At 67.2% G+C, this 57671-nt stretch carries 50 protein-coding genes, 1 pseudogene and 1 riboswitch (1 of these 52 running past the window's edge); of the genes and pseudogenes, 18 read left to right on the top strand and 33 right to left on the bottom strand.

The window, feature by feature from the left end:
* The 6 genes from NM2_RS31585 to NM2_RS31555 all read right to left on the bottom strand — a co-directional run.
* Positions 1 to 387 carry the start of a carbohydrate ABC transporter permease gene (locus tag NM2_RS31585; protein WP_067676594.1) on the bottom strand. Its footprint begins 480 nt before the window's first position, so the window shows 387 of its 867 coding nt (coding positions 1–387); its start codon is at positions 385 to 387; its stop codon lies beyond the left edge, outside the window.
* A 633-nt stretch (positions 388 to 1020) separates the two neighbouring features.
* Positions 1021 to 1773, bottom strand: a complete 753-nt coding sequence (locus NM2_RS31580) for an SDR family oxidoreductase (RefSeq protein WP_067676592.1) — start codon at positions 1771 to 1773, stop codon at positions 1021 to 1023.
* A gap of 72 nt (positions 1774 to 1845) precedes the next feature.
* The gene (locus NM2_RS31575) at positions 1846 to 2832 is read right to left on the bottom strand and encodes a hypothetical protein (RefSeq protein WP_067676589.1); all 987 of its coding nucleotides are present in this window, start codon (positions 2830 to 2832) and stop codon (positions 1846 to 1848) included.
* Between the two features lie 1138 nt (positions 2833 to 3970).
* Positions 3971 to 4294: a hypothetical protein gene (locus NM2_RS31565; protein ID WP_067676583.1), complete on the bottom strand. Its 324-nt coding sequence runs from the start codon at positions 4292 to 4294 to the stop codon at positions 3971 to 3973.
* The gene (locus NM2_RS31560) at positions 4291 to 4494 is read right to left on the bottom strand and encodes a hypothetical protein (protein ID WP_067676580.1); all 204 of its coding nucleotides are present in this window, start codon (positions 4492 to 4494) and stop codon (positions 4291 to 4293) included. Before NM2_RS31560 ends, NM2_RS31565 begins: the two co-directional genes overlap by 4 nt.
* Positions 4485 to 4799 (bottom strand): hypothetical protein, encoded by a 315-nt coding sequence (locus NM2_RS31555; protein ID WP_067676577.1) that lies wholly within the window; start codon positions 4797 to 4799, stop codon positions 4485 to 4487. Before NM2_RS31555 ends, NM2_RS31560 begins: the two co-directional genes overlap by 10 nt.
* Before the next feature lie 321 nt (positions 4800 to 5120).
* Here NM2_RS31555 and NM2_RS31550 point away from each other — a divergent pair, with 321 nt between their 5' ends.
* On the top strand, positions 5121 to 6026 hold the full coding sequence (locus tag NM2_RS31550) for a helix-turn-helix domain-containing protein (protein ID WP_245718306.1): 906 nt from the start codon (positions 5121 to 5123) through the stop codon (positions 6024 to 6026).
* Between the two features lie 56 nt (positions 6027 to 6082).
* Positions 6083 to 6289, top strand: coding sequence for a DUF397 domain-containing protein (locus NM2_RS31545; protein ID WP_067676574.1), 207 nt, complete (start codon positions 6083 to 6085; stop codon positions 6287 to 6289).
* Between the two features lie 461 nt (positions 6290 to 6750).
* On the opposite strand, the gene NM2_RS31535 is transcribed toward NM2_RS31545, so the two are convergent.
* From NM2_RS31535 to NM2_RS31510, 6 genes are all read right to left on the bottom strand, one after another.
* Entirely contained in the window at positions 6751 to 7497 is a 747-nt protein-coding gene (locus NM2_RS31535; RefSeq protein WP_067676568.1) for a succinate dehydrogenase/fumarate reductase iron-sulfur subunit, read from the bottom strand.
* Positions 7498 to 7499: 2 nt separating this feature from the next.
* The gene (locus NM2_RS31530; protein WP_084531750.1) at positions 7500 to 9518 is read right to left on the bottom strand and encodes a fumarate reductase/succinate dehydrogenase flavoprotein subunit; all 2019 of its coding nucleotides are present in this window, start codon (positions 9516 to 9518) and stop codon (positions 7500 to 7502) included.
* 39 nt (positions 9519 to 9557) lie between these two features.
* Positions 9558 to 10385, bottom strand: a complete 828-nt coding sequence (gene sdhC / locus NM2_RS31525) for a succinate dehydrogenase subunit SdhC (RefSeq protein WP_067676565.1) — start codon at positions 10383 to 10385, stop codon at positions 9558 to 9560.
* Between the two features lie 699 nt (positions 10386 to 11084).
* A complete protein-coding gene (locus tag NM2_RS31520; RefSeq protein ID WP_067676562.1) occupies positions 11085 to 11375 on the bottom strand; it encodes an Rv0250c family protein in 291 nt (96 codons plus the stop codon).
* Positions 11376 to 11549: 174 nt separating this feature from the next.
* Positions 11550 to 12512 carry an alpha/beta fold hydrolase gene (locus NM2_RS31515; protein ID WP_067676560.1) on the bottom strand — a complete coding sequence of 321 codons (963 nt, stop codon included), beginning with the start codon at positions 12510 to 12512 and terminating at the stop codon, positions 11550 to 11552.
* A 480-nt stretch (positions 12513 to 12992) separates the two neighbouring features.
* Positions 12993 to 14177 (bottom strand): ATP-binding protein, encoded by a 1185-nt coding sequence (locus NM2_RS31510; RefSeq protein ID WP_067676557.1) that lies wholly within the window; start codon positions 14175 to 14177, stop codon positions 12993 to 12995.
* 166 nt (positions 14178 to 14343) lie between these two features.
* Between NM2_RS31510 and NM2_RS31505 the strand changes: the two genes are divergently transcribed.
* The 3 genes from NM2_RS31505 (at position 14344) to NM2_RS31495 (ending at position 16224) form a co-directional block, all read left to right on the top strand.
* Positions 14344 to 14607, top strand: a complete 264-nt coding sequence (locus NM2_RS31505; protein ID WP_067676554.1) for a hypothetical protein — start codon at positions 14344 to 14346, stop codon at positions 14605 to 14607.
* Positions 14608 to 14922: 315 nt separating this feature from the next.
* A riboswitch (cyclic di-AMP (ydaO/yuaA leader) is annotated at positions 14923 to 15089 on the top strand.
* Between the two features lie 129 nt (positions 15090 to 15218).
* Positions 15219 to 15797, top strand: a complete 579-nt coding sequence (locus tag NM2_RS31500) for a C40 family peptidase (protein WP_245718305.1) — start codon at positions 15219 to 15221, stop codon at positions 15795 to 15797.
* 31 nt (positions 15798 to 15828) lie between these two features.
* The gene (locus NM2_RS31495; protein ID WP_067676619.1) at positions 15829 to 16224 is read left to right on the top strand and encodes an RNA-binding S4 domain-containing protein; all 396 of its coding nucleotides are present in this window, start codon (positions 15829 to 15831) and stop codon (positions 16222 to 16224) included.
* A 362-nt stretch (positions 16225 to 16586) separates the two neighbouring features.
* Here NM2_RS31495 and NM2_RS48010 read toward each other — a convergent pair.
* From NM2_RS48010 to NM2_RS31465, 5 genes and pseudogenes are all read right to left on the bottom strand, one after another.
* Positions 16587 to 17419 (bottom strand): annotated as a pseudogene (locus NM2_RS48010) (cation:proton antiporter); the annotation flags it as partial.
* Positions 17420 to 17423: 4 nt separating this feature from the next.
* Positions 17424 to 17852: a hypothetical protein gene (locus NM2_RS31480; RefSeq protein WP_067676545.1), complete on the bottom strand. Its 429-nt coding sequence runs from the start codon at positions 17850 to 17852 to the stop codon at positions 17424 to 17426.
* A gap of 41 nt (positions 17853 to 17893) precedes the next feature.
* Entirely contained in the window at positions 17894 to 19579 is a 1686-nt protein-coding gene (locus NM2_RS31475; protein WP_067676542.1) for a fatty acyl-AMP ligase, read from the bottom strand.
* On the bottom strand, positions 19576 to 26325 hold the full coding sequence (locus NM2_RS31470) for a type I polyketide synthase (protein WP_067676540.1): 6750 nt from the start codon (positions 26323 to 26325) through the stop codon (positions 19576 to 19578). The genes NM2_RS31475 and NM2_RS31470 overlap by 4 nt, the downstream gene beginning before the upstream one ends.
* The gene (locus NM2_RS31465; RefSeq protein WP_245718304.1) at positions 26322 to 26591 is read right to left on the bottom strand and encodes an acyl carrier protein; all 270 of its coding nucleotides are present in this window, start codon (positions 26589 to 26591) and stop codon (positions 26322 to 26324) included. Before NM2_RS31465 ends, NM2_RS31470 begins: the two co-directional genes overlap by 4 nt.
* A 122-nt stretch (positions 26592 to 26713) precedes the next feature.
* Between NM2_RS31465 and NM2_RS31460 the strand changes: the two genes are divergently transcribed.
* The gene (locus tag NM2_RS31460) at positions 26714 to 27727 is read left to right on the top strand and encodes an MBL fold metallo-hydrolase (RefSeq protein WP_245718303.1); all 1014 of its coding nucleotides are present in this window, start codon (positions 26714 to 26716) and stop codon (positions 27725 to 27727) included.
* Between the two features lie 78 nt (positions 27728 to 27805).
* On the opposite strand, the gene NM2_RS31455 is transcribed toward NM2_RS31460, so the two are convergent.
* Positions 27806 to 28777 carry an NAD(P)H-dependent flavin oxidoreductase gene (locus NM2_RS31455; RefSeq protein ID WP_067676535.1) on the bottom strand — a complete coding sequence of 324 codons (972 nt, stop codon included), beginning with the start codon at positions 28775 to 28777 and terminating at the stop codon, positions 27806 to 27808.
* A 403-nt stretch (positions 28778 to 29180) separates the two neighbouring features.
* On the opposite strand from NM2_RS31455, the gene fadD5 reads away from it, so the two are divergent.
* On the top strand, positions 29181 to 30752 hold the full coding sequence (gene fadD5, locus NM2_RS31450; protein ID WP_067676532.1) for a fatty-acid--CoA ligase FadD5: 1572 nt from the start codon (positions 29181 to 29183) through the stop codon (positions 30750 to 30752).
* 18 nt (positions 30753 to 30770) lie between these two features.
* Here fadD5 and NM2_RS31445 read toward each other — a convergent pair whose 3' ends face one another.
* The 3 genes from NM2_RS31445 to NM2_RS31435 all read right to left on the bottom strand — a co-directional run bounded on the left by NM2_RS31445 (position 30771) and on the right by NM2_RS31435 (position 34817).
* Entirely contained in the window at positions 30771 to 33143 is a 2373-nt protein-coding gene (locus NM2_RS31445) for a lysylphosphatidylglycerol synthase transmembrane domain-containing protein (protein ID WP_067676529.1), read from the bottom strand.
* A 119-nt stretch (positions 33144 to 33262) separates the two neighbouring features.
* Entirely contained in the window at positions 33263 to 34054 is a 792-nt protein-coding gene (locus tag NM2_RS31440; RefSeq protein WP_245718302.1) for an SDR family NAD(P)-dependent oxidoreductase, read from the bottom strand.
* Entirely contained in the window at positions 34041 to 34817 is a 777-nt protein-coding gene (locus tag NM2_RS31435; RefSeq protein ID WP_067676523.1) for a 2OG-Fe(II) oxygenase family protein, read from the bottom strand. The genes NM2_RS31440 and NM2_RS31435 overlap by 14 nt, the downstream gene beginning before the upstream one ends.
* A 124-nt stretch (positions 34818 to 34941) precedes the next feature.
* Between NM2_RS31435 and NM2_RS31430 the strand changes: the two genes are divergently transcribed.
* From NM2_RS31430 to NM2_RS31420, 3 genes are all read left to right on the top strand, one after another.
* Positions 34942 to 35568, top strand: coding sequence for a DUF459 domain-containing protein (locus NM2_RS31430; protein ID WP_067676612.1), 627 nt, complete (start codon positions 34942 to 34944; stop codon positions 35566 to 35568).
* 336 nt (positions 35569 to 35904) lie between these two features.
* Positions 35905 to 36429 (top strand): hypothetical protein, encoded by a 525-nt coding sequence (locus NM2_RS31425; RefSeq protein ID WP_067676520.1) that lies wholly within the window; start codon positions 35905 to 35907, stop codon positions 36427 to 36429.
* Positions 36430 to 36477: 48 nt separating this feature from the next.
* Positions 36478 to 37254: a class I SAM-dependent methyltransferase gene (locus NM2_RS31420; RefSeq protein ID WP_067676517.1), complete on the top strand. Its 777-nt coding sequence runs from the start codon at positions 36478 to 36480 to the stop codon at positions 37252 to 37254.
* A gap of 3 nt (positions 37255 to 37257) precedes the next feature.
* Here the strand turns inward: NM2_RS31420 and NM2_RS31415 are convergent, their stop codons facing one another.
* Entirely contained in the window at positions 37258 to 38793 is a 1536-nt protein-coding gene (locus NM2_RS31415; RefSeq protein WP_067676514.1) for a phytoene desaturase family protein, read from the bottom strand.
* 30 nt (positions 38794 to 38823) lie between these two features.
* A complete protein-coding gene (locus NM2_RS31410; RefSeq protein WP_067676609.1) occupies positions 38824 to 39507 on the bottom strand; it encodes a class I SAM-dependent methyltransferase in 684 nt (227 codons plus the stop codon).
* Positions 39508 to 40202: 695 nt separating this feature from the next.
* Here NM2_RS31410 and NM2_RS31405 point away from each other — a divergent pair.
* On the top strand, positions 40203 to 40490 hold the full coding sequence (locus NM2_RS31405; RefSeq protein ID WP_067676511.1) for an ANTAR domain-containing protein: 288 nt from the start codon (positions 40203 to 40205) through the stop codon (positions 40488 to 40490).
* A gap of 181 nt (positions 40491 to 40671) precedes the next feature.
* The gene (locus NM2_RS31400) at positions 40672 to 41217 is read left to right on the top strand and encodes an NUDIX domain-containing protein (protein ID WP_067676606.1); all 546 of its coding nucleotides are present in this window, start codon (positions 40672 to 40674) and stop codon (positions 41215 to 41217) included.
* Between the two features lie 384 nt (positions 41218 to 41601).
* Here NM2_RS31400 and NM2_RS31395 read toward each other — a convergent pair whose 3' ends face one another.
* On the bottom strand, positions 41602 to 42684 hold the full coding sequence (locus NM2_RS31395) for a DUF2332 domain-containing protein (RefSeq protein ID WP_067676508.1): 1083 nt from the start codon (positions 42682 to 42684) through the stop codon (positions 41602 to 41604).
* Between the two features lie 54 nt (positions 42685 to 42738).
* Between NM2_RS31395 and NM2_RS31390 the strand changes: the two genes are divergently transcribed.
* Positions 42739 to 43926 (top strand): citrate synthase, encoded by a 1188-nt coding sequence (locus NM2_RS31390; RefSeq protein WP_067676504.1) that lies wholly within the window; start codon positions 42739 to 42741, stop codon positions 43924 to 43926.
* A 374-nt stretch (positions 43927 to 44300) separates the two neighbouring features.
* On the opposite strand, the gene NM2_RS31385 is transcribed toward NM2_RS31390, so the two are convergent.
* Positions 44301 to 44522 carry a hypothetical protein gene (locus NM2_RS31385; protein WP_067676501.1) on the bottom strand — a complete coding sequence of 74 codons (222 nt, stop codon included), beginning with the start codon at positions 44520 to 44522 and terminating at the stop codon, positions 44301 to 44303.
* On the opposite strand from NM2_RS31385, the gene NM2_RS31380 reads away from it, so the two are divergent.
* Positions 44521 to 45105: a helix-turn-helix domain-containing protein gene (locus tag NM2_RS31380; protein WP_067676498.1), complete on the top strand. Its 585-nt coding sequence runs from the start codon at positions 44521 to 44523 to the stop codon at positions 45103 to 45105. The two genes, NM2_RS31385 and NM2_RS31380, sit on opposite strands and share 2 nt — an antisense overlap.
* Here NM2_RS31380 and NM2_RS31375 read toward each other — a convergent pair.
* A complete protein-coding gene (locus tag NM2_RS31375) occupies positions 45090 to 46004 on the bottom strand; it encodes an alpha/beta fold hydrolase (protein ID WP_067676495.1) in 915 nt (304 codons plus the stop codon). The genes NM2_RS31380 and NM2_RS31375 overlap by 16 nt on opposite strands.
* Positions 46005 to 46090: 86 nt before the next feature.
* Between NM2_RS31375 and NM2_RS31370 the strand changes: the two genes are divergently transcribed.
* From NM2_RS31370 to NM2_RS31360, 3 genes are all read left to right on the top strand, one after another.
* Positions 46091 to 46765: a winged helix-turn-helix transcriptional regulator gene (locus NM2_RS31370; protein ID WP_067676492.1), complete on the top strand. Its 675-nt coding sequence runs from the start codon at positions 46091 to 46093 to the stop codon at positions 46763 to 46765.
* Positions 46766 to 46814: 49 nt separating this feature from the next.
* Entirely contained in the window at positions 46815 to 47438 is a 624-nt protein-coding gene (locus NM2_RS31365; protein ID WP_067676489.1) for a chloramphenicol phosphotransferase CPT family protein, read from the top strand.
* Between the two features lie 84 nt (positions 47439 to 47522).
* Positions 47523 to 48095: a TetR/AcrR family transcriptional regulator gene (locus tag NM2_RS31360; RefSeq protein ID WP_067676485.1), complete on the top strand. Its 573-nt coding sequence runs from the start codon at positions 47523 to 47525 to the stop codon at positions 48093 to 48095.
* A 48-nt stretch (positions 48096 to 48143) separates the two neighbouring features.
* Here NM2_RS31360 and dnaB read toward each other — a convergent pair whose 3' ends face one another.
* From dnaB to rpsF, 5 genes are all read right to left on the bottom strand, one after another.
* Positions 48144 to 49523, bottom strand: a complete 1380-nt coding sequence (dnaB, locus tag NM2_RS31355; RefSeq protein ID WP_067676482.1) for a replicative DNA helicase — start codon at positions 49521 to 49523, stop codon at positions 48144 to 48146.
* Positions 49524 to 50274: 751 nt separating this feature from the next.
* The gene (gene rplI, locus NM2_RS31350; RefSeq protein WP_067676479.1) at positions 50275 to 50730 is read right to left on the bottom strand and encodes a 50S ribosomal protein L9; all 456 of its coding nucleotides are present in this window, start codon (positions 50728 to 50730) and stop codon (positions 50275 to 50277) included.
* A gap of 17 nt (positions 50731 to 50747) precedes the next feature.
* Positions 50748 to 51017: a 30S ribosomal protein S18 gene (gene rpsR, locus NM2_RS31345; protein ID WP_067676476.1), complete on the bottom strand. Its 270-nt coding sequence runs from the start codon at positions 51015 to 51017 to the stop codon at positions 50748 to 50750.
* Positions 51018 to 51074: 57 nt separating this feature from the next.
* Positions 51075 to 51626: a single-stranded DNA-binding protein gene (locus tag NM2_RS31340; RefSeq protein WP_067676472.1), complete on the bottom strand. Its 552-nt coding sequence runs from the start codon at positions 51624 to 51626 to the stop codon at positions 51075 to 51077.
* A gap of 101 nt (positions 51627 to 51727) precedes the next feature.
* On the bottom strand, positions 51728 to 52018 hold the full coding sequence (gene rpsF, locus NM2_RS31335) for a 30S ribosomal protein S6 (protein ID WP_040829173.1): 291 nt from the start codon (positions 52016 to 52018) through the stop codon (positions 51728 to 51730).
* Between the two features lie 172 nt (positions 52019 to 52190).
* On the opposite strand from rpsF, the gene NM2_RS31330 reads away from it, so the two are divergent.
* Positions 52191 to 53639, top strand: a complete 1449-nt coding sequence (locus NM2_RS31330) for a glycosyltransferase family protein (protein WP_067676469.1) — start codon at positions 52191 to 52193, stop codon at positions 53637 to 53639.
* A gap of 19 nt (positions 53640 to 53658) precedes the next feature.
* Here NM2_RS31330 and NM2_RS31325 read toward each other — a convergent pair whose 3' ends face one another.
* Positions 53659 to 55368, bottom strand: a complete 1710-nt coding sequence (locus NM2_RS31325; protein WP_084531749.1) for a glycosyltransferase family 87 protein — start codon at positions 55366 to 55368, stop codon at positions 53659 to 53661.
* A 35-nt stretch (positions 55369 to 55403) separates the two neighbouring features.
* The coding region (locus NM2_RS31320; RefSeq protein WP_067676465.1) for a transglycosylase domain-containing protein at positions 55404 to 57671 on the bottom strand (2268 nt) is incomplete at its 5' end.

Here is a 57671-nt window from a genome sequence, read left to right as displayed (position 1 = left end):
GGTCGGCGCGAACATCCACTGCCACACCACACCCACCGCGACCGGCGCGCACATCCACGGCAGCGCGTACACCACCCGCAACGCCGTCCCGCCGCGACGCCGGGCCAACGGCATCGCCACGACGAACCCCAGCACGGTCTGCACCGGCACCACGATCGCCGCGAGCCCCGACGTCACCAGGAGCGAATGCCCGAAAGCCGGATCCCCCAACACCGCCCGCCAGTTCCGCAACCCCACGAACCGCATGGGCCCCAACAGATTCCAACTGTGCAGACTCAGCCAACCCACCACCGCGATCGGCAAAACCAGAAAACACCCGACCCCCACCAGGCTGGGCAACAGCAGCCCATAACTGGTCAGCGTCCGCCGAACCGCCCGCCGCCTCATACCGCGAACCTACCCCGCCCGCCATCGCGGGCGAATCCGCCAACCGCGGGTTCCATCTGCACCGAGCCGCACACGACACTGCCCTCCGGTCCCTCGATCGCACTACGGACCCACCCGGGCCGTGCGCCCTGTCCGGTGCCGGTGCCCGGCCGTGTGGCACGTCGGCGTAACCACGTCGCACCTATGCCTCCTGCGCCCATGAGCGTGCCGACCTCGGCCGGATCATCGACAGCGTCGCACGTCCTACCGGCCCGGACCGTGATACCTGCTTCGTGTGCGGGTGAGGCTCGCGAGCGAAGCCACTCGCGCCTGACAGTCGCTGATAGGGCATCACGCTGCACCTGCCTCGAGGCCGAGACGACGTGCCGGCCCCGGCTGTATCACCTTGACGCTGTAGTCCTACCGGTCCGCGGTGTGCGTCCCCCACCGGCGCGGGATGTGCGCGTGCCCGCTCCCGGTGCGCCAGTGGACAGTTCGCTCGATGAACCGTCCGTCAGGTGTGCCCGCTGGACACCCGGTCGTAGTGCGGCATCGGGCATTGCGGGGTTGCGGGGCAGGTGTGCCGAACTGCCCCGCATGCTCACCGAATTATGTGAAATCTGTTCGGGTACAGGCTCTTTCGGTACCGGACCGTCAGTTGGTCGGGCCGCCCGCGACGTAGATGACCTGGCCCGAGACGAAGCCCGCGCCCTCGCTGACCAGGAATGAGGCGGTGTGCGCGATGTCCTCGGGGCGGCCGACGCGCTGGACGGGGATCTGGGCGGCGGCGGCCTTCTGGAAGTCCTCGAAGTCCACGCCGACGCGGGCCGCGGTGGCCGCGGTCATATCGGTGGCGATGAAGCCCGGTGCGATGGCGTTGGCGGTGACGCCGAATTTGCCCAGCTCGATGGCGATGGTTTTGGTGAAGCCCTGCATACCGGCCTTGGCCGCCGAGTAGTTGGCCTGGCCGCGGTTGCCCAGCGCCGAGGTGCTCGACAGGTTGACCACCCGGCCCCACTTGGCCTCGACCATGTACTTCTGCACCGCGCGGGTCATCAGGAACGCACCCCGCAGATGTACGCCCAGCACCGAGTCCCAGTCGTCCACGGACATCTTGAACAGCATGTTGTCCCGCAGGATGCCGGCGTTGTTCACCAGGACGGTCGGCGCGCCGAGCGATCCGGCCAGCTCCTCGACGGCCACGGCCACCGAATCCTCGTTCGACACGTCCGCACCCAATGCGACGGCCTTGCCACCGGCCTCGGTGATCGCCTGCACGGTGTCGGCGCAGTGCGCGGCATCCAGATCCAGCACGCCCACGGCCAGTCCGTCCGCGGCCAGCCGCTTGGCGACGGCCGCGCCGATCCCCCGGGCGGCTCCGGTAACTACGGCAACTCGTTCGGCCATGACTTATCCTCCGTCTGCATTGTCGGCGTCCAACACCATGCAGCATACGAACCGGCGAGTCCGCCGCCGGCGCTACTCCACCCAGAGCGTCCAGGCGGCGCTGCGGCCCTGTCCCTCGCAGACCAGGGCGCGGCCGTCGGCGGTCCGTGCGGACTTGTCGCTGGCCGCATTGCATTTCGAGCCGTTGTCGTAGACGGCGGTCGAGACGGTGTACGGCCCGGTCCAGCGGTATCCGCTGCTGCCCTTCAGGCACAGCAGGGTGTTGCCGTCCGATGTGGTGCCGATGAGCGCGGCCTGCGTCTCGGTGCACACCTCGCCCTGCGCGACCGCGGTCTGGGCGGCGGAGGTGGTCGGCGCGGCGGTGCTGACGGTGACCTGCACTGGCGGGACGTCGCTCGCGGTCGCCGGTGCGGTCTGGCTGACCGGCGTGGATCCGGCCTGCAGCCGGAACGGGTTGTGCGGCACCGAAACTCCGGACAGCGCGAGCAGCCCGACGAGCGCCGTCGCCTCCGCGGCCCCGATCAGCAGCGCGAACAGGGCCATCATCCGGCCGCGCGGATGGGTGAAGGAGATGAACCCGAACACGATCGCCACCGGGAACAGCGCCAGCAGCGCGCCCACGAGCGCCACGATCGAATACGGATTGACGATCGGCGCCACCTCGACCCGTAATCGTCCGGACCGCCGCCTGCTCGGCGCGGACTCGTAATAGTCCTCGTCGGCCTCGGCTACCGCGGCGCGCCGCCGAGTCCGATCGCTGTCGTAACCATTGTCCTCCGCGGCCGGGGCCTGCCGCCGGGTCTGCGCCGCCTCCCAGCGCTCACCCTCCGGCGACGGCGCCAGCCGCCGATTCTGCCCGGTGTCGGGGCGTCCGGCGGGCGCCTGTACCGGATGACGCCCGGTCGGTCCGTTGTCCCACCGCTGCCCGTCGGGTTCGGGCGGCAACCGCCGGTTCTGCGCCGTGCCCCACCGGTCCTCTTCCGGTTCGGCCACCGGCCAGGGCTCAGCGCCCTGCGCCGTGGATCCCTGCGCGTCGGCGGACTGCTTGCGTCGGGCCATACGGTTCCTCTCACACACGAGCAGGAACCTCGAACAACGGCCCCGCCCCGATAACGAAGAGGATAAGGGCCCTGGCCGCCCCCGCAACCCCGGTCAGTGATATCTGCCGGCGTTCCCGCTCGCGCACGCACCCGATCCGCCGGATGTCATCCCCGAGCACCCGGCGGATCGGTCCCGGCAATCTTTCCGCCGCCTACCCGCAGCAGGCCTCTGCGCAGGTGGCCGGCAACCCGGCCGCTCTCATCGAGCGAATCACCGGCCGCGCGACGAAATGTCCTGTGACGCAATGCGGCACAGTTACGCCACCACACCCGCCGGAAATCCGCGCTACCGAACGTCGCCCTGTCACCGCTGGCCGCCGCGACAGGCATCGCCACAGGTCAAGGCCGCCGATCCGGTCGTTTCGGCCGGACATCGATCGGCTGCGGCGATGCCGGGTCCGTCGATGCGACCCAGGTGTGCCAGAACCCGCATTCCAGGGATCTCCGTTCTATCGCCGGTGATCAGGCGCCGCCGACCACTGATGCTTGATATGACATCGAACACAGAGCGCCGAAACGCTCACGAGACCGGTCGGTGTGTGCCGGGTATGACCCCGGCCATAGACGTCCGAAGTGTTCACGGCGTTCGGCCGATGTGCCGAGTTCGCGCACCTCGATGCGGCGCAGTTGCGCCAGGATTGCCCGCTGATCGACCGGACTATCGGTCGGCCGCGGCGTTGCCGGCTGATCGGGCGTCGGAGACCTGCTGATCGTCGTACCTCCTTACGGTGATCCGAGCCCCGAGAACAGCCGGGTACCGCATGTGCATCGGAGGCGTGCTCACCGGTGTTGTCGAACCTCCTTCGGCGATCGAAAGCCCGGAGAGCAGCCGGGTACCGCATGTGCGGCTGCGCCAGACCTCCGACCATCGACTGTGCCCATCGCAGGAGATCCGAGGGGGCGGCGATGGACAACAGACACTCGGCGTCTGCTCATCGCCAGTTGCCGACCCGGCGATCCGAGTGAACAGTCTGCGTTCGGCATGTGCGGAGTCCGATGCGTGGCACTCGGCTGATCATCAGCAAACCGGATAGGCCGCACGATCGCCCACGGTGTCCGGCCCGGAATATCCTGTGCCGCAGTGCGGGACGGCGGGCTCAGTACTCGTCGACGGTGTTTTCGCCGACGAAGGCGATGCGCAGGCTCAGAAGTGCTCCGGCGAACCAGAACAGCATGCGGTCGTAGTTGTTCAGATCGGCGTGGGCCGGACCGGCGCCGGATGCCGTGCGTGGCAAGGGAGCACGGTGACGTCCCAGTTCGCGCGTGCGGTCCGGCTCGAGCGCCAGGTAGGCGGTGGCGGCGCGGCGGCCGGGCGCCAGGGCGTGGCGTGCGGAGGTCGCGGCGTGGCGGGGGGTGGTGCGGCTGGGAGGAGGGAGCAGCCGCACCACCTTTCGGCTGCCCGCCGGTTCCAGCGCGGTCACGGTAGCGCTCGCTGGTCCAGCACGCAGCGGCCCTCTTCGACCAGCACCGCGCGGGCGCGGCGACGCACCCGGCACAGGTCGACCGAGCATTCGAGGTGCAGTTGCATTGCGGCATGGGCTTGTTCGACGGTCATCACGCCGGGATCGTCGGCGCAACGTAGCAAACCGGCGACCGGCATGTTGAGGTTGGTCAGTTGCATGCCGCCACCTCCCCGTACCGGCGGACCGATCCTCGGGGTGCGGGCTGCTCGTCCCAGGGCTGCTGATTGATAGCCATGCCCAGTGCTTCCAACAGGGTGAGGCCCACCTTGGTCGCCAACCCCCCGACCGAATCCAGCAGTGGTGGTACCGCTTCGGCAACCTGCAGCGCGGCCACGGCCTGCGTGCAGGTCAGGGTGCGGCCGGGCAGATACGACACGACCCAGCCCTCCTGTCCCACACTGCGGGCCCGGTGGGGCGTGCAATCACTGGTCATCAACGACGACCCGATGACGTGTACGGCCATGACTCCTCGTTCCTGCGTGCGAATCCTGATGATGCCCGGAGGTTTCGAGACTTGTTCCGGACTACATGTTATCCCCGAGCACACTTCCAGCATCCTCCAACAGACGGCCCAACTGCCCCGGTTTGGATATCCAGAACGAATTCAGGCGAATGTCCAGCAGCGAATCCACTTGGGGGAGGAAGATTCTCCATAGTGGATGAGACCCCCTCGCCGATGTGACGTCCGGGTCGGGGTGGTGGTAGTTCGGCGGGGGCCCACGGTACTTCCGACCCGCACTCGATGCCGGCGGCATCCGATCAGAACGGAGTGTGTGCTGTGTCCGTGAGTTCCGATAACCAGAGTTCCGAAACCGCCTCCTCGTCGACCCTGCCCAGGCGTCAGCTCGGAAGGTACCTGCGCGACTGGCGAACTCAGGGCGGCCTCACCATCGCCGAGGCCGCGCGGCTGATGGAGTGGGGCGCCAGCACATTGCAGCGTCTGGAGAAGGGGCAGGCAGATCGCATACGCACCATAGACATTCAGGAACTTTGCCGGATCTACGGCATTCCGGACGAGATCGCCGACGGCCTCAAAGGTCTGGCCCAGCAGGCCGCGGTGAAGAGCTGGTGGCACGCCTACGGCGATCTGATTCCCGAAAACTTCGATGTCTACGTGGGTTTGGAGGCATCGGCGCTGCGACTGGTGTCCTATCAATCCGAGTTGGTGCCGGGTCTGTTGCAGACCGCCGACTATGCCCGCGCGCTGAACCGCCTCGGCTATCCCGAGGACACCGACGCCGAACTGGACCGCCGCGTTCAGCTGCGACTCCAGCGGCAGGCCTTGATAACTCGCAAAGCGCATCCCGCGACGGTGGATGTGGTGCTGGACGAGTCGGTCTTGCGCCGCGTCGTCGGAAGTGCAAGGGTGATGGCGGCGCAGCTGCGGCACTTGGCCGATCTCAGTACTCGGGACAATGTCACGCTGCGCATCCTGCCCTTCGCAGCCGGTGTCCCCCTGGGCCTTTCGACCGGCCCGTTCGTGATCCTCGAGTTCGGAACCGACAGCAAGGGGCAACCGGTCGAACCTCCCGTGGTCTATGTGGAGGGGTTCACCGGAGATCTGTATCTCGAGAGGAAAGCCGACGTGCGGCGCTATCGGCATGCCCACGAGGTTCTGTTGCGCTGCGCGTTGGATGTTCACACCAGTAGAAACCTGCTGCGGCAGGTCGCGAAGGAGTACGCGGTGTGAGCGACCCGCACTCCCGCGGGCTCGCTCGTGCCGGAAAGGACATTGAGGAGATGAGGATGAGCAGCGAGCTGTCGGGTGCGCGATGGTTCAAGAGCAGTCGCAGCGGTGCGGGCAAGGAGTGCGTGGAGGTGGCATTCCTGTTCAGCGGGAGGGTGGGCGTGCGCGACAGCAAGAACCCGGACGGCCCGGCACTGATCTTCGGCGCCACCGACTGGACCGCGTTCACCACGGCGGTTCAGTGCGGACGTTTCGACGATCGCTGATCCGAACGCACACCGGACGGGCCGAACGGCCCGTCCGTTCCGCGGCTGCCGGTTATTCGCTGCAGGTCATCGCGGGAAAGATCACGAATCGGCGGCCGTTGTACAACAAAAGTATGTTTGCTCATGCCGGTTATGGGTAACGCTAATATGTGGACCGAGGGCTGAAAAACACTCCCCGGTACCGCAGGCTGTTCCCCGGCGATTGGGTCGAGCGTCTGATCGTAGGAATACTGTTCGCGGTGTCGGTGGGAGGTGTGTACGCATTGACCGGAGCGGTGTTCTCCGCGCTGCTGTTCGGTCTGCTCGTCGCCCTCGTCGCCGTCGGCGTGGTGACTCAGCTGTAGCTGTCCGCGCCGTGCGAGGCAGACGATTCCCGTTGTCCCCTCGATGAATACATCCCCCGTGGCACTTCACGTACGCCCGGTCCCGGCGGTGGCCGGGACCGGGCGTACGGTGTCCGGCTACCGCCGGAAGAGCTTGTTCCCGAGCCAGACGATCGGATCGTATTTCCGGTCCGCGACCCGTTCCTTCATCGGAATGAGGGCATTGTCGGTGATCTTGATATGTTCCGGGCAAACTTCTGTGCAACATTTGGTGATATTGCAGAAACCGAGCCCGAATTCGTCCTGCGCCATATCACGCCGATCGGCCACATCCAGCGGATGCATTTCCAGTTCGGCGACCCGCATCAGATAACGCGGGCCCGAGAAAGCGTTCTTGTTGTCGTCATGATCACGCACCACATGGCAGGTGTTCTGGCACAGGAAACATTCGATGCACTTGCGGAACTCCTGCGAGCGCTCCACGTCCACCTGCTGCATCCGGTACTCACCGGGCTTCAGATCGGCGGGCGGGGTGAACGACGGGATCTCCCGGGCCTTCTGATAGTTGAACGACACGTCCGTGACGAGATCGCGGATGACCGGGAAGGTCCGCATCGGCGTCACCGTGACGACTTCGTCCTCGGTGAAGGTGGACATGCGCGTCATGCACAACAGCCGGGGATGGCCGTTGACCTCGGCCGAACACGATCCGCACTTACCGGCCTTGCAGTTCCAGCGCACCGCCAGATCCGGGGCCTGGGTGGCCTGGAGCCGGTGGATGATGTCGAGCACGACCTCGCCCTCGTTCACCTCGACGGTGAAGTCCTGCAGGCCGCCCCCCTCGTCATCACCGCGCCATACGCGGAAGCTCGCGTCGTAACCCATTGCTACTCATCCCCTTTCGGTGTTGAATCCGGCCTGCTCGGGGGGCCTTCGTGGTTACGCAAGCTGCCTCCTTCGGCCCCTGACCGATCCGGCCGTGAGGACTCTCCCGCCGCCGCCGGATGATTCGCGATTTCCGCAGCGGTGTAATACTTTTCGAGTTCACTCAGTTCGAACAGGGCGAGCAGTTCGTCCCGCATGGGCAGTTGATCGGCGCGCGTCACAGTGACGCCCGGCACGGTCTGCGCGTCGTCCTCGGGATCGACCCGGCAGACCAGGAGTTTGTTGCGCCATTCGGCGTCCATCTTGGGATGGTCGTCGCGGGTGTGCCCGCCGCGGCTCTCCGTGCGGATCAACGCCGCCTGCGCCACACATTCGCTGACCAGCAGCATGTTCCGCAGATCCAGCGCGAGATGCCAGCCCGGATTGAACTGCCGGTGCCCCTCCACGGTGACGTGGTCGTAGCGTTCGCGCAGGGTGGCGAGCTTCTCGATGGCCTCGTGCAGCTCGTGTTCCTTGCGGATGATGCCGACCAGGTCGTTCATCGTCTGCTGCATATCGGTGTGCAGGGTGTACGGATTCTCCGAGGCGCCCTCGGCGGGCGGATCGAACGGCGCCAGTGCGATTTTGGCGGCGGCGGCGATATCGTCCTCGGAGATCTTCGGGCGCTCGGCGAGCTGTTCGACGTACGAGGACGCGCCCAGTCCGGCGCGTCGGCCGAAGACCAGCAGATCGGACAGCGAGTTGCCGCCGAGCCGGTTGGACCCGTGCATACCGCCGGAACATTCACCGGCGGCGAACAGGCCCGGCACCACGGCGGCGCCGGTATCCGGATCGACCTCGATGCCGCCCATCACGTAGTGGCAGGTCGGACCGACTTCCATCGGCTCGGCCGTGATGTCCACATCCGCGAGTTCCTTGAACTGATGATGCATCGAGGGCAGTCGCCGGAGGATCTCCTCGCGCGGCAGTCGCGAGGAGATATCCAGATAGACACCGCCGTGCGGAGTGCCGCGACCGGCCTTGACCTCCTCGTTGATCGCCCGGGCCACCTCGTCGCGCGGGAGCAGGTCCGGGGTGCGGCGCGCGGAATCGTTGTCGCGCAACCACTGATCGGCCTCGTCCTCGGTCTCGGCGTACTGCCCCTTGAACACCGCGGGGATGTAGTCGAACATGAACCGCTTGCCCTCGGAGTTCTTCAGCACCCCGCCGTCACCGCGCACACCCTCGGTGACCAGGATGCCCTTCACGCTCGGCGGCCAGACCATGCCCGTCGGGTGGAACTGCAGGAACTCCATGTTGATCAGCGTCGCCCCGGCGCGCAGCGCGAGCGCGTGCCCGTCGCCGGTGTACTCCCAGGAATTGGAGGTCACCTTGTAGGACTTGCCGATTCCGCCGGTGGCCAGGACCACCGCCGGGGTCTCGAAGAGGATGAACCGGCCCGATTCGCGCCAGTACCCGAACGCGCCGGCGATGCGGTCGCCGTCCTTGAGCAGATCGGAGATGGTGCATTCGGCGAAGACCTTGATCCGCGCCTCGTAGTCACCGGTCGCCGCGAAATCCTCCTGCTGCAACGAGACGATCTTCTGCTGCATGGTGCGGATGAGTTCGAGGCCGGTGCGGTCGCCGACGTGCGCCAGGCGCGGATAGGTGTGACCGCCGAAGTTGCGCTGGCTGATTCGCCCGTCCGGGGTCCGATCGAACAGCGCCCCATAGGTTTCCAGTTCCCACACCCGGTCGGGCGCCTCCTGCGCGTGCAGTTCGGCCATCCGCCAGTTGTTGAGGAATTTGCCGCCGCGCATGGTGTCGCGGAAGTGGGTCTGCCAGTTGTCCTTCTCGTTGGCATTGCCCATCGATGCCGCGCAGCCGCCCTCGGCCATCACGGTGTGCGCCTTGCCGAACAGCGATTTGCACACCACCGCCACCGACAGGCCCTGTTCGCGCGCCTCGATCACCGCACGCAAACCGGCGCCACCCGCGCCGATCACCACGACGTCGTACTTGTGCCGTTCGACTTCAGGCATGGACCGAATACTCCTGAGAGGCAGAGGGATTGAACAAGATCAGTGCACGAACCGCAGGTCCGTGATGGTGCCGCTGGCGACCAACATGACGTAGAAGTCGGTGATCGCCAGGGTGGCGAGCGTGGTCCAGGCCAGGGCCATATGGCGGGTGTTCAGCTTGGACACCTGGGTCCAGAACCAGTACCGCACCGGATGAGCCGAGAAGTGCTTGAGCCGCCCGCCCGCGATGTGGCGGCAGGAGTGGCACGACAACGTGTACGCCCACAGCAGGATCACGTTGGCGACCAGGATGATGTTGCCCAGGCCGAAACCGAATCCGCCGTTCTTGCCATGGAAGGCCACGATCGCGTCGTAGCTGTTGACCAGCGAGACGATCACCGCGATGTAGAAGAAGTAGCGGTGCGCGTTCTGGATGATCAACGGAAGCCGGGTCTCCCCGGTGTATTTCGCGTGCGGCTCGGCCACCGCGCAGGCGGGCGGGGAGAACCACACCGACCGGTAGTAGGCCTTGCGGTAGTAGTAGCAGGTCAACCGGAACAGCAGCAGGAACGGCAGCGCCAGCACGCCCAGCGGAAGCCAGCTCGGGAATGCGCCGAACCAGTGCCCGAAGTGGCTCGAACCCGGTGCGCACGAGGTGCTTATGCAGGGTGAGTAGAAGGGCGTCAGATAGTGGTAGTCCGGCACCCAGTAGGCGGCGCGGACGAAGGCCCGGACCGTCGCGTAGATGACGAACGCGGCCAGGCCGAGCACCGTCATCAGCGGTGGGACCCACCAATTGTCGGTGCGCAGTGTGCGGTCCGGGATGCTCGCGCGGCCCCGGCCGAAGACTCCTGTGCCCGATTCGGAAACTGTGCGCTGTGTGGTCACTGGTTCGCTCGCAAGTTCGCTCACGGCAGGATGCCTCGCCTATCTACCCCGCGGAACATCATCGTTACCTCCGGCATCGAATGTGATGCTGAGCACCATACGGCACCTAAGCTATGACCTGTCACGGGCTTGGGGAATATCGCACCACTTGCATTCATATGATTTGCGCCACATTTTCTGATCTTCGTCCGGCGCACCGGCGTCAGGCGAATCTCGGGCAACAATTACGAACTGCCTTGGGTAACAAGACAATTCGTAATCCACCGAGAATTAGCACTTTTCGCTACCCGAACCTCGCCCACGGCACCGCCACGTACCAGCAACAATCCCGCTGACCATGATCAGCGAGCGCTCGCGCGGACGGTGATATCAAGATCGAATTACCGGAAGGTGTGCGGACGGGCACCGCGGGGACCTTCGGCGGGTGCTGGATACGGGTCGGCGGTCCCCTCTTCGGCGTCGTCCCCGAACCGGCCGTCCGCATCCGTTCGAAAGCGAGCCCGAGAGCCGCCGAGGTTATCCGTCGGCATCACGCCACGGCGCGAGCCGGTCCACTTCGCAAGCGGAAATCGGCGCCCGGGCCCATCACGCGATCTGCCGCGGCGGGGACGCGCGGAACTCTGCCCGGCACCCTGTGAGCGACACGGCTGTGCCGCCGGTCCGCGAACGTCGTCGCGGACCGGCGGCACATCGCCGTATCTATTTGGTGCGGGGGCGGGAGTGGAAGCCGAGACCTTCGTCCTGGGCGCCCATCCACGCGGCCTCGTCGGACTTGCTGTCCGGGACGTAGATGACGTCCTGTTCGCGACGCGAGCTCACCTCGGGCGGCGGGGTCTGCTCGAAGTCCTCGGTGTCGAGCAGGAGCCGTTCGAGGTCGTTCTCCAGGCGGCGGACCGAGCGGGCATCGCCGTAGTGGCCGCGCAGTGCGCCGATGCACTGCTGGAGCTGCCCGACCGCGAAGTGGAGCTCCGCAATATCGCTGCGTGTCATCGAAACCTCCTCGAGCCGGATGAGGGCGACTCGGCGCTGTGCCGCCCCGGCGCGCGATCGATGATGATCTTACTGTGATCGACCGCACATCGTGATCTACAACACAGTACGCGAACTTTCCGATTCTGGCTCGAACACGCCGTGGACCAGGCACTTCCCCCGGTATCGGCAAGATCATCCGGCGACGGCGAAGGTCGGCTCCTCCGTGCCGGTCGCGGTGCGGGCACGGTCCACCAGAGCCAGGATCGCGATCGCGACCTCCTCGGTGCGTTCGAGGATGACGCTGTGCCCCGCCCCGTCCAGACGCACCAGTTCGGCGGCGGAGAGCTGCGAGGCCAGGACCACCGAATGCGCGAACGGGATCATGATGTCGGCCGAACCGGCCAGCACCAGCGCGGGCAGGTCGGACAGCAGCGCCAGCGTCGCGGTCTCGTCGAAACGGATCAGCGAGTCCAGGAAGCTGGCCATGGTCAGCAGGGGCGTGTCATTGAGCATCGCGGTGGCGACCGCGACCATGCGCGGGCTCACCGTGCGGGTGCCGAAACTCGCCTCGCGAACGAGCGGTTCGAGGATGCGGCGACCGAACTGCTTGGACGCCTGCATGATTCGCGGTGCGCGCCGCACCGCGACCTGGAACGAGGTCACCGCGTGCCGATGCAGTACGCGAGCCAGGCCCACACTGGTGACACCGCCGGCCGCCGAGGCGAGCAGGGCGACGCCCACGACCCGGGCCCCGATCGTCGCGGGATGCAGCCGGGTGTACGCGAGCACGACCATCGCGCCCATCGAATGCCCCACCAGCACCACGGGTCCCGTCGGCGCGACCGTGCGCAGCACCGCGTCCAGATCGTGGCCGAGTTGGTCGATGGTGTAGCTCGACGGGTCGGCCGCGCCCGATTCGCCGTGCCCGCGATGGTCGTAGAACACCATGCGGGTGCTCGAATCCCAGTGCGGCCGAAGGTGTTCGCGCAGGAAGGACCAGGAGTCCGCGCGCAGGCAATGCCCGTGCACGAAGACGACCGTCAGCGACGCGTCGTCCGGGCCGAAGACACGCACGGCGAGCGGGGTGCCGTCGTCGGCGCTGACGGTGGCGCGCCGACCGCCGTGGTCGGCGGCGCGCAGGGCGGTCGTGGACATGACGTCCTCCTGGTTCGAGTCCGTTCTTGCCCGGGTGTCGAGTTGGGTTTCCAGTGCGTTAACCGGTGCAACCTGGCGTTATCCACACGTTGCGGATTTGCGGCCGGTCGTCGATCGCGGTCGGATGCGATGTCCGGGACCCTCGGGCGGTACGCGACGTCTTCGATCGGAATGCCGCGTGAGCTGGATGGTTGATTCTTCTACCCATATCTAGCGATATGCATAGACTCTTGTAGCGAAAGGTGAGAGGTCGGAGGCATCGCCGTGGATCGGGATGCTCGGCGCTTCCGTTACCCTTTCGTTATCAACGAATCTATCAGTATCTAGAATTTATGCAAGAGGTTCGTAGATTCCTGTGTGCAGCGGGCTTTCGAGCAGAATCTACGATCATCTAGAGAAGTTGCTAGATAGGGGTAGATTTTGGAATCGTCCGACCCCGGCCGACGATCACCCCCGCGGCGCAGTGCGGACGACGCCCCCTCAGGCGACGCTGCGCAGGTACCGGCCGAAGTGCGGAACCGTGAACCCGATGGTCCCCCGCTCGGCCGAATAGATCAGCCCCTTCTTGATCAGCCCGTCCCGAGCCGGTGACAGCGAGGCCGGGCGACGACCCAGTTCCTTCGCGATGGCCGCGGTCGCCACCGGACCGTCGTCCCCGGACAGTTCGGCCATGGCGCGCATGTACTCGCGCTCGGCCGGGGTCGCCCGCTCGTACCGGGATCCGAAGAAGCCGACCGCCAGCTCCTCCTCCGCGGCCGGGGCCGCCAGCTCCACATCCTCGGCGGTGATCGGACTCTGCGCGGCCAGATCCCAGGTCGCCTTGCCGTACGCCTGCACGAAATACGGATAGCCATCGGCCTTGAGATACAACGAATCCAGCGCCTCGGAGGTGAATTTCACCTCCTCGCGCTCGGCCGGGGCGATCAGCGCGAGATCGGCCGAGTCCCGATCGAGCCGGTCGATGCGGTGATAGCTGAACAACCGTTCGGAGTAACTCTTGGAGGCCGACAGCACCGCGGGCAGATGCGGCAGACCCGCGCCCACCACGATCAAAGGCGCTGCCTCCTGGCTCAATTCGTGGCATGCGCCGCAGATCGCGGAGATGTCGGCCGACCCCAGATCCTGCATCTCATCGATGAATATCGCGATGCCGACGCCGATGTCGCGGGCCACCTGCGCGGCCTCCATCAGCAGTTCGACCAGATCGATCTCGATATCGCCGGAATCGGCGCGGCCGGTCACCGCGGGGACGTCGATGCCCGGCTGCCAGCGCTCGCGCATGCCCTTGTCGACGGTGGCGCGCAGCGCGAAAGCCTTGAGTATGCCCAGGAAGTCGTCGACCATCTCCAGATTGCGGTGCGCCACCGCGATCTGCCGCACCGCCATGTGCAGTGCCGAGGCCAGCGGACGCCGCAGCTCCTGATCGGGCCGGGCCTCCAATTTGCCGGTGCCCCAATCACGTGCGCGCGCGGCCGAGCGAAGCTGGTTGAGCAGCACCGTCTTTCCGACGCCGCGCAGGCCCGTGAGCATGACGCTGCGTTCGGGCCGCCCGCGCGAAATGCGTTCGAGCACCACGTCGAACGCGTCGAGTTGCTTGGCCCGTCCGGCGAGTTCGGGCGGGCGTTGTCCGGCGCCTGGGGCATACGGATTCCGCACGGGGTCCATGCCGTTCCACGGTAGTGCGTCGCGCGGGGAATCTTCGGACATCTACCGAGTTCCCTAGACGTGACTATCGAGGGATGTGCGGCCCGGGAATACGGTCTCTAGGCTTGTGGTTGTTGGCACAGGTGTAACCGTCGCGACGCCGCGGGGGCCGAGGCACAGGAGAGTCATGAGCGAGGAACCCGATGCCGACGTCGCCGAGGTCGTCGAATCGTGGAACGTGCCGCGGGAAGCCGTTCTCGCCGCGCGCATCCGCGCCAACATCCTCGAGGCGATCGGCCAGGGCTTCGATGATCCGCAGCTGGTTGCCGATCTGGCGGTCGGCCCGCTCGTGATGGCGCTGGGTCAGTTGGAGATCGGGTTGGCCGACGCGCGTCGCCGCATCGAGGAACTCGAACGCGCGCTCGCCGATCGCGAGGGCGGCCAGGGCTGATCCGTCCCGGCTCGTTCGGTCGGTGCGCGCCGGATCGCCGGGGCGATCGCCGCGGGTCGGCTGTTGACGCCTCGGATTTGCCGGGCGATAACGGAAAGAGTCGAGTTCATAACGCCCCCGCCCGCGTCGATAACAGTTGCGCCCGAGCTGATATCGGTCCGTTACCACCGCGCCGACACGCCGAATCGCCGTCCTGTACTGGGGGTTTGTCCTGTTCGGTCCAACACGCCGCGCTGTGGGGTGGACAACATCACGCGCTAGCCGTAATCTTCTCGTGACTTGACGAAGGGTGCTGTTTCGTAGGGGAAACGGCACGTCGAGTCACCGCTAAATCGGCGTTCGGGCGCAAGCTCGTTCGCTGAACCGAGGACCCAGATGTAGTGGGGTGAATCCTCGCCCGGCTGAACGAGGTCGGTCGAGGTAGGACCGATCTTCCCGGCCCGAACCCGTCAGCTAACTCGGTCGGCGGGTGGAGTGGAAGAAACAGGAGACTCAGCTCGGTGGGTAGACACAGTTTGCAACGGGAATCTCGGCTCCCGAATTCCGTGAAGGGTGCGCTCGTCATGGGTGCGGTTGCCTCGGCAACCGGTGCCATGCCTGCGGTTTCGGCGATGGCTCAGACCATCAACGTGCCCGGCGTCGGAGATTTCGATGTGCCGGTCGATTCCTCGTTCACTCAACAGGTCAAGGCCGTGAATCAGGCGCTCGCCGATCACGCCGACCTGATCAAGGACCACGCGGATCAGATCAAGGCCGCACAGAAGTCGCTGACGCCGCAGAGCCTGCAGCAGCCCAGCATTCCCGGTCTGACCGCGGCTCTGCCCGGCGTGCAGCAGCAGCACCAGGGGCCGCAGCACATCGCGCTGACCGCAGCCCAGAGCAAGATCGGCTCGGATTACGTGTGGGGCGCCTCGGGCCCGCAGAACTTCGACTGCTCCGGCCTCGTGCAGTGGGCCTACAAGCAGGCCGGGGTCAACCTGCCGCGCACCAGCTTCGAGCAGTCGCACGTCGGCAAGCCGGTCGCCTTCAAGGATCTGCAGCCCGGCGACCTGGTCATCCAGGAGGGCGGCGGCCACGTGGCGATGTACGCCGGCGACGGCAAGATCCTGCAGGCACCGCAGTCGGGTGAGACCGTCAGCTACGCGCACCTCGATCCCAACTCGATCGTCACCGCGCGTCGCGTCGCCTGATTCTCGGTTCAGTACCGCTCTGGAAGCGAAACTGCCACCGACGCAGCCGAGTACAGCCCGGGTCGACTCCTGGACCTGGGCTGTCCGGCTGTTCAAAACCAGGTCGGCCGCCGCGACCGCATGTCGCGGCGGGCACGTCAAGGTGAACGGTGTCGCGGTCAAGCCTGCTCATCAGGTCAAACCCGGTGACGAGGTGCGTGCCCGGATCAACGGGCTGGATCGCATCGTCATCGTCGAGAAGGTCATCACCAAGCGTGTGGGTGCGGCGATCGCCGCGCAATGCCTGATCGACAAGAGCCCGCCGCCGCCGGCTCCCGAGATCGTGGCGACCATGCCGCGCCGTGATCGCGGCGCCGGACGTCCCACGAAACGTGAACGGCGCGACACGGATCGATTGCTCGGCCGAGGACCCACCGCCTCGCCTTGAGAGCATTCGCGCTGTTCGACGCTCATGAAGCCCCTATCTTCATGAGCGTTCCCAGCTGATCGGCTTCCGGCTACCCAGCTGGAATCACCACTCTCCTGCCAGTGATGCGACGAATTCGATCGTGGGCTGACTTCCGATGACGGTGCTGCATAATGTGATCCGCCGAGATCCCTCCCGCATCGTTAGTGATCTTCGCCACATAACCGGCCGAATCGGACACTGGCACACCGAAATCGGTCCGAACACGCGACCGGCGAACGTCTCCGAGCGGCGCTCACCAATCCGCTGGCCGGGGTGAACTGGGGCAAATTTCGCATTGCCGAAAATTTGCCCGCGAGTGAGACTGTCATGGGGCCCAGGCGCAGCCAGATGGAGAACAGCGGACCCAGAAATCCCTCGGTGATCGCGAACAGCTGGCGAGCGACGCGTCGCGGCTCACCGACCCCGGCCACCGCGAGTCCACCCGCGAAACCGGCCAGCATGATCGAGACCTGCGTCCGCGTGGCCAGCGCGGCGAGGGCGAACAGCAGCGTCAAGCTACGCGCAATTCCAGTGCGAACTTTCGATTTTCGGACACCTGATGGGCGCGACGTCGCAGTCCGGAACGTTCGAGATAGCGAAGAATCAGGAACAGCACGACCGCACCCATCGCAACGGCGAGCGCGCCGAGCGCCGCCCGCCCGGCCCGGGAGACGTCGATGACCAGCGGCAATGCCACAATGCACGCGGTATCGGCGATCGCCACCTGCGCGGTCAACTCCAGGACCGATTTGCCGTGCAGCCCTTGGGAATCGATGATCGGCAACGTCAGAGCCGCCGAGGAGGAGGCGATCAGCACCGCGTAGATCGCGCTGTGCCCGGTGCCGAACCGGCTCGCCAGGGTGAACCCGGCAGCCGCGGCGAACAACCCGACCAGCACCGCGCGCAAACGCCCCGACCGCCAGTGCCGTGCGCACCGCCGGATCCCGCACCGGGACGTGGGTGCCCGCGACGAACATGACCAGCGTGAATCCCATATCGGCGAGGAACGAGAAGATCGGGTCACCCGGATGCAGCACTCCGAAACCGGTCGCGCCGAAGACGACTCCGGCGAGCAACTCGCCGACGATCACCGGAACATGCCAGCTCGCGCGCCAGGACAGCAGCGGCCCGGCCAGCCCCAGCGCGAGCACAGGGCGAGGGTGGAGAAACTCACCGCCCTATTTCTTCCGCTTCTTCTGCTTTCCGGAGTCGGGGTCGTCATCGCGAAGTCGTGCGAATTTGGTGGGAATCGGGATGTTCTCGTCGGCGTGATAGCAGGCGCACACGCGGTGGTATCCGTCGGCGATCTGGGCGGGGGTTCCGGTGATCAGGTCGCCCTGGACGAGCAGGATCGGGGACAGTGCCGCACCGGTGAGGATCTTGGCGAGATCGGCGCGGACGTGCGGATTGTCCGGCGGCAGCAGGGTGAGCTGGGCCGCGCGCAGGATGTCCTTGGCCTTCTTGTGCACGATCGGCGCGGCACGTAGGTGTCGCAGCAGCGTCGACACGGTATCCGGGTCGGCGAGCAGTTCGAGATAGTCGGCCGCCGCCGGATAGTCGTGGGATTCGGGTTCGTCCAGCCAGCGCACGGGATTGGTGGTCGCCATCGATACTCCTGGAGCGATCGGTGGATGGGTGTGGACCAGGTTTACACCCTCGGCGCGGCTTCGACGCGGACCAACTCGTCCCGGCGGTAGCGAATCCGGCATTCGCCGCGACGCAGCTTGCCGCTGGAGGTCTTGGGAATCTGCCCGCGCTCGACCAGGACCACCTCGGCGGGGGCGATATCGTGCGCGGCGGTGACGGCGGAGCGGATGCGGCGAACCACCTCGGCGGTGTCGCCGGGGCGCTCGTTCAGCTCGGCGACCAGGATCAGCGTCTCCTCGATGCCGTCGTCCACGCCGAAGGCGGTGATGTGGCCGGCGCGTATCTCCGGCGCGGAATCGGCCGCGGTGGTTTCGATATCGGCCGGATAGTGGTTACGGCCCGCGATCAAGATCATATCCTTGAGGCGTCCGGCGATATACAGCTGGCGGTCGTGCAGGAAGCCGAGATCGCCTGTGCGAAGCCAGTTCTCCGGTTCGCCGGGAGATCGTGCGCCGAACGTCTCGGCCGTTTCGTCTGGTTTGCCGAAGTATCCGGCGCAGACGTTCGGGCCGCGAACCCAGATCTCGCCGACCTCCCCCGCGGCTACGGGCGTTCCGGACCGGTCGACCAGCCGGATGTGCTGGTCGGCGGGGACGCCACAGCCGACGAGCCGGACTCCGTGGCCCGGTTCGGCGAGGATCGCGCGCCCGTCGGTCAGTGCGGCGCGGTCGAATTCGGCGATGGCGGGCGGCTCGCCGGGTGCGCCGAAGGCGACCGGTAGGGTTGCTTCGGCCAGTCCGTATCCGGCGGTGTGAGCGGAATGCCGGAAGCCCTGGGGTGCGAAGGTTTTCGTGAACGTCGTCAGGACCTCGGCTCGGATCGGCTCCGCGCCGTTGAGGACGAGTTCCAGTTCGGAGAGATCCAGATCGGCGCGTTCTTGCGGTGTCGTAGCCGAAACCGCGTGTGCCAAGCCGAAATTAGGACTCGCGGTCGCTCCGGCGCGATAATCGCCACACGCCCGCAGCCAGCGGATCGGACGTTTGGCGAATTCGGCCGGTGGCAGGGTGATCGCGTGCACGCCGGTGTACAGCGGCAGCGACATCGCGAAGACCAGGCCCATATCATGGAAGAACGGCAGCCAGGTGACCACGGGTTTGTCGTTCACCACGGGCATTCCGGTACGCAGCTGCTCGAGTGCCGCGGCGAGATTCGCGTGGGAGACCTCCACTCCGGCGGGGGTTTTCGTAGAGCCGGACGTGTATTGCAGGTAGGCCGGATGCTCGGTGATCGGCTGCGGAGGAACCGCGGCATCCGCGGGCTCGGTGGAAACCGGGAGGACCTTCCCAACCGCGAATCCGCCACCTGCGGTGCGTATTTCGTTCCCCGGATCGACGAGGCTCAAGGTGGGGCGCGCATCGTCGAGGACGGCCGCGAGGCGATCGGTATTGCGGTGACCCGGCACCGGGAACAGCGGCACGGCCACCCGGGAGGTGTACAGGCAGGCGAGAAATGCCGCCACGTAGTTCAGGCCGTGATCGCACAGGATGGCCACCCGGTCCCCCGGTTCCGTGTCCGCGCGGACCTTCCCGGCGAGAACACCGGCCGCACTGTGCAATCCGCCGAATGTCAGCGAGTGCGATCGGCACTCCCTGCCGGGGTAGGACAGTGCGGTGAATGCGGGCGCATCAGGACGTTTCGCGGCCCATCCAGCGACCGCCGCGGCTAGCGCGTCGACCGATCCGTTCACCGGATCTCCCCTCGATCATCGGACAGTCGCGTGGACAGCGCCGTCCCGAGCATCGCCACGGTGGGATGTTCGAAGAGTTCGGCGGTGGCGATGCGAATCCCGAGCCGGGCCTCGAGAGTCCGACGCAACTCGATCGCCAGTAGCGAGGACAATCCCAGACCGCCGAAATCCACATCCGGCCCGATACTCTCCGCGGTGATGCCCAAGGTAGCGGCCAATGCGGCCCGAATCACCTGTGCCACCGATACATTCCCGGCTGCCGCGCCCGATCCCGGAACCGAGGGACGATCCGCTTGCGACTCGGCCGATCCGTCCTCGGGCCCATCGTCGCCTGCGAGAAAACCTGGGGCCGGACTCTCCTCGGCCTGGCTGGTCGGCCGGTAGGGATACCCGGATGCGCTTGCCACGGCATCAACGATCGAGGAGCCGGATTCGGGCATCCCGGCGTGCGTCTGCATCCAGCCGGTGGGCGCGTCGAAATAGCCTGGCTCGCCAGGGTAGCCGGACTCGTTCACCGGGAGGCCGGTCCCGATGTAGTGCTGGTCGGGCTGCGGCAGGTCGGTGGATCCGGTCCGATCGCCGGGATGCTGGGCTGGATTCGGTTGTCCCCAGTGGGCCGGGGCCGTGGTTTCGCTGTCGTCGCGGGATGGCGCTGTGGGGGCGGGATAGCCTGGCCCGGAGTGGTGTCGAATCGGCTGCAGCGCGGTGCGGAGGCGCTGGGCTATGGGGGAATCATCGGTGGTGGGGGTGTAGTCCATGGCCAGGACGTGGGGGCCGGGGTAGCCGCGAAGGGAGTCCAGGACCGCGGTGCCGCGGGCGGTGCTGAAGGGGGTGACGCCCGCGCGGCGGAGGTGTTCCGCGCCGCCCGCGGTGGCGGCCAGGCCGGATTCCCAACTGCCCCAGCCGATGCTGATGACCCTGCGGTTCGTGCGACTGGACGCCAGGGCGTCCAGGGCGGCGTTGGCCGCCGCGTAGGCGGCTTGACCGGGGGCGCCCAGAGCGCCTGTCGCCGAGGAGAACAGCAGGGCGAAGTCGATGGGGTCGTCGGCGGTCAGGTCGAGCAGGTCGGCCGTCGCGGCGAGTTTGGGCTCGAACATCGAAGCCAGTAGATCCGTTGTCACGGAACTGAATTCGGCGTCGTGCAGTGAGCCGGCGGAATGTATCAGGCCGCGGATGGGCGCGCCGCACTCGCGAATGTCGTGCAGCGCGTTGGCCAGATCGCGCGGATCGGTGACATCGCAGCGCAACACCACGATCCGATCCTCCAGACCCTCGAGCAGCGGCGGGAGCGGGCGCGGATGCCGAGTCAGCACGACCACATCCCCGGCGCCGGAATCCAGCAGCCACCGGGCGGCCACGGCGCCGAGCGCGCCGAGTCCGCCGGTCACGACATACGCGCCCACGGGCCGGATTTCGACCGGACGGGCGAGGAATGACACCGGCTCGAACTGCCTGGCCTCCACGCCGCCGGGCCCGATGCGCACCTCGTCCGGCCCCTCGGACGACAGCGCCAGAGCGGTCAAGGGCCCCGGTTCGGCCCGTTCGGCTCCCGTCCACACCAGCCGGACTCGGCGACCCGACTCCAATTGCAGCGACCGCACCAACCCGGCGATCCCCTGCTGGGCCACACTCCGCCGATCTCGCAGCACCACCGTCAGCGATGCCATCGCATCGCAATCCTGAATCCGTTGCAGCAGTTCGAGTGCCCGCCCGATCTCCCCCACCGCCGATCCGGGCGCGGACACCGCGGGCCACACCGCGACCACCGCGGTCGGATCCGCCCGCCCGGTGAGCGTCGCGGCGACGATCGGACTCGCCTCGAACGGATCCCGGGCCACCCGCTCGGCGGGCACCCACCGATCCGTCGCCCGGGCCAACCCCACCGCCAGGCGAGACTCCCCGATCACCAGAACCCGCCGAACGCGCGAACTCCGCACCGCCCGTGCGGCATCCGGCACACCGACCCGAACCCAAGCCTCCCGCCGCAGCACCGTCCCGAGTCCATGCGCCCGGAGCACCCCGCGATCCCAGTCGGACCGATCGCGCACGGGTTGTTCCGCCGCCCCTGTCCGATCCCATTGCCGCATACCGGAATCCGTGTATTCGCCGAAGTGCTGTCCCGCGCTCGCCGACGCACCGCCGACACCCAGTCGATGGGTTGGCGTGCCGTTGCCGAAATCGCTGTGCCGAGTCGTATCCGGCAGTGCGGTTGGCCCCCGGAAGGCATCGCCGGTGTGTGATCGATGCCCTCGCTGCCGATACGAAGTAATCTGCGTGTCATCGGATGGACTCCGGCCGACGGCCTGCTGGGGGGCCGAATCACGATCACCTCGGCGATCGTTGACAGCGCTGTCGCCCAAATCGTCGTGGTGCGGTCCGTTCGGTCGTGCGACAGGTCCGCCGAAGATGCCGGTGTGCGTCAGTCGAATTCTCGAAGCGTCACGGCCGCCACCTCCACTGTTTCCGAGTGGGTCCGGCCCCATCGGACCATCGGCCGGGGTGTCCGGCTCGGCGGGAAGGCCGATGCGGGGAGACTCGCTGGGCGACCCGGTCGGTGCGGCGAGGTGGGCGTAATGGATGCGGATGCCGAGGAGGGCGGCTGCGGGGGCGCCGTGCTGGTCGGTGGCGAGGACGTCGCAGTGCAGGCCGTCGGGGTCGGCGTCGCGGAGGAAGGCGTGCGCCTGGGCGAGCAGGACGTCGGGGGACGCGGTGAGCCAGGCGGAGTCGATGCGGGTGGGCAGGGGCAGGACGTGGGCGGGCAGGTGCGGGGCCGCGGCGGCGGCGATGAGCTGGAGGCAGCCGTCCAGGGCCGCGGCGTCCAGCGGGATGTGGCCGAGAAGTCCTATGGCGCTGCCGGATTCGGCGACTATGCCGCGCAGCGGCCGGAAGCGGGGGCCGTAGTCGAGTCCGCGGGCGCGCAGCATCGCGTAGAACTCGCGGGTGTCGATGGGGTGCATCCCGGGTTGGGCGATGCGGTGCGCGTCGATGGCGCGCATCCAGCCGACGATCTCCGCAGGCGACGGCTCGGCGGCGATTCGGGCCGTGGCCAGGGTGATCGGGCCGGTCACCTCCAGCAGATCGGTTCCGGCATGGAAGGTGATATCGGCCAGGGCGGTCAGATCGGTGGGCTCGCGAACGGTGAACTCCGTCAGCCGGACGGTTCGCTCCCCGGCGATCCGCAGCAGCTGACGCAGCCAGTACGTCGCCGGGACCATCGGCACACCCCGCACGACGTGATCGCCGAGATCTTCGCTGGCGGGCTCGGGTCCGGCACCGGTCAGCAGCGGGAAAGTAGCGTGGCGCCAGCGTCTTTCGAGCATCGGACCGGTGAATGCGCCCTGCGCGGACCAGTTCGCCGACCGGCCCTCGAGATACAACCGGGCCATGCCGTCGAGGAAGGCGGCGGACTCGTCGTCCCGATCGGCCATCGGATGCGTGGCCTCGCCGAAGTCCGGATACTCGCGGATGGCCGGGGCCAGAATCGGATGCGGCGAGATCTCGATCGCCGTGGTGCAGCCGTCGGCCGCGGCGGATTCCAGGGCCGCCGCGAGTTCTACTGTGCGCTCGGCGTTCTCAGACCAGTACTTCGCGTCCAGGGCGGCGGACACGATCATCTCACCGCGCCGGGTGGTGGAGTACAGCGGAATTCGCGGTGCTCGCGGCATGATTCCGTCGAGCTGGGCGAGCAGTTCGGCGGCGGGCTCGCGAACCTGCGGACTGTGCGCGGCGAAATCCACGGCGATCCGCCGTGCGTAGAAGCTGCGGCGCGTCGCCCGCCGGATCACTGTCTCCACATAGCGCGGCGTCCCGGAAACCACCACGGACCGAGGCCCGTTCACCGCGGCCACCGCGACATGCGCGCGAACCGGTTCCACCAACCGCGCGGCCTCCTCGGGCGTCGCCTCGAGCATCGCCATCGCACCGCGACCGTCCAGATGCGCGAGAATCGCACTGCGCACCACCGCTATCCGCGCACCGTCGCCGAGCGAGAGCGCGCCGCTGACGACGGCCGCCGCGATCTCGCCGAGGCTGTGCCCGATCACCGCGTCGGCCCGAATACCCCAGTGCGCCAGCAGTTCCGCCAGCGCGATCTGGAATACGAACAGCGCGGGCTGCACCATATCGGTCGTCTCGAGGCTGTTCGCGAAACCGTGCCGGGGCGTCCACACCCGAGGCCCTCCGGCGGCCGTCACCGCATCGGTGGCCTCGGCGAGCGTCCGCGCGAACACCGGATACCGGGCCGCCAGCCCCCGGCCCATCCGCTGATGCTGCCCACCCTGCCCCGAGAACACCAGCAGGATCCGGCCGCGCAGCCGCCGCCCGGACGGCCCGTGTACTCGCGCTGCATTGTTGTGCCCCAATGCATTCCGAACCAGCGAATCGGGATGCGTCGCCATCGCGTGGGCGGCTTCAGGGACCGCCTCCGTACTCGCCGCACGTGCCGTAACGGTGGCCCGTGCGGACACGGAGTCCTCCGCGAACGTGGTCTCGGTGGCCGCGGCGCGTGTCGGCCGGGTCCGTCTCTTGGAGCCCACAGCCCGCGCGCCTTCGTCCTCCGCCGCGCTCGGCGTCTCGGTGGCTCTGGTTCGCGGTGTCTTCGAGCCCGCGGTCGACGTTTTCGCGGTCGCCGCTTTGCGCGTCGGCCCGGCGGCCGTCAGCGTGGAATTCCCGAACGACGTTGTCCCAGTGGCCGTTCTGGCCGCTGGCTCGACAACTCCCGTGGGCGTTGTCGCGAGTTCCGTGGCGAGTGTCGCGTCAGTGGCCGCCGCCGGTGCCGTCTCGGAACCCGCCCGCGACGCCGGTTGGGCGGCTGCCGCGCTCGTGGCCCCGCTGACTGTCGCGGGCGTCGTCGTCTCGGAACCGATCCCGGAGGTTGGTTCTGCTGTAGTAGCTCTCGTGGCCGGGGGGACTGTCGAGGATGTCGCCTCGGAATCCGCCCTCGATGTGGGTTCGGTTTCCGCAGCCCCCGTAGGCTTGCCGGGTGTGTTGGAACCTGCCCCTGACGTGGGTTCGGCGGCTGTCGCGGTCGTAACCCCGGTGACTGTCGCGGGTGCCGTCTCGGGGCCCGCCCCCGAGATCGGTTCTGTGGTGGCGTCGTTCGTAGTCTGCGTGGCTGTCGCGGGCGTCGTCGCGGAACCCGCCGGGGTGGTGGTCTCGCTTGTCGCGGTATGCGTCCGGGAGGCATCGACGGCCTCGGCCAGGGCCAGCAAGCGGGCGACGGCCTCGGCCCGGTCGCGGGCAACCACTGCGGCGCGCACCTGCTCGGGTATCGCTCTCGTTGTGGCAGAGGCGAATTCGGCGAGCGATCCGATATTCCGGCTGAGTGCCTCGGCCCCGCGTACGGCCTGTTCCCGGAGATCGTCCGCATCCCGTCCGGTGATCGTCAGCAGTACGGGCGGATCGCTCTCCCGCTGCGGCGCAACGTGGTCCACCCCGCGCAACACCACGTGCGCATTGGTTCCGCCGAAGCCGAAGGAGCTGACCCCGGCGTACCGGCCCGAGGCCGATTCCGCCGCCCACCCGATCGGCTCGGTCGGCACGGCCAGCCCGCGCGCGGCGAGATTCAGCAGTGGATTCTCGGTGTGGAAGTGCACGTTCGGGACGATCGTGGCGTGCGCGATGCACAACGCCGCCTTGGCGACTCCGGTGACTCCGGCGGCGGCCTCGAGATGACCCAAATTCGATTTCACCGACCCGATCCACACCCGCCGGGTCCGTTCACCCTCGGACAGTGCCGAGGCCAGCGCGCCGACCTCCACCGCATCGCCCAACGGTGTTCCGGTGCCGTGACATTCGACGTATCCGGCGAGTGCGGGTGTGACACCGGCACGTGTCCACGCGCGGCGGATCACCTGCTGCTGTGCGAGCCCGTTCGGCGCGTACAGGCCATTCGATCGGCCATCGGAACCGACTGCGGCTCCGATGATTTCGGCATACACCCGATTGCCCTCGCGCCGGGCGTCGGCGGTGCGCTGCAGGATCAGCACCGTGCACCCGTCGCTGCGGGTGTAGCCGTCCGCGGCGGCGTCGAATGGCTTGCATCGCCCGTCCGGCGCGAGGAACCCGGCCTGATCCAGGTAGTCCGAGGTGTGTTGCAGCAGTGGAAGATTCACTCCGCCGACGATCGCCAGCTCGACGGTGTGATCGGCGAGCAGCCGCGTCGCCATGTCCACGGCCGCCAGCGAGGACGAACACGCGCTGTCCAGCACCAGACTCGGCCCGTGCAGGTCCAGGGCGTAGGACAGCCGGTTGGCGACGATGCTCAGCGCGGATCCGGTGACGGCGTACGGTGCGTCCTGCCCGCCGCGGCCGAGTACGACCGTGCCGTGGTCGTACCCGCACGCACCGAACAGCACCGCGGTGTGTGACCCGCGTACCCGATACCCGACGCCCGCGTCGTCGAGCGCCTCGATCGAGACCTCCAGACCGAGCCGCTGCTGCGGATCCATCACGGCCGCTTCACGTTCGGAGATCGTGAACCAGTCGTTGTCGAAGGCGTCCAGCCCGTGCAGATAGCCGCCGCGCCTGGCCCCGGCGCGTTCGCGCGGTGGTGCGCCGGTCCCGTCCCGGCCCTCGCGCAGCAGGCGCCAGAACTCGCCGACGCCGTGCGCGCCGGGCACGCGAGCGCCGATGCCGATGATCGCGACCGGGGGGACGGAGGCGGCGTCGGATTCCGTCGTGGTCGTCGAGTCCCGCTGTCCCGGATCGGGGGCGGGTTGTGGGGTGCCGCCGGAGCCGGCTGTCATCGGGTCGCTAGATGTTCGACGAGCCGGTCGATATCGGGATGGTCGAACAGGTCGGTGAGCGAAACCGGGACGCCCAGCGCATCCTCGAGTACGGCCGTGAGCCGCGCGAGCTGCACCGATGGCAGGCCTAGATCGCTGAACGGTGTGCTGACGGACACGGTGTCCGCGGGGACGCCGAGCAGTTCCGCGATGGCCGTCACCGCCGCGGAGGTCAGGTCCGACCGGTGTCCGGTGGACCGGCCTTCGACCGAAGAACGCTGCCTCACGGCTACTCCTCCCCGCATTCGGCGGTGTCCGCCGGCCGTCAGGTACCCCCTGCGATTATGCCGAGAAGTCGGCGCGCGGAGAAGGGCTTTGCTCTGCGCATCCGGATCGCTACGGTGTCGCTGTGACTCAGCACACGAGCTCCGAGCCGGTTTTCACCGGATGGGGCGAGTTCGGCAAAGGTGGTGATGTGACCGATTTCTCCGATGGCAGACCCGGTACGTTGGGCACCCTCGCGCACTGCTGCGCCGCCCTCGTGGCGACTCCGCGTCGTCTGCTGCATCCCCGGCGTCCCGATCCGGATTTCCTGGCCGGACTCGAATGCGCCCGAGTTCCGCACCCCCGCAACACGGTTCGCTTCACCGCGTTGCTCCAGGCCCGAACGTCCGCGCCGGCCGCCCTGGTCGCCGAGGGTGTGCGAAGCCTGGGCACGCTGGCCATGGGGATGGGTGCGTTCCTGGTGGAGCATCCCCGCGCCCGCTTCGTGATCGATCCGGCGATGTGCGCGGGCGTGCACAAGCGGGTGCTGCCCGGGTTGCCCTTTCCGCTGGGCATGTTCGTCGCCCCGGGTAAACCTGTGCTCGGTCTCGAGGACGCGCTGGCGGGGCAGAATCTGTCCGTTTCGGACATCGATTTCACCATCGCGACCCATCTGCACTGGGATCACGTGTCCGGTTTGCTCGAACTTCCCGAATCGGTCGAATTGCGCGTTCCCGCAGTGGAATACGAGTGGGCGATGACCGGAGACACCGCGCCGTACGGTGTGGTGCGCGCACCCCTGCGCGACCGCGCGGTACAGCCCCTGCACCTCGAGGGCCCGCCGGTGCTGACCTTCCCGGCCAGTCACGATCTGTTCGGCGACGGTTCGGTGGTGCTGCTGGATCTGGCCGGTCACACGCCCGGCAGCATCGGCGCGCTGCTGGCCGTGAACGACGGCACGCACGTGCTGCTGGCCGGTGACGCGGTGTGGAATACCTTGCAGATCAAGCTGATCCGCGAGAAGGCGCCCATGCCCGGGCAACTCGTCGATGCCGACCGCGATCGCGCCTTCGAGACCGTGCAGCGCCTGCACGCCCTGCCGCGGGGTATCGAGATCATCGCCAGCCACGACTTCAACGCGGTCGCCGAACGGGCCTGAGCGAGAGGCGTATTCGCATCGAGCATGGGTGCGGCCGGCCGGGGACCTACCCCCCGGCCGGCCGCACCGCGGACGGACTCAGCGCACGAACGACGCCAGTCGATCGTTGATCAGGCCCTCCGCTTCGGCCACCATGCGGGCGATGAGCTCCTCGCAGGTGGGGATGTCGTCGATGAGGCCCTGGGCCTGTCCGGCCGACCAGATGCCCGCGTCGAGGTCGCCGTCCTCGAACACGCGCCGTCCGCGCGCACCGGCGACCAGATCGCGCACGTCCTCGAATACGCCGCCAGCCTTCTCGATCTCCACGACCTTGCGGCTGATCTCGTTGTCCGCGACGCGGGCGGTGTTGTTCATGGTGCGGAAGATGAGCTGGGTGCTGCGCTCGCTGTGCGCGACGATCTGCTCCTTGACCGCGTTGTGGACTGGCGACTCCCGAGTGCACAGGAAGCGGGTGCCCATGTTCACCCCGTCGGCGCCCAGGGCCAGCGCGGCGACCAGGCCGCGGGCGTCGGCGATACCGCCGGAGGCGATGATCGGGATCTCCAGGGCCTTGGCGGCGGCGGGGATCAGGACCAGGCCCGGCACATCGTCCTCACCCGGATGCCCAGCGCATTCGAAACCGTCGATGGAGACACCGTCGACGCCGATCCGCTCCGCCTTGAGCGCGTGCCGCACGCTGGTGCACTTGTGCAGCACCTTGATCCCGGCGTCCTTGTAGTAGGGCAGGAACGGCTCGGGATTGCTGCCCGCGGTCTCCACGATCTGCACGCCGGATTCGATGATCGCCCGGACGTACTCCTGGTACGGCGGCGGATTGATCGAGGGCAGGATGGTGACGTTCACGCCGAACGGCTTGTCGGTCAGCTCGCGGGTGCGCGCGATCTCGCGGCGCAGGTCGTCCGGGGTGGGCTGGGTGAGTGCGGTGATGAAGCCGAGGCCACCGGCGTTGGCCACCGCGGCGACGAGTTCGGCCCGGCCGACCCACATCATCCCGCCCTGCACGATCGGATGTTCCACGCCGAATCGCTCGGTGAACCTGGTGCGCAACATCGGTGTCCTCCTGCTCGAGTGTGACCGGCGGCGGTCCCCGGAATGCCGCGGGAATCACGGGCATCGCCGCCGTCGGATCTGGTGCTCGCGCCGTGTGCGGCTCTCGGCCCGAATGTCGTCGATAGTGGCATGTCCGGGCGGGGCGGGACAACCCTTGATGTAAGCCGATGTTTGCATGGTTGTCTGGAACTCTTCGTACCGACGTCGTGTCCGATCGTTGTTTTATGGCTGAAAAACATCAATCTGAGCTGGTATTTCATCTGATGAGAAGGATTGCGTCGAAGTCTCTCTGTAATCCTTGTCACGACAAAAAGTTAGCTGGTATTCTCGCAATTGTTCAGCCGTGGACGCCATCGGGGCAGCCGGTGCGCGAGCGTGCGGCGGTTCCGAAGGGAGTTCGTGCATGACCACCGGTGCCCAGTCGCTCGCCGAGCCGATCCGATCGCGCCGCAACCACTGGAACAACCAGGTCGCCGCGCATGCCGCGATGCGCCCCGATCAGGTCGCGTTCCGGTTCGAAGGGCAGGACACCACGTGGCGGCAGTTTCACGAGCGGTCGCTGCGATTCGCCGACGCGCTGTCTCGGCGAGGGGTCGGGTTCGGCGATCGTGTGCTGCTGCTCGCGCTGAACTACACCGAATACATCGAGGCCGTCTTCGGCATCAACGCGCTCGGCGCGATCGCGGTGCCGGTGAACTTCCGCCTGACCCCGCCCGAGGTCGCCTACATCGTGGCCGATTCCGGAGCCAAGGCCATCGTCACCGACACGTTGCTCGCCCCGCTCGCGACCGGCGTGATGGGTCAGGCTCCCGCGCTCGAGACCTGCGTCGTCATCGGCGGGAGCAGCGGTGAGGGCGTGCTCGGTTACGAGGAGTTGCTCGCCGAGCAGGGCGAACCGCATGTGCCGCTGGACATTCCGGAGGACACCCCGGCCCTGATCATGTACACCTCGGGCACCACCGGCAGCCCCAAGGGCGCGGTGCTGTCCTACCAGAACATGAACGCTCAGGCCCTGACCTGTATCCGCGCGATGGAATTGGATGCCGGGTCGATCGGCTTCTGCACCTCCCCGCTGTTCCACATCGCCGGACTCGGCAGTCTCACACCGTATTTCATGCTCGGCGGCACCACCGTGCTGCATCCGCTCGGCGCGTTCAACGCCACCGAATGGCTGGACGCGGTCGAGAAGGAGCGGGCCACCGCCGCGTTCTGCGTCCCGGTGCAGTGGCAGATGATCTGCGAGGAACCGACGGTCAAGACTCGTGAGCTGGCGCTGCGCATGCTGTGCTGGGGTGCCGCGCCCGCCTCGGACACCGTGCTGCGCGCGATGGACGACTGCTTCCCGAACGCGCGCAACGTCGCGGTGTTCGGGCAGACCGAGATGTCGCCCATCACCTGTGTGCTCGAGGGTGACGACGCGATCCGCAAGCTGGGCTCGGTCGGTCTGCCGATCCCCACCATCCAGGCCCGCGTGGTCGACGACGAGATGAACGACGTCGCGCCGGGCGAGATCGGCGAGATCGTCTATCGCGGACCGAATCTCATGCAGGGCTACTGGAACAAGCCCGAGGCCACCGCGGAGGCGTTCGCGGGCGGCTGGTTCCACTCGGGCGATCTGGTCCGCCGGGACGAGGAGGGCTTCGTCTACGTGGTGGACCGTAAGAAGGACATGATCATCTCCGGCGGTGAGAACATCTACTGTGCCGAGGTGGAGAACGTCCTGTTCGCGCATCCGAAGATCCACGAGGCCGCCGTCGTGGGCCGCCCGCACGAGAAATGGGGCGAGGTCCCGGTAGCCGTTGTCGCCCTGCTGAATCCGGACGACACCCTGACCCTCGAGGAACTCACCCCGTTCCTGAACGAGAACCTGGCCCGCTACAAGCATCCCAAGGATCTGGTGATCGTCCCGGAGCTGCCCCGCAACGCCAGCGGCAAGGTCGTGAAAGTCGAACTGCGCAAGGACTATTCGGCCTGAGTTCGGCGGCGGTCTAGTTCAGATCATCTGTTTGTCGGTGAGCCAGCGCATGATCGGCCACCCGCAGAACACCGGCAGCCAGCAGGTCAGCACGCGATAGAGCAGAACCGCGGGCACCCCGATCGCCGCGGGCACCCCGAACGCGGCCAGACCACCGATCAGCGCGGCCTCCACCGCGCCCACACCGCCCGGGGTGGGCGCGGCCGAGGCCAGCGTGCCGCCGATCATGGTCACCACCGTGACGGTCACGAATGTGGTGTGCCCGCCGAACGCCTCGATCGCGGCCCACAGCGCACCCGCCGCGCCGAGGGTGGTCGAGGCGCACCCCAGCACGATCATCGCCAGCCGTTTGGGTTCGCGTGCGAGCGTGCGCAATTCGCTGACCACTTCGGCCAGCTGCGGTCGCACCTCGGTGCGCAGCCAGCGCCGCACCTTCGGCACGAACATGGTCACACCCAGCGCGCCCAGCAGCGCGCCGGCGGCGAAGTACAGCACCGTCGCGCTCGGCACGAAATGCGACAGATTCGCCGAAACCCCCGCCGCCACACTGAAAACGATCAACAGCACCACGTGCGTGATCACCTGCACCGCCTGCATCAACGCGACCGCCGCGGTCGCCTTCACCGCGCCCAGACCGCTGCGTTGCAGGAATCGCACACTCAGCGCGAGACCACCCACGCCCGCCGGGGTCGTCGTGGCGGCGAAGGTGTTCGCCACCTGCATGAGCAGCAGATTGCGCTGATTCACCGATTGGCCCGCGCACCCCCACAGCGCCATCGCCGCGCCCACATAGGTCAGTGCCGAGACGGTCAGGCCCAGCAGCGCCCACCACCAGTTGGCGGTGCGCAGTTCGGTGAAGAAGGTCGGCACCTGGCTGATGTACGGGTAGGCCACGTACACCAGGCCGATCAGCAGGACCAGCTGGATGAACTGATTGCGGGAGAACCGGGTGATGTGCGCGGCCTCGATCCGGTCCTCGTCGGTCTGATGCAGGACCTGCTCGCGAACGTCCTTCATCACCGCGCCCGCATCGTGCACCGAGGCCCGCACCAGCCGGGGAATCGCCGCCTTGGTCAGCCGCCGCGAGGCATCGATCACCGCCTGCTTGCCCAGTACCTCGATCGCGGTGCGCACCGCCGACTCCGCGCCGAACAGCGATCCGGTGGTCAGCAGCAGCTGGGCCGCGTCGGACTGGAAACGGGTGTCGTACGCACCGAATTCCGCAGCGGAGAACCCGCCGAACAGCACCCGCCCCTCGGCGATGCGGATCTCCTCGGCCCGCAGATCACCGTGCGAGATCTGGGCGCGATGCATGTTCTGCAGGGCCTGCCACACCTGAGTGTGCACCTCCTCGCCCGCGGCGATGGACAGGATCTCGCCGCGCGGAACGGTGTGCGCGTACAACGTCCAGCCGCGTTCGAGGGCCGCGACGGTGAGCGGTTTGTTGCTGGCCAGGCCCAGATCCCCGATCGCGATGCCCAGCAGTGCGCGATGTTCCACACTGCGGCGCATGGACGCGAAGACGGGCGTGCGCTCACTGCTGCGGAAGGCCACGAAACGCCGCAGCTGCCGCAGCATGCCGCGGCTGCGCTGATTCTGCCCGTACATTTCGATGGTGAGCCGGTGATTCGGCCCGGTATCGGCGGACAGCAGCAGCGGACCCGGACCGGCCGGGCGCACCACCCGGATCGCGGTGACGGTGTATCCGCGCCGGGCCAGCACCCGCACCGCACCGTCCAGCGGCACCTCCAGCGCGGGCGTGCCCACCACGAGCGTGATCACCGCGCCGACGAACCAACCCACCGCAAGGCCGAACATCGCCCGCGAGGGCACCGTCAGGCTGACGAACAGATGCAGCGGCACGAAGGCCAGCAGCGCGGCCCACCACCAGCGCCGCCACGACGCGGGCAGCCACGGACTGGCCACCGTGAGCACCGCGGCCAGCATGGCGATCCAGCGCGGATCGTCCAGGAACTGCGACAGGAACGTGTTGAGCTGCTGCGGTTCGGCCAGATGCCAGCGCGGTGCGGAGATTCCGGTGTCGGTGATCGACAGCGCGAGCACCGCGATCAGCCCGGCCGTCAGATAACCGCCGAGCAGTTTCCACTGCCAGCGGAACAGCAGCCGCACCAGGATCGCGAACGGCAGGGCGAAGATGGCGATGCCGTACAGCAGGTACACCAGATTGGACTGTTCCGGGGTGAGGATGCCCAGGATGTCCGAGACCGAGCGTTCCAGAGCCTCCCAGCGCGGACGGGTGATCAGCGATCCGGCGATGACCAGCGCCACCAGCGCGGCGGACGCGATCACCCGCAGGATGTCGCTGGTGCGCCGGTTGTGTGGTTGCAGGAGGCTGCCGGAGACCGGTATCTCCCGCCCGTCGACTCGCATGTCGTTTCGGAACTTTCGGATCGAGGGAGAGCTGCGTCGGTCCTCTCGGTCGACTAGCTGTGAGTATGCAGGATGCCCTGTGGCGCGTCAGGGGCAACACGCCGCCCCCTGCCGCGGGGCTAGCTTGCGGGCTCCGCCGCTGTTTCGGGCTCGGCGGTTTCCGGCTCGGCGGTTTCGGGCTCCCGTGGTGCGAGCACGCCGAAGACCAAACCGGTCACGCTCGCCTCGTCGAGTTCGGCGATGGCGGCGGCGACCTTCTGGGTCGGCACCCGGTACGGGAAGGAGTCGGGGGCGATGGCGTTCACCCGAACACCGAATTCGGCGAATTCGGAGGCCTGATGCCGGGTCAGGTGATCCAGCGCGGCCTTGGTCGCGGAGTAGATGGCCTGCCCGCCGGGATACACCTCCGATCCGGACAGGCTCGACACGTTGACGATGTTGCGGTTGCGCCTCCGGTTCTCCACGTCCGCGCCCAGCCAGCAGCGTTGCGCGAGGCGGGTCGACAGCCGCAGCGGCACACCGACATTCATCGCGAACTGCGGTTCGAACTCGTCCAGGGCGGTGTCCCCGTCGACCATGCCGTTGGGTTGCAGTTCGATGCGCGCGGCATTGTTCACCAGCAGATCCACCCCGCCGAACTTGGCCAGCGCCAGATCGACCACCCGCTCCACCTCGCCCTCCCGGGTAAGATCGGCGCGGATGACGAATACTCGGGATGCGTTCTCGGGCAACGCTTCCCGCGGCGCGAGCGGATCGATGAACCACTCCTCCTGGGAAGGCACCGCGGGCACCCGGTCGCGGCAGACCGCGACGATGTCGTAGCTCTGGTAGTACGTCCCGCAGAACACACTGCCCAGCAGACCGCCCGCCCCCGTCACCAAGGCGACCCGGCGCTGATCACCATTCGGCAATTCCGGCACCTTCCCAGCGGCGCACCGCCTGTTCGCGTGGCTGGTGCAGCCACATCACCACACTGTTGCGGGCGGCGGTGTTGCCACCGGCGAAGGCATGCCACGACCGCGGCGTGCATTCGAATACGATCATCGAATTGTTCAGCGGCGGAACGTAAACCGTCGGCTGCGGATTCGGCGCACCGATCGCGGAGTACAGCCCGGTCTCCCCGCCGTGGCCCGGTTGCCAGTCCGGGTTGCCGAGATAGAACAGCACCGCGACCGCGCGGACCAGTTCGCGCGCGTCCACCCCGGGGGTGCGCGCGCCGGTCTTGAGATCGATGCCCGGGTCCGGCAGGCCCACGCCGTGCTCTCCGGGCGGCTGGGCCCGGAACCAGGCGGGGGCCAGGTCGCTGTGCGGCCAGCCGCGCGGGCTGCCCGGGGGATGATGATGCACCGAGCCCTCGACGTCCCCCGTGACGTCGGACACACCCGCCACCCCGGCGATCAGATCGTGCCAGGCGCGGGAGAGGAATATCTCCAGCGGCCCGTCGCGCAGTTCGCTCAGACTCGCGCCCGTCGCGCCGTAGTTCTGTGCCACCTTGGCGAACAGCTCGGGCCGATCTGTGCGTACCCGCTCGTATTCGGCCGCCAGCCGCGTGTAGAACCCGGGCGTGAAAACCTCACGCACGTAGATGTGCGAGAAGGGACGGGTGCGGCGGACCCAGCGACGATGCGCCAGCAGAGCGGTGAACCACCGCGGCAGCGGCGTTTCGGTTTCCATTCGTGCTCCCTCCCGGACCAACCAGCACGATCTTATGGGGTACCGGCTGCCGGCATGGGGTGTACCCTCACCGATTCCGGCCTTTTGCCGCAACTCGCGCGCCCGCGCGTGCAACGATCACTCGGTGATCCGAGATGTCCGTATCTGTTTCGTCGGCGATTCACTGGTGGCCGGAATGGGGGATGGTCGATTCCTGGGCTGGTCGGGTCGCCTCGCGATGCGCGCCGCGGGCGCCGGGCAACCGCTCACCTACTACAACCTGGGGGTGCGCGGACAGACGTCGGCGGATATCGCGGCCCGCTGGGAGCGTGAGTGCGAACCGCGCCTGAGCGCGGAAACCGATGCGCGCGTGGTGTTCTCCTTCGGCGTCAACGACACGTTGCTCGAGGACGGGCGCGTGCGGGTGCCCGCGCCGGACTCGGCGGCGAATCTGGCCGCGATCCTGCGCCGTGCGGCCGAACGTGAATGGACCTGTCTCGTGGTCGCCCCGCCGCCCAACGCCGATGACGAACACAACAGGCGCATCGGCGAATTGGATGCTCTCTACTCCGAAGTCTGTGCCGCCCAGGATGTTCCGTACGTCCGGGTGCATCAGCCACTACTGCACAACCACACCTGGATGCGCGCGATCCGCGACGCCGACGGCTACCACCCGGGCGCGGAGGGCTACGAGGAATTCGCCGCCCTGATGGTCCCGTACTGGCTGCTGTGGCTCGCCGAGCCCGGCTCCACTCTCCCGGTCGTGCGCTGAGAGCTCCGCTGTCCGGCGGAACGGCATGGCGACGCGGCCTCGAGTGCCCTCGATGCCGCTCTCTCGCGCCTGGCGGGTGGTCATCGAGACCGAACTATCGCCGTCGGTCGAATTCGATGGCGCGTGGCCTGGCGGATGATGGTCGCTGACCGCCGTGGCCGGGAATGCCGGTCGTCGTCTCGCCGGCGTGGCTGGCCGATCGGTCGCGATCGACGGGGATGATCTGGTTCATCGACCAGGTTCGGGCGCGCACCGGAATTATTGCGGTCGATACGCCGGTTGATCTGGATAATCAGCTCAGTCGCAGGATCCGCTCATCCAGCCGGGAGGTAGATCATGTCGCTCACATTGACTCCCAACCACCCCGCGGCGGTTCATCTGCGACGGCTGTTCCTGGCCGTGATCACCGGGAGTTTCGTCTTTCTGCTGGCGTGGATCATCTATCTGGCGGCCAGTCTGCCCGAGCATCGAGAGGTCGCGCACTGGGACATCGCGTGGGTCGGCTTCGATTGTTTCCTGGTCGCCGCCATCGGGATGACCGCGCTGTGGGCCTGGTTGCGACGGCCGATCCTGATTCCGTGGGCGATCGTCACCGCGACGCTGCTGTGCTGCGACGCCTGGTTCGACATCGTCCTGGACTGGAACACCCCCGACCTGCCGATCTCCCTGGTGACCGCCGGAGTGGGCGAATTACCGCTGGCCATGCTGCTGTTCTACGCCGCCCGACGGCTGATCCGGCTGTCCATGGCGGCGGCCTGGGCGCGCAGCGGCCGGGGTGAGCCGCCGCGGATGTGGCGGGTGCGTATGTCCATCTTCGAACGCCCCGACGCTTCGCACGATGAACACACCGCCGAGCATTAGCATGACCAGGCGGGACGTTGCGGGGACGAGCGAGGTGGAGGGATCGGCGTGACCAGTGCGAGCGAATGGAATGCGGACGACACCGAATTGCGGGCGCGCCGGGCGAAGTCCTTCGGTCCCGAGGCTGTCGCCTACGAGGAGCACCGGCCGGACTATCCGCTCACCGGCATCCGGTGGGCGCTGGAGCCGCTCGGCGACCGAGATCCCGAGGTGCTCGATCTGGCCGCCGGAACCGGCAAGCTGACCGCGGGCCTGCTCGCGGTCGGTGCGCGGGTCGTCGCGGTGGAGCCGGACGAGGCGATGCGCGCGGAATTCCAGCGCAGCCACGCGGGAGTGAAGGCGCTCGCCGGAAGTGCGGAATCCATTCCGCTGCAAGATGATTCGGTGGACGCCGTCGTCGTCGGACAGGCGCTGCACTGGTTCGACCAGGAACGCGCGTTCCCCGAGATCGCCCGCGTGCTGCGGCCCGGCGGGGTGTTCGCCGCGTTCTGGAACATGCACGACGTCGGGGTGGAGTGGGTCGCCGAGCTGGACCGCCTGTCCCGATCCTCGGTCTCCTTCCAGACTCGCACGTCCAGCGGGGTCGTGGCGCATCCGCTGTTCGAGGAATTCGTGCGGGCCGATTTCCCGCATACGCAGCGTCGGACCGCGGCGAGCCTCGCCGCGACGATCGGCACCCACTCGCACACGCTGGTGATCTCGCCCGCCGAGCGGGCCGTGCTGCTGGACACCATCACCGACTACCTGCGCGGCGTTCCCGAACTCGGCGACGGCGAATTCGACCTGCCGCTGACCACGATGGTGATCCGTTCCGTAGTGCGCTGAGGCTCAACGGGTTTCGAGCACGGCCATGGCCGCGTTGTGGCCGCCGATACCGCTCACCCCGCCGCCCCGGACCGTGCCCGCGCCGCACAGGAATACGTTGCGATGTCCGGTCCGCACACCCCAGCGGGCGGCGGGTTCCGGATCGTCGTCGGTGCGATACGGGAAGCTCAGATCGCCGTGGAAGATATGCCCGCCCGGCAGCCCGATCTCGCGTTCGAGGTCGAGCGGACTCCGGGCCTCGAGACAGATCCGCCCCGCGGCATCGGTGGCCAGACAGTCCCGAATCGGTTCGGCCAGAACCGAATCCAGCTGTGCCAGGGTCGCGTCGAGGACGTCCTGTTTCACGCGATCATGATCGTGTGCGAAAAGCCTTGCCGGGGTGTGCAACCCGAACAATGTCAGGGTGTGCATACCGCGCGCGGCCAGTTCCGGGCCCAGGATCGACGGGTCGGTGAGGGTGTGGCAGTAGATCTCCGATGGCGGCCGGGACGGCGGGCTGCCGGCCTCGGCGGCGCGGTAGGCGCTCTCCAGTTGTGAATACGCCTCGGCGATATGGAGTGTCCCGGCGAACGCCTCGCGCGGATCGACGTCCTCGCGCAGCCGGGGCAGGCGATTCAGCAGCATGTTCACCTTGAGCTGCGCGCCCTCCGGCTTCGGCGCCGCGGAATCGCCCAGCAGCCGGGACAATTCGTGCGGGGCGGCGTTCACCAGCACGTGCCGTGCGCCGACCGTGCCACCCGCGTAGCGGATTTCCGCTGTGCCGCCATCGGTTTCGATCGCGTGCACCGCGCTGTCCACCATGAGCCGCGCACCCGCGGACCGCGCGGCCGCGGCGAGCGCGTCGGTCAGCGCGCCCATCCCGCCGATCGGCACGTCCCAGTCGCCGGTGCCGCCGCCGATCACGTGATAGAGAAAGCAGCGGTTCTGTCGCAGCGACGGATCGTGGGCGTGGGTGAAGGTGCCGATCAACGCGTCGGTCAGGACGACCCCGCGCACCGTGTCGTCGGTGAAGGCGGTTTCGATCGTCTCGCCGAGCGGCCGTTCGAAGATCGCCTCCCAGGCCGCGGAATCATCTATGGCGCACTGTAATTCGCTCCGGGTCGGCAAGGGTTCGGTGAGCGTCGGGAACACCCGCTGCGCCAATCGCCCGGTCGTCCCGTAGAACCGCTCCCACGCCCGGAAATCGGCATCGGAACCGGTGAGCCGGATGAAACTCTCGCGCGTGCGGGACGGATCCCCCGTGTCCACGAGCAGACCCGCCCGCCCGGCCGGGGTGTAGGAGGAGATCCGCCGACGCCGAGTGGCGAACCGCAGTCCCAGATCCTCGACGATCCGCCGGGGCAGCAGGCTCACCAGATACGAATAGCGGGACAATCGCGCATCGAACTCCGGGAAGACCCGTTCGGATACCGCCGCGCCGCCGGTGTGCGGGCCGCGTTCGAGCAGCAGGACCGAACGCCCGGCCCGCGCCAGATACGCCGCGGCCACCAGCCCGTTGTGGCCGCCGCCGACGATGACGACGTCGTACGAGGTTCGCATCTGCCCTGGATATCACGAATCCGGCCGCGATCACCCCTGCTCGGGCGAGTCGGCCCAGGGCTGCCTGGTCGCGATCAGATACCAGTGCCGGGTGCGTTCGTCCGGATCGGGTTCGCGATGCATCCGGGCGATGACCGTGAAGCCGCGCGGACGCAGCAGTTCCGCCATCCCGCGCACGGACCAGCGGTAGGAGGTGGCCACCCGGTGATCGTAGGGCTGGACGTCGACCGATTCGTCGTCCGCGGCCTGGAACGCCATCAGCAACCGCCCGCCCGGACGCACCACCCGCGCGAATTCGGCCAGTACGCTCGGCACGCGTTCCGGCGGCAGATGGATGATGCTGTACCAGCTCACCAGACCGCTCACGGCGGCGTCGCCGAGCGGCAGGCTCTCCATCGTGCCGATCTCGTAGCGCAGATCCGGACGGTCGGCCCGAGCCAGCCGGATCATCTCCGGGGACAGATCGATACCGGACACGTCCAGTCCGAGCGTGTCCAGATGGGTGGTGATTCGTCCGGGACCGCAGCCGACATCGAGCACCGGCCCGGACCCGTCTGCCCGCACCAGATCCGCGAAGGCGCCCAGCATCGCGCGATCGAACGGCTGTGCGGCCAGCGCATCGGCGAACATGCCGGCGTACAGCTCCGCCACCTCGTCGTAGGCCGTCCTGGTGGTGGGTATGTCCGGATGTTCCACGAGGTTGGATTCGCTCACGACGCCACCTCGCCGGCGCTCGGTTCCGTCGTGCGCGAGGCGCACTGTGTCGATGGTTCACTCCGCTTCGCTCCGTTCACGCGCGCAGCCTAACGACCCTCACCGACACACTCGTTCGGCCGACCCGGGGCGAAACCGGCTGATCCACAACGAGTCTCGAACTCCCGAACCCGGGAAATGATCTTGCTTGACTTCCGGCGCGGGCGGGCTCAGTATGGCAATGTCAGCACCTCGTAGGGTGAGGCTCCTGCATGAATACAGGCTAGTGATCTCGGAACGTCCCCGTACGCGCCGAGGTCGACCGGGGCACCCACGGCACGTGTGGGCTCTCGGGTGGCCGTCCACATCCGGAACATCTCGTGCGTTTGCCGAAACCCTGTCGAGCGGGTGGCCTCTTCGTTTTTCGCGGTGGTACATCTCTGTGCTCACAACCGGCGACGATCTGCGTCCCGGCGACAGTAGTTCGGCAGTGAGGAGGTGAGGGACGAGAATATGACATCCGTCGACAGTCCGCATCCGCATCAGTGTCCGGCTCGACAATGTAGATCCCCTCGACCTGCCGCGGCCCGCATTCCTTGCGGCGGCTGACCCAGCCGTTCTTCCGGCCGTCCCGGCCGGACGCCATCGAGGCGTAGGCAGTTCCCTCACAAACCGCATCATCGACCGGCACCGACGCCGCAGGAGACCTGAGCATCATGACGTATCCCGCCATCGAAACCTTCCACCGCAACGACGCCCGCATGCTGGACACCGCCGAAGGTGTTCTGGTCGCACTGCGCCGCTACAGTCCCGCCGAGGCGTTCGCCGAAATCCTCGACACCGCACGTCAGCACCGTGTCCCCACCCTGGGCCTGGCCCGCGCCCTGGTCGAACTAGCCGGGGCGGAACCGCCGGTCGACACCCTCGACGTTTCCGCCGCCGTAGCCCGCACCGCCTGGGGCCACCTGCTCGCCCGCCCCGCCGATATGCCGACCCCGGCCTGACCGGGTCGGATACCCCGGCTCGACGCAGGTCCACGTTCCAACTCGAGACCCGGGCCAGTGTGTCAGCTCGATGCGGATCCGCTTGCCCTGGTTCACGATTGATCGGTCCGAGACGGGCCGGTTGGTCGCCGCCCGATACGACCTCACGGCGGCGCGCCCGATCCTCGGGCAGAATTTCCGCATGGAGACGCTCGGATCGCGCACTGTCTACACCAATCCGTGGCTCGAGGTCCGGGAGGACGACATCCGTCGCCCCGACGGATCCACCGGCATCTACGGCGTGGTCACCCGACCCGATTTCGCGATGATCGTCCCGCGGGAACAGGATCGCCTGCTCCTGGTGGAACAGTTCAGATATCCACTCGGACAACGCTGCTGGGAGTTCCCGGCAGGCACCCTGCCCGATCGCGCCTCGGCCGACCCGGTCGAACTGGCCCATCGCGAACTCCGCGAGGAAACCGGCCTGCGCGCCGCGCGGATGACCTACCTGGGCCTGCTCGACACCGCCCCCGGCACCCTCAGCCAGCGTGGCCGCATCTACCTCGCCACCGACCTCACCCACGGCGAACCCGAACGCGAACCCGAGGAGCAGGACATGCACATGTCCTGGTTCCCCCGCGAAACCGTCGAGCAGATGATCCGCACCGGCGCGATCACCGACGCCCAAACCCTCGCGGCCTACAGCTTCCTGCTGCTGCACGAGCGAATCGGTGAACGTTCGCTCTGATCCGGAACGGCTCGTCGCCGCGGCCGGAACGGGCCGGGCCACCGATCGTTCGACGTGCATCCGGTCGAACAGGATTCGGCAAGCTGCACAGCCTTTCGGCGGTCGGTGCGTACTCGATCGGCCGGGCGAGATGTGACCGGTTACCGTCGCCGAATCGATCGCCGCGCAGGGTGGTCGGTATCCGGTCAGGGGCGTAACCCTGTGTGTCCGAGAGAGATCGGCCCTGAGGATGCGAGTCGTGGTGGCCGGACTCCCGGCGGTGTCGTCGCACGGCTCCGTCGGGTATGTTCCGGGGCGGGAACTGACAGGTAGGTCCGCGACGACGGCTGCTGTTCGTTCCCGGAGTGCGGAAGCCGTGATATGCCTGCGGCGCACGGGGATCGGTCAGAAGTCGGCCGGGTGCAGATAGGCCGGGACACCGTGGGGGTGGGCTCGGGCGAGGACGGTTTCGGGGGCGTTGCCGATGCGGGCGGTGAGGCGGAAACCGTGGCGGTCGTCGGAGTTGTTCTGCCCCTCGAAGGCGATGTGGGCGAATCCGGCGTCCGGGGTGCCCGCATCGGCGAGACGATCCAGTTCGGCGGTGACCGCTCGCCACTCGACCGGATCGACGTACTGCCGCATCACCGAATGCCAGACCACGGTCAGCGTCCCGGGTATCAGGTTCACCTCGGCGAGGAATTCCTTTGCGCCCGAGGCGATCACGTCGGCGGGGACCCGTTCGGCGACCCGCAGCGCACCCGCGAGACGTTCCGCTCGCCCGGACTGGTCCGGCCAGAGGTAGGAGCGCAGTGTCAAAGCGCCACGGGGAGTGAGCGGGTCGAGCGGTGCGGGATCGCAGCCGCGCCGTTCGATGACGTCCAGCCTCGGATGACGCCGCACCGCCGCGGTCAGCCAATCGGGTACCGGCCCCCGCCAGGCGTCGCCGATGTCGACCGGTGAATCCGGCGGTCCCCAGTCGAGATCACCGGTCCGCCAACGGAATTGGTCGGCGCGCAGATTGAGTCCGGCGCTACTGCCCAATTCCAGCAGTCGAACCGGCAGCGGTATCGCATCTACCGCCGCCAGCAGTCCGGCCAGCAGCGGCACCGCACGGCCGACCTCGTTGGTCTGCGGTGCGCGCGGCGGGGTGTCCAACCAGGTCGCGATCCAGTCGATCTGCTCGGCGACGACGGCGCGGAACGCGGGCCAGGTATCGGCGTCCGGCGGGTCCGGCTGCGGCGTGGCGCTCGGATAGTAGCGGGCCAGATCGGGCGCGGCCCCGGACAGCACCAGCGCGTGTACCGCGGCCAGAAAACGCAGTGGCACAACCGAATCGCGGTGCGAGTTCTCGAATCCGGACAGCGCTTTCGCGCACGGCCCGCCCGCGTCGATGTCCCGCGCGATCCCGGCCGCGAGCGCGGCGTACAGCGGCGAATCGAGCTTCGCGCAGACCTTGGTCTGGTACTCGAACTGGGAGATGAGCGTCACGGGTCCACTGTGAACCACGGGTCGAGATGAATCAACATTGATTATCGTCAAGATATGGAATGGATCGATGCCCGGTCGGCCGCGGATCGGCTCGGGGTGAAGCCCGCGACGCTGTACGCCTACGTCAGCCGGGGCGTGCTGCATCGCCGCTACGATCCGGGCCGTCGGCGCAGCATGTTCGATCCGGCCGAGGTGGAGGAGCTGGCCAGGCGCGGGCGACCGCGTCGTAAACCCGCGCCGACCGAGATCGCCATCGAATCGCGGATCACCACGCTCGGCCGCGATCGGCAGTTCTATCGCGGCCGCGACGCGCTCGAACTCTCTGCCGGTCACCGCTTCGAGGAGGTTGCCGAATGGTTGTGGCGCGGCGAACTCGCATCGACCGGGCCGTGGCGCTGCCCCGCCGACGCGGTCGCGGCCGCCCGCGCGGTACAGGCCGGACTGCCCGCCGGACTGCTCCCGCTGGACCGCCTGCAGGTTGCGGTCACCGCCCTCGCGATCAGCGATCCGATGCGTTTCCAGCGTGAGCCCGACGCCGTCGCGGCCATCGGCCGCACCCTGATCGCGGGCATGGTCGAGGCCCTGCCCGCACTGAGTGAGCCGGTCGAGGACTCGATCTCCGCGCTGCTCTGGTCGCGGCTGACGCCGCGTCCGCCGTGCGGTGCGCCGGAGTTGCGGCTGATCGACACCGCGCTGATCCTGCTCGCCGATCACGAACTGGCCGCCTCGACCTTCGCCGCCCGTGTCGCCGCCTCGGTTCGCGCCGACCCCTACGCCGTGGTGGGCTGCGGTCTGGGCGTACTCGGCGGACCGATGCACGGCGGCAGTTCCCCGGCAGTGGAACGCATGCTCGTCGAGATCGCCGAACCCGCCATGGTCTCACGCGTCATCGGCGACCGGTTGCGCCGCGGCGAGCGCATCCCCGGCTTCGGCCACACGGTCTACAAGAACGGCGACGCCCGCGGCACCCACCTGTGGAACCTGTTGTGCCCCATGGCCCCCGACCACCCGGCAATCGCGACCGCGGAGGCCGTCCGCGCCGAACTACGCGCCCGCCGCCTCCCCGAATTCAACTGCGATTTCCCCCTCGCCGTCCTCGGCCTCGTCTTCGACATGCTGCCCGGCGCGGGCGAAACCGTCTTCGCAGTCGCTCGTACCGCAGGCTGGCTCGCCCACGCCCTGGAGGAATACGCCTCGGGCGCGTTGATCCGCCCCCGGGCCATCACCCCGGCAATCCGCTGAATCGGTTGCCGCACAACATGCTCAGCCCGAGTGCCGAAATGGTCCGCAAGGGAGGCCGAGCACTTTCGGGCGGCATGCGTGGTCGGCTCGTACACGCCTTGTAGTGATGTGTATCCGGCGCGCTCATCAGTCCCGGGAATCACCCCATCGACCTATTCGATCAATTGTCGTGCAGGGCAATCGGAGGTTTCCGTCCGGACTGGGAACGCCGCCACGACCGTATGTCGTGTGTCGGATCAGTACATATGCTGTATGCGGCACATCCCGAATCGATGTGGGTTACACGAGATCTTTTGCAGTGCAATCTAATTAAACGTATTCGAGTAAGTGACGCCGAACGGAATGCGGCATCTGAGGGCGACACTGCATCGAACTCACTGCGGTGCAGCGGTATTCGGCTTGCGCTGGGCGCGCAGAACGGTGTCGTTGGTGTGGTGGGTGCCCGCGGGAGCGGGAGCCGTGCGCGGGCGGGTCTCGTCGATCAGGACGATCCAGTCCTCGTCCAGGAGGGCCGCGATTTCGGCGGGCTGGTAGAAGTCGTTCGGGTTCATATCGCCGTCGGGGGTCTCCGCAAATGTTGGGCACAGTGAATCCATGACCGAGGAGTTCGACACCGTCCTGGCCGCCGTCGGCCCACGGCTACGTGAGCTGCGCCGACGCAGCGGATTCACGCTGACGACGTTGTCCGAGCGCACCGGAATTCCGATCAGCACACTGTCCAGGCTCGAATCCGGCCAGCGCAAACCGGGCCTGGAACTGCTGCTTCCGCTGGCCCGCGCCTACCGAGTCCCGATCGACGAACTCGTCGGCGCACCCGCCAGCGGCGATCCGCGAGTATTCCCTCGCCCGTTCACCCGCGATGGCATGACCGTCATCCCTCTCACGCGCAAACCCGGTGGGCTGCAAGCTTTCAAGCAGATCCTGCCCGCCGATCGCTACGACCGTGAGCCCGATCCCCGCTCGCACGAGGGGTACCACTGGCTGTACGTCCTCAACGGTCGCCTCCGCGTCATCCTCGGCGATCAGGACCTGATCCTGTCCACCGGCGAGGTCGCCGAATTCGACACCCACCTACCGCACTGGTTCGGAAACGCCGAGCCTGAGCCGGTCGAATTCCTCAGCATTCTGGGCCCCCAGGGCGAGCGCTTCCACATCAGAGCCCGCTACCGGCCGACCTGAGCACCGGATTCGCCGAAGAATTCCGTCAGCCGATCGATGAGCCATTCGGGCTGCTCTTCGGGAACGAAATGCCCGCAGTCCGGGATCATTTCGAGTCGCAGGTCATCGGCGTGGTTTCGGTAGCTGTCCGGAATGCCTTCCGAGAGTGAATCTTTCGCACCGTTGAGATGCAATGTCGGGACCCGCAGCCGCAATCGGCGGTAGTTCCGGATGAAGTACGGGACCTCGCGCAGCATGACGTTGCGATTGAAATCGGCCGACGCCATATATGCGGCCGGGGTGTGCATGCGTTGCTGATACGCCTCGACCTCCTCCGGGGAGAAACTGCCCCGGAATCGCCATGCCCGCAGACTCCGAAGACTCAGCCAGTCTTGCAGGCGAGACGAATTACCCTGTAGTGCGATGAGATACACATGCCACGGGCGCAGGAAGACCGGTGGTCCGAAACCCGCGGCCGTCCACGGGTGCACCCCGGCCATCGCGACGAACTGTTCGAACCGATCCGGCCAGTTCAAGCACGCTCGATAGCCGGTGACCAGACCCCAGTCCCGTCCGGTGATCCGTGCCCGCGGCAGCTCGAGCTGATCCATCAGCTCGATCAGGTCTCGCGCCAGGCGCTCGAAGGTGTATCCGGAACTGCTCCCCTCCGACCAGCCGAGCCCGCGAACGTCCGGGCAGATCACCCGGTATCGCCGGGACAGCGGGCCGATGACGTGCCGCCATTCCCACCAGTGCTGCGGCCAGCCGTGCAGCAGGATCAGTGGTTCGCCCGCCCCGGCCTCGGCGTAGTGGATGCGCAGACCGTCGATCCGCGTGAAACGATGCCGCACCTCCGCATCGATCTCGGATGAGAGTGCTTGCAGTGCAAGGGTTTCGGGATCATCCAGTAGTGCCGTCACGACATCTCCCCTCGTCGGTCAACCCTGCGATCATGCTAGCATAAGATTTAGAAGTAAGTGCTAGATAATTTAGAACAGGATGGACCATGGCGCGCCGCTCCTACAACCAGTACTGCGGACTTTCGCGAAGCCTCGACCTGGTGGGCGAGCGATGGACGCTGCTGATCGTGCGCGAGCTGATGTCCGGGCCCAAGCGCTATTCCGACCTCGCCGACGCGCTCGACGGCATCGGCACCAGCCTGCTCGCCGCCCGCGTCAAACAACTCGAACAGGATGGCCTGATCGCCCGCAGGCAACTACCGCGCCCCGCCGCCTCCCAGGTCTACGACCTGACCCCGGCGGGCCGCGAGCTCGCCGCCGCTCTCGTCCCGCTCGCCCTGTGGGGGTTGCGCCACGAATTCGACGAACCGCGTCGCCCCGGGGAGAACTACCGCGCGGAGTGGACCCTGGTCTTCCTGGCCACGCTCATCGACCCGTCCGCCACCACCGGACTTCGCGCCACGATCCAGTTCCGCCTCGACGACTCTCCCGCGGTGCTATCCATCGACGACGGAGAAGTACACGTCACGCCGGGCGAAGCCGACCACCCCGACATCGTGGTGAACACCGGCCTACGTACCCTCGCCGCCCTCACCGCCGCGGGCTCACCCCCCAGCCTGACCGAGGTCTCCGAACGGATCCGCATCGAAGGCGACCCCGCCCTCGCCCAACTCCTGTTAGAACTGCTGTCCCGCAACCGATTCGGCGGACTGCTCGGCTGACTCGGCTCGCAGCCGCCCCCTGCCCCCGCGGACCGGATAGCGTGGATGAATGCGGGACGCCGAACTCCCTCATCGGGTCATCTTCCTCAATGGCATATCGAGCGCGGGCAAGACCACGCTGGCCCGGGCCATCCAGGATGAGAGCGAGGTCCCGTTCGTCTACTGGGGGATCGACACCTTGTTCGGCCTGGTTCCGCCGAATTGGGGCGGTGGACGCGATGGTCCGCTCAGCCGTGAGGGATTCTGGTACGACCGGACCGGCCACGATGCGGACGGTCACCCGCTGATGGTCATCCGCTGCGGCCACGTCGGATACCGGATGCTGCGGTCGGCGTGCGCGGCGGCTGCCGAGTTCGCTCGCGGGGGCGATCACCTGGTCGTCGACGAGATGCTGCTGTCCCCGGATCTGCTGCCCATGTGGATGGATGCGCTGGCCGGTCTGGACGTTCAACTGGTTCGCGTCACATGCCCGCTGGCTGTCGCCGAGCAGCGGGAGTCGGCTCGTGGCAAGACAATCGGGTTGGCGCGGGGGCATCTGCGCACGGTCCACGATCACGGCTATCCCTATGACACGATCGTCGACACGACCACCGCTACGCCCGCCGAGCTGGCCCGGATCGTATTGCGGGGACGATGGACGGCCGATCGGGTGCCGGATACAAACTGCACGTGAGACCTACCGTGTAGTCACGAGTGATGATGTTGATCCGGGGCGGTTCAGCGGTAGTCGAACGGATGCGAATGTGTCTGCCGTGCATTGTGTTCGCTGCGTCGGTATTCGGCGACCGCGGCCGCCGACCTCCTGGACCGCGGCGGCCCGGACGCCGGGACATTGCGTGAGGTCGGCGCGCGCGCCGGCGTCAGCCGAGGCGCGCCGTCCCGGCACTTTCCCGATAAGGACAGCCTGCTCACCACCATCGCCGCCGAGGCCCTGGACCGCCTCGCGGATCAGGTGCAGGCCGTCCGCGCCGCCGCCGAGCTACCTCCGGCCGACACCCTGCGCCGCGCCCTGGCCGAGCTGATGACGGTCGGCCGCCACCAACCACACCTGTACCGCCTGATGTTCGAAACCCCCCGCGGCGACCCGGCCGCGGTCCACGCCGCGACCCGAGCGGCCGAACGCTTCGAAACCGAATTCCACACCCTCATAACAGATCTCGTCGGCGCCCGGCGAGCTCCCCGATTCGGCGCACTCGTCCTGACCAGCGTCCACGGCGTCACCACCATGGACCTCAGCGGCCACCTTGCCAAGGACAAATGGCAGGTCTCCCCCGACGACCTCGTCACGACCCTGATAGGCATGATCGCCCAGCAAGCGAAAACGGACTGACGCGACCGACCCGATTTCGCCCGAACCCGGCCAAGCGGCCGGACTCCCCTACCCGCGAGCCATATCCACGAACCGACTCAAATGCAGCTGGTGCGCAACGGTAATCGTTGCCGTCGGACCATTACGGTGCTTACCCAGAATGAGATCCGCCTCGCCGCCCCGCGGGTCGTCTCGCTCGAACGCATCGGGCCGATGCAACAGGATGACCATATCCGCATCTTGTTCTAGCGATCCCGATTCGCGCAGGTCGGAGACCATGGGGCGCTTGTCCGTTCGCTGTTCCGGGCCGCGGTTCAGCTGGCTGATGGCGACTACCGGGACCTCGAGTTCCTTGGCCAGAAGTTTGAGGCTTCGGGAGAATTCGGAGACTTCCTGCTGGCGGGATTCGACCTTCTTACCCGACGTCATCAGCTGGAGGTAGTCCACGACGACCAGACGCAGATCGTGACGTTGTTTGAGCCGCCGGGCTTTTGCGCGGATCTCCATCATCGTCAGGTTCGGCGAATCGTCCACGAACAACGGCGCCTCGCTGATCTCACTCATCCGCCGCGCCAGCTTCGTCCAGTCGTCGTCGCTCATCCGCCCCGAACGCATATCACCGAGCTTGATCCTCGCCTCCGCCGACAACAGACGCATGACGATCTCGGTCTTACTCATTTCCAGCGAGAAGATAACGCTCGCCAACCCATGCTTCACCGAACAGCTCCGCATGAAATCCAGTCCGAGAGTGGATTTCCCGACGCCCGGGCGGGCCGCGACGATGATCATCTGGCCGGGGTGCAGGCCGTTGGTCACCTCGTCGAGTTCGGTGAAGCCGGTGGGGACGCCGAGGGAGATGCCGCCTCGGCTGGCGATGGAGTCGATTTCGTCCATCGTGGGTTGCAGAAGTTCTTCCAAGGGAAGGAAGTCCTCGCTGGAGCGGCGTTCGGTGACCTCGTAGATCTCGGCCTGAGCGCGGTCGACGACCTCGGCGACGTCCTGGCCGTCGGCTCCGGCGTAGCCGAACTGGACGATGCGGGTGCCCGCCTCCACCAGACGGCGCAGAATCGCCTTCTCCGCAACGATTTCCGCGTAGTAGGAGGCGTTGGCGGCGGTGGGGACGGTCTGGGTCAGGGTGACCAGGTACGGGGGGCCGCCGATGCGCTTGAGTTCACCGCGACGGTCCAGGGCGGCCGCGACCGTCACCGGGTCGGCCGGTTCGCCGCGGCCGTACAGATCCAGGATGGCGTCGTAGACGGCCTCATGGGCGGGACGGTAGAAATCGCCGGGACGGATGACCTCGATGACGTCGGCGATGGCGTCCTTGCTCAGCATCATGCCGCCGAGGACGGACTGCTCGGCCGCCATGTCGTTCGGCGGCTGCCGGCCGAAATCCTCGCCCGGCGTCTCCGAGTACTCCGGGGTGCCGCGATCGTCGACGACTGCCACGACTTCGACCGTCCTCTCTCGTCACGCCCTGGGGCACTGTCAAGTTCTACGCCGTAGAACGGTCGACTTCGTCCGCGCCCCAACGTCATAGTCCACCCGTTGTACCCCCGGGCACCGACATCTTCTCGTCTCCCCGCGGCGGGCCGCGTCGTCCCGGACGCACCGCCACGACGAGGTCGCGGGATGTTGCGGGGCGGCACGGAGCAAACCGATGGTGCATGCTGCGAGGCCGAGGAGATCGCGCGGTTCCGGGCACCGGATCACGACAACGGATCGAACCTATGGGACCGGGCTGGGGAGTACCAAACCATGCTGTGCACACTGTTGTGGATAAACTGGGGATAGTTCACCTGCTGTTGTGCACCCCATGTGGAATACCTGGGGAAAACCAATCCCAGCTCTGTACAACAGCAAGGTGAAAAGACGTTTCCGCAGTTACGCACATGTGGATTAATAAAGCGGCGGCGTGTCGTTCGAGATGAACAGCCGGGCGTGTCAGGTTAACAGCACCCTCATGCGGTATGGCGTGGATCACAATGCGATCGGTCGGTTCGATCGGTTATCCCCATCTTGTCCCGAATACGCCGAGGTCGGGCCGAAGATCGACCACCGAGGGATCCCTTGCCGAACGATGAAAACCGGCTAATTACCGGTTAACAAGAATGCGGGCACGACGAAACACGCCCGAGGACCACCTTCGTACCCCTGGTACGAAGGTGGTCCTGCGAACGTCATGCGCGCGTGCGCGAGATCACTCCGCGGCGTCGACCTGCAGGGTGAACTTGGCGGCCACATCCGGGTGCAGATGCACCACGACACCGTGCTTGCCGATGCTCTTGATGTGCGTCTTGGGCAGTTCGATGCTGCGCTTGTCCAGCACCGGGCCACCGGCCGACTTGATGGCGCCCGCGACATCGGCCGTGGTGACCGAGCCGAACAGCTTGCCGGTGCCCGCGGTCTTCACCGACAGCGAGACCGACTCGAGGCCCTCGATGGCCTGCTTGAGTTCGTTGGCGTGATCGAGGTCGCGCACCTTACGGGCGTCCTGCGCCCGGCGGATGCCCGCGACCTGCTTCTCCGCACCACGGGTGGCGACGATCGCCAGGCCGCGGGGCAGCAGGAAGTTACGACCGTAACCGTCCTTGACCTCCACGGTGTCGCCGGGAGCGCCGAGGTTGTCCACATCAGCGGTCAGAATCAGCTTCATTAGTGTTCCTCCCGTTCTCAGCGAGCCGTGGACACGTACGGCAGCAGCGCCACTTCGCGCGAGTTCTTCACCGCAATGGCGATATCGCGCTGGTGCTGCACGCAGTTGCCGGTGACGCGACGCGCGCGGATCTTGCCGCGGTCGCTGACGTACTTGCGCAGCAGCGTCGTGTCCTTGTAGTCGATGGCCGCGATCTTCTTGCCGTCCTTGGCAGCAGCCTTGTTTTCCTTGCAGAAGGCGCAGGCCTTCTTCTTCAGCACCTTTTCGCGTGCCGGTGCTTTGGCCATGGTCTCGTTCTCCGTATTGCCTGGGAGTCACAACCGTGACCCCGTATGAAAGCCGTTCTAGAACGGCGGTTCGTCGTCCATTGCGCCGCCCCCGAAGGAGCCGGCTGCGGGAGCGCTGCCCCACGGGTCGTCGCCGCCGGCGTTCTGACCGCCGCGGCCACCGCCACCGTTGGAGCCGCCGAAGCCCCCACCACCACCGGAATTGGCATTGGCGTTGGAGTATCCGCCACCGCCACCGCCGCCGCGCGTGGTCCGGTTGACCTTGGCGGTGGCGTAGCGCAGCGAGGGGCCGATCTCGTCGACCTCGAGCTCCACGACCGTGCGCTTCTCACCCTCGCGGGTCTCGAAGGAGCGCTGTTTGAGCCGGCCGCTCACGATCACGCGCGAACCCCTGGTCAGCGACTCGGCCACATTCTCCGCGGCCTCGCGCCAGATGTTGCAGCGCAGGAACAGAGCCTCGCCGTCTTTCCACTCGTTCGAATTACGGTCGAACACGCGGGGTGTGGACGCGACGGTGAAATTCGCCACCGCGGCGCCCGCGGGCGTGAATCGAAGCTCGGGGTCCGCCGTCAAATTGCCGATGACGGTGATGATCGTGTCGCCTGCCATGGTTCCTCCTGCTCTCCGGTGCAGATACGCAGTACTCGCGCTGTTGTGCTAGAGCCTAGAGACAGGCACCGACGCAAACGAGTACCGCGGGGGACAGGGGACTATTTCTTGTCGGCGCGCAGCACCTTGGTGCGCAGAACCGACTCGTTGAGTCCCAGCTGGCGGTCGAGCTCGCTCACGGTGGCAGGCTCGGCGGTCAGATCGACGACCGCGTAGATGCCCTCGCTCTGCTTGGAGATCTCGTAGGCCAGCCGGCGGCGGCCCCAGATATCCACTTTGTCGACTTTGCCGCCGTCGGACTTCACGACGTTCAGCATGGTGTCCAGGTTCGGACCGACGGTACGCTCGTCCAGGCTCGGATCGAGGATGACCATCACTTCGTAATGACGCACGGGAACCCATCACCTCCTGTGGTCTTGGTGCGGCCACGGACGGTCCGTGGCAGGAGGGGTCGTTGCGTCAGCAACCCGACAAGGCTACATGAGCAGGTATTCGGTAGCGAAATCGATCTCGGCGCAGAGCTGCCCGCGCGGAATTTGGGTATAGCCACCTATCGTGGGTGCCATGTCGAACCGTCCGGGAACGCGGGCGAACCCGCCGCGGCCGGGCCGGGTCACCGCGGTGACGGTGTTGTCGTTGTGCGGTGTGACGCTGCTGTTCGCATATCTGAACAAGGCGAGGTGCGCGGGGGCGCCCTTCGAATCGAACGGCCGCAGTACGGCGTTCGACCACATCAAGGATTCGCACGTCTGTTATTCCGACATCCAGTTCCTGTGGCTGGGCCGCGATATCAACGAGCACATATTTCCGTACCTCTCCGGCGGGATCACCGGACACGGCGCGCTGACCGGCGGCGCGGTGGAATATCCGGTGCTCAGCGGGCTGCTGATGTGGCTCGGCGCGATCGGCGCGCACACCGATGCGGCATTCCTGCTGCATTCCGCGCTGCTGCTCGCGCCCTTCGCGCTGGCCACGGCGTGGATGCTGGGACGGATGTCGGGGAAGGCGGCGCTGCTGTGGGCGGCCGCGCCGCCGCTGGTGCTGTACGCGTTCCACAACTGGGAACTGCCCGTCGTGTGCACGGCGGTCGGCGCGGTGTACGTGGTCACCGCGTTGACCAGGTATTCGGTGCGTACCCGTGGTGTGCTCGCCGCTGTCCTGCTGGGCATCGGCTTCTGCCTGAAGTTGTACCCCGGAATCTTCGTGCTGCCCTTGATGGTTCACGTCCTGGTCGGCGGGAGCGACGGCCTGGACGCGTTGCGTCATCGCAGCGCGCGGGGCGTCGATTACGAGCCTGGCGAGGACGACGGCGTGCCGGCCCGGTTCACGCGGCGGTACGACGTGCGGGGCGCGTGCGTGGTGGCCGCGACGGCGATCGCGACGGCCGTGGTGATCAATCTGCCGTTCGCCCTGGCCGGATATCAGGGCTGGCGGGCATCGTTCACCTTCCAGGAACTCCGGCAGGCCGATATCACCACCAATTCGATTTGGTTCTGGGGACTGCGACCGATGTTCGGCGACACGCCCGGCGACGAGCGGTTCTTCCAGGACGTCGTGTCCACGGCCTCGCCGCTGCTGGTGGTGTGTTCGTTCGCGCTGGTGATGTGGCTGGGCTGGCGGCGTTATCAGGCGAGCGGGTTGTTCCCGTGGGTGGGTGTGAGCGGTGCGATGCTGTGTGGATTCCTGTTGTTCCACAAGGTGCATTCGCCGCAGTACACACTGTGGCTGATCCCGTTCCTGGTGCTGCTGGAGATTCCGTGGTCGGTGGTGGTGGCGTATCTGCTGGCCGACGCGTCGCTCGGGATCGGCATATTCCGCTACTTCTACGCGCTCGGCGCGGGTTCGAGCGCCGATCTGGAGAAGCATTTCGTGCTGTTCGGGGTGTGGGGCCGGGCCATGCTGCTGGTGTACCTGCTGTTCGCCCTCGTCTCGGTACCGGCGCGCGGACGGTGGCGGTCCGGGCTCGCGGCGCCACGGCATTCCACCGGCGAGCTGGTGCCGGTGTCGTCCTGACCGGTCCGGCTCCCGGAGGTCATCGGACCGGTCGTGCGGGCGTATGCGACAGGTGCGGCCGCAGGTATCCGGGCAACCACGGCAGCAGCGGATCCGGTGCGCGATCCAGGATTCCGCCGACCGGATCGTCGACCCCCTCGAGCCGCACCAGATCCTCGGCCGGACGGTAGATCTGCCGAACGATCAAGGCGCACAACGCGATCACGGCCAGATCACGCAGGAAGACCGTACCGGTGAACCACTGCTCGGGTACGCCCTTGCGATCGGTGCCCAGGTAGTAGTACATCCGCGGGAACCAGACCAGTGCGTCGATCGTCATCCAGGTCAACAGGATTCGGCGATTCGGCAGGGCCAGCACCGCGAGCGGGACGAGCCACAGCGAATACTGCGGACTCCACACCTTGTTGGTCAGCAGGAACGCCGCGACCACCAGGAAGCCCAGCTGCGCGAGCCGCGGCCGCCGCGGCGCGGTCAGCGCGATGTAGGCGATCGCGGCACAGGCCAGACCGAACAGCAGCAGCGAGACCGTGTTCAGCGTCGATGGCGTCTGCTCCGGGGCGAGCGTGCCGTCGAAGCCTGTCCAGCCGGTGAACGAGGTGATCACGTTGTAGATCGAATCCGGATCGGCCTGCCGCTGGGTGTTGAGCCGGAAGAACTCCCACCAGCCGTCCGTGAACGGTACGGCGATCGGCAGATTCACCACGATCCAGCTGATCGCCGCGGCCCCGACCGTGACGCCCGCGGCGCGCAGCGGACTGATCCTGGTTCCCGCGAGATAGTCGCGCACTGTGTCCAGGACGCTGGATCCCCTGCGGCGCAACAACTCTCGCATGCCGGGGATCCGCTGGCGGTCAGCGGTGCGCAGGCACAGCACCACGATCGGACCGAGCAGCAGCAGCGGATACAGTTTCGCCGCGCCGCCGAGCCCGAGCAGCACGCCGGCCAGGACCGGTCGCCGCCGCGCCCAGGCGAGCATGCCGGTGGCGGCGAATGCCGTTGCCAGCGCGTCGAAATTGGTGAACGCGTGCACCAGCACCAGTGGCGAGAGCGCCACCAGCGCGGCATCCCAGACCCGTCGCCCGGCCAGTTGCGTCGAGGCCCAGACCGTCACGAGCCAGGCCATCGCCAGGCCGATCACCGCGACGTTGAAATACACCACCACCGGCAGCGCCCCGGGCAGCGGCAGCGAATCCCACACATTGGCCAGTTCCATCGAAACGTACTGGTAGAGACCGGAAAGCACGGGATATTCCATGTACCGGGTGTGCGGTTTGCCGTCCGAACCGAATTCGGTCCAGCTCTTCTTGTACGGGAACGCACCCTCGTCCAGACGTTCCGCGCCGTACAGCGGGACGGTGTCCGAGTAGCACATCGCCACGTACTGACGGCCGTGGTTCCAGTCCAGGGTCAGCCGACCGTCGTCGGTGGTGGTCTGCTGGATGCACGCGGCCTTACCGCCCCAGCTCAGGGCCAGCATGACCACCGCGAAGGCCAGCATGATCCGCAGCGGCGTCCAGAATCGGGACCGCCCGATCAGCGCGTGGTCGCCGACCGGTCCGCCGATCGCGGTGGACAACTGCGAGGTCAGCGGATCGGTCCGGCTGGGGCGGTCACGCCAGGTCGCCGATCGAGGCTCGGCGTCCGGGGCCGGGGACGGGTATCGGTCTGCGGATTCCCGTGTTTCCCCCCGGGGCCCTGGATGCGCCTGCGCCAATTGCTCCTCGAACACGCCAACCGACGCTACCGGTTGCCCGGTGAGCTGTCCTAGTTGCTATCGCCGTTGTGGTTGTCGTTGTTGCTCTCGCCGGGAGCCGGTGTGCTCGGCCAGGTCCCGCCGGGAGCGACGGGTTGACCGGACATCGGCCCGGCGTCGTTCGGCTGTTGCTGTTGCTGTTGCTGCGGCTGACTCTGGTTCTGGTGGATTCCCGGGATCGGGATGGTGACGCCCGGGAAGATCTCCACCTGCGACGGCGTGATCTCCACCGGCGGCGTGTACTGCTCGGTCGTCGACGGCGGGGTGTACGGCGCGGAGTAGGACGGCACGCCGGCCTGGCCGCCGATCGGATCCGGCTTCGGGAAGGTCTCCTTCGGCGTGCCGTCGAGCGCGCCGTCCATGGTGTCCTTCCAGATGTCCGAGGGCAGGGTCGAGCCGTACATGATGCCGCCGTTGGCGTTCTTCAACGCGACACCCTTTTCGGTACCGACCCAGACGGCGGTCGAGAGCGAGGGTGTCAGGCCGATCATCCAGGCGTCGCGGTTCTGGCCGGTGTCACCGAGCTGGGTGGTACCGGTCTTGGACGCCGAGACGCGCCCGCCCGCCAGATCGTGCTTGAACGAGGAGTGCGCGATGGGCGCCATCGCCGCGATCACGTTGTCGGCCACGGCCTTCGACACCTTCCGGTCACCGGCGACCTGACCGCGATCCAGCAGCACCTGACCGTCGGCGGTGACGACCTTCTGCACGAAATGCGGTTTGTGGTAGACGCCCTCGGCGCCCAGCGTGCCGTAGGCCGAGGCCATATCGAGCGCGCGAACCTGGTACTGGCCCAGGATGATGCCGTCGTTGGGGCCGGACCCGTCCGGTTCGGTGAGGGTCTTGCCGACGCCCGGAATGGTGTCCGGGATGCCGAGCTTGTGCGCCATGGCCGCGATCTTCTCCGGGCCGTCGCCGCCCATGTCCAGTTCCATGCGGTAGAAGCTGGTGTTCAGTGATCGCTTGAGCGCCTCGGCGATGGTGCAGACGCCACAGGTCTCACCCTCCGCGTTGGTGATCTTGATGCCGTGCACGTCCAGATCGGCACTGGAGTACATGGTGGACAGCGGTTTACCCAGTTCGAGGTTCTCCGCCAGACCGAAGACCTTGAACGTCGAACCGGTCATCAGACCCGCGTTGGCGAAGTCGAAGCCCTGGCCGTTGCTGCCGCCGTAGTAGGCCTTGACGCCGCCGTCCTTCGGGTCGATCGACACCACGGCGGTGCGGTCCTCGGGACGCTCACCCTTCATGTTCTTGGTCACCGAATCGACCGCGGCCTGCTGGGCTTTCGGGTCGATGGTGGTGGTGATCTGCAGGCCTTCCTTGTTGATCTGGCTCTGGCTGATCCCGGCTTCGTTCAGCTCGGTCTCCACCTGCCGTTTGATCAGGCCGTTGGGGCCGGTGTCCGGATCGCTCTTGTCCTTCGTCGATCCGTCGTTCGAGGACAGCACGTTCGGGTACTTCATATTGACCCGTTGCGCCTGGGGCAGGTTGCCCATCGAGACCATGCCGTCCAAGACGTAGTTCCAGCGCTGCACCGCGCCCGCGCGGTTGTTCTCCGGATCCAGGCCGTAGGGCTGGTTGATGGTCGCGGCCAGCATCGCGCCCTCTTCGACCGTCAGGTTCTGCACCTTCTTGCCGAAGTAGGCCTGGGCGGCCGCGTTGATGCCGAAGGTGCCGCGCCCCCACGGGATCGTGTTCAGGTATGCGGTGAGGATGTCGTCCTTGCTCCACTGCCGCGCCATCTTCGCCGAGATCACCAGTTCGTGCATCTTGCGGGTCAGCGAGTGCTGATTGCCGACCATGGCGTTCTTGACGTACTGCTGGGTGATCGTCGAACCACCACCGGCGGTGGACTTGCCCATCAGGTTGTCGCGCACGGCGCGGGCGAAGCCGGAGATGGAGAAGCCCGGGTTGGTGTAGAAGGACCGGTCCTCCGCGGCGATCACCGCGTTGCGCACGTGCGGCGGAATCTGATCGATCGTGACGTCGGTGCGGTTACCTTGCGGCGGAACGATTTTGCCGATGGTGGTGGTGCCGTCGTCGGCCAAGATCGTGGCGACCTGATTGGTTTTGAGGTCGCCCGGCTGGGGTACGGAAACAGTCGAGTAGGCGATCAGGAAGACCGCGCTCGGCACGACGATGCCCAGTGCCACCAGCACGTAGAGCACGCGGCGGACGATCCGCCACGGTGATTTCTTCTTGCGGCCCGCGGGACCTCGTCCGCCGGGGCCGCCGGGACCCGAGCCGTTGCGGCGCGGGGGCGGGCCGGACGGCGG

It is taken from the genome of Nocardia miyunensis NBRC 108239, assembly GCF_001613065.1.
GTDB classification, from domain to species: domain Bacteria; phylum Actinomycetota; class Actinomycetes; order Mycobacteriales; family Mycobacteriaceae; genus Nocardia; species Nocardia miyunensis.
Note: the sequence above shows the minus strand (reverse complement) of the source record. Positions and strands in the feature narration are given on the sequence as shown.

Bases quoted from the DNA above. Each gene is read 5' to 3' on its own strand.
- NM2_RS31580 (WP_067676592.1), bottom strand. From the start codon at position 1,773: ATGGCCGAACGAGTTGCCGTAGTTACCGGAGCCGCCCGGGGGATCGGC.
- NM2_RS31575 (WP_067676589.1), bottom strand. From the start codon at position 2,832: ATGGCCCGACGCAAGCAGTCCGCCGACGCGCAGGGATCCACGGCGCAG.
- NM2_RS31560 (WP_067676580.1), bottom strand. From the start codon at position 4,494: ATGCAACTGACCAACCTCAACATGCCGGTCGCCGGTTTGCTACGTTGC.
- NM2_RS31555 (WP_067676577.1), bottom strand. From the start codon at position 4,799: ATGGCCGTACACGTCATCGGGTCGTCGTTGATGACCAGTGATTGCACG.
- NM2_RS31545 (WP_067676574.1), top strand. From the start codon at position 6,083: ATGAGCAGCGAGCTGTCGGGTGCGCGATGGTTCAAGAGCAGTCGCAGC.
- NM2_RS31535 (WP_067676568.1), bottom strand. From the start codon at position 7,497: ATGGGTTACGACGCGAGCTTCCGCGTATGGCGCGGTGATGACGAGGGG.
- NM2_RS31530 (WP_084531750.1), bottom strand. From the start codon at position 9,518: ATGCCTGAAGTCGAACGGCACAAGTACGACGTCGTGGTGATCGGCGCG.
- NM2_RS31520 (WP_067676562.1), bottom strand. From the start codon at position 11,375: ATGACACGCAGCGATATTGCGGAGCTCCACTTCGCGGTCGGGCAGCTC.
- NM2_RS31515 (WP_067676560.1), bottom strand. From the start codon at position 12,512: ATGTCCACGACCGCCCTGCGCGCCGCCGACCACGGCGGTCGGCGCGCC.
- NM2_RS31510 (WP_067676557.1), bottom strand. From the start codon at position 14,177: ATGGACCCCGTGCGGAATCCGTATGCCCCAGGCGCCGGACAACGCCCG.
- NM2_RS31505 (WP_067676554.1), top strand. From the start codon at position 14,344: ATGAGCGAGGAACCCGATGCCGACGTCGCCGAGGTCGTCGAATCGTGG.
- NM2_RS31500 (WP_245718305.1), top strand. From the start codon at position 15,219: ATGGCTCAGACCATCAACGTGCCCGGCGTCGGAGATTTCGATGTGCCG.
- NM2_RS31480 (WP_067676545.1), bottom strand. From the start codon at position 17,852: ATGGCGACCACCAATCCCGTGCGCTGGCTGGACGAACCCGAATCCCAC.
- NM2_RS31470 (WP_067676540.1), bottom strand. From the start codon at position 26,325: ATGACAGCCGGCTCCGGCGGCACCCCACAACCCGCCCCCGATCCGGGA.
- NM2_RS31455 (WP_067676535.1), bottom strand. From the start codon at position 28,777: ATGTTGCGCACCAGGTTCACCGAGCGATTCGGCGTGGAACATCCGATC.
- fadD5 (WP_067676532.1), top strand. From the start codon at position 29,181: ATGACCACCGGTGCCCAGTCGCTCGCCGAGCCGATCCGATCGCGCCGC.
- NM2_RS31445 (WP_067676529.1), bottom strand. From the start codon at position 33,143: ATGCGAGTCGACGGGCGGGAGATACCGGTCTCCGGCAGCCTCCTGCAA.
- NM2_RS31435 (WP_067676523.1), bottom strand. From the start codon at position 34,817: ATGGAAACCGAAACGCCGCTGCCGCGGTGGTTCACCGCTCTGCTGGCG.
- NM2_RS31425 (WP_067676520.1), top strand. From the start codon at position 35,905: ATGTCGCTCACATTGACTCCCAACCACCCCGCGGCGGTTCATCTGCGA.
- NM2_RS31415 (WP_067676514.1), bottom strand. From the start codon at position 38,793: ATGCGAACCTCGTACGACGTCGTCATCGTCGGCGGCGGCCACAACGGG.
- NM2_RS31405 (WP_067676511.1), top strand. From the start codon at position 40,203: ATGACGTATCCCGCCATCGAAACCTTCCACCGCAACGACGCCCGCATG.
- NM2_RS31400 (WP_067676606.1), top strand. From the start codon at position 40,672: ATGGAGACGCTCGGATCGCGCACTGTCTACACCAATCCGTGGCTCGAG.
- NM2_RS31390 (WP_067676504.1), top strand. From the start codon at position 42,739: ATGGAATGGATCGATGCCCGGTCGGCCGCGGATCGGCTCGGGGTGAAG.
- NM2_RS31380 (WP_067676498.1), top strand. From the start codon at position 44,521: ATGACCGAGGAGTTCGACACCGTCCTGGCCGCCGTCGGCCCACGGCTA.
- NM2_RS31385 (WP_067676501.1), bottom strand. From the start codon at position 44,522: ATGGATTCACTGTGCCCAACATTTGCGGAGACCCCCGACGGCGATATG.
- NM2_RS31370 (WP_067676492.1), top strand. From the start codon at position 46,091: ATGGCGCGCCGCTCCTACAACCAGTACTGCGGACTTTCGCGAAGCCTC.
- NM2_RS31365 (WP_067676489.1), top strand. From the start codon at position 46,815: ATGCGGGACGCCGAACTCCCTCATCGGGTCATCTTCCTCAATGGCATA.
- rplI (WP_067676479.1), bottom strand. From the start codon at position 50,730: ATGAAGCTGATTCTGACCGCTGATGTGGACAACCTCGGCGCTCCCGGC.
- rpsR (WP_067676476.1), bottom strand. From the start codon at position 51,017: ATGGCCAAAGCACCGGCACGCGAAAAGGTGCTGAAGAAGAAGGCCTGC.
- NM2_RS31340 (WP_067676472.1), bottom strand. From the start codon at position 51,626: ATGGCAGGCGACACGATCATCACCGTCATCGGCAATTTGACGGCGGAC.
- NM2_RS31330 (WP_067676469.1), top strand. From the start codon at position 52,191: ATGTCGAACCGTCCGGGAACGCGGGCGAACCCGCCGCGGCCGGGCCGG.